The sequence below is a fragment of the Streptomyces rhizoryzae genome (assembly GCF_023155275.1).
GTDB classification, from domain to species: Bacteria; Actinomycetota; Actinomycetes; order Streptomycetales; family Streptomycetaceae; genus Streptomyces; species Streptomyces rhizoryzae.
This window is the reverse complement of sequence record NZ_JALMUV010000009.1, coordinates 111,691-169,361: the sequence shown is the minus strand read 5'-3', so window position 1 is coordinate 169,361 and position 57,671 is coordinate 111,691. Positions and strand designations below refer to the sequence as shown.

48 protein-coding genes and 1 pseudogene (2 of these 49 only partly in view) are annotated in these 57,671 nt (G+C 73.8%); 32 read left to right on the top strand and 17 right to left on the bottom strand.

Annotation, left to right across the window (positions count from 1 at the left end; translation table 11 throughout):
* Positions 1-781: the 5' portion of a hypothetical protein gene (locus MUU72_RS10765; protein WP_248012955.1), read on the bottom strand. 683 nt of this gene lie to the left of the window's left edge; 781 of the gene's 1,464 nt are visible here — the first part of the coding sequence; its start codon is at positions 779-781; its stop codon lies beyond the left edge, outside the window.
* A gap of 237 nt (positions 782-1,018) precedes the next feature.
* On the opposite strand from MUU72_RS10765, the gene MUU72_RS10760 reads away from it, so the two are divergent.
* Positions 1,019-1,930 carry a 4Fe-4S domain-containing protein gene (locus MUU72_RS10760; protein ID WP_248012954.1) on the top strand — a complete coding sequence of 304 codons (912 nt, stop codon included), beginning with the start codon at positions 1,019-1,021 and terminating at the stop codon, positions 1,928-1,930.
* Positions 1,931-1,971: 41 nt separating this feature from the next.
* Here MUU72_RS10760 and MUU72_RS10755 read toward each other — a convergent pair whose 3' ends face one another.
* The 6 genes from MUU72_RS10755 to MUU72_RS10730 form a co-directional block, all read right to left on the bottom strand.
* Positions 1,972-3,168 (bottom strand): carboxylate-amine ligase, encoded by a 1,197-nt coding sequence (locus MUU72_RS10755; protein WP_248012953.1) that lies wholly within the window; start codon positions 3,166-3,168, stop codon positions 1,972-1,974.
* A gap of 250 nt (positions 3,169-3,418) precedes the next feature.
* The gene (locus MUU72_RS10750) at positions 3,419-6,592 is read right to left on the bottom strand and encodes an efflux RND transporter permease subunit (RefSeq protein ID WP_248012952.1); all 3,174 of its coding nucleotides are present in this window, start codon (positions 6,590-6,592) and stop codon (positions 3,419-3,421) included.
* 236 nt (positions 6,593-6,828) lie between these two features.
* Positions 6,829-7,515 carry a response regulator gene (locus MUU72_RS10745; RefSeq protein WP_248012951.1) on the bottom strand — a complete coding sequence of 229 codons (687 nt, stop codon included), beginning with the start codon at positions 7,513-7,515 and terminating at the stop codon, positions 6,829-6,831.
* A 16-nt stretch (positions 7,516-7,531) separates the two neighbouring features.
* Positions 7,532-8,791 (bottom strand): sensor histidine kinase, encoded by a 1,260-nt coding sequence (locus MUU72_RS10740; RefSeq protein WP_248012950.1) that lies wholly within the window; start codon positions 8,789-8,791, stop codon positions 7,532-7,534.
* Between the two features lie 81 nt (positions 8,792-8,872).
* Positions 8,873-9,151, bottom strand: coding sequence for a PspA-associated protein PspAA (gene pspAA, locus MUU72_RS10735; protein WP_248012949.1), 279 nt, complete (start codon positions 9,149-9,151; stop codon positions 8,873-8,875).
* Positions 9,152-9,230: 79 nt separating this feature from the next.
* Positions 9,231-10,016 (bottom strand): PspA/IM30 family protein, encoded by a 786-nt coding sequence (locus MUU72_RS10730; RefSeq protein ID WP_282503934.1) that lies wholly within the window; start codon positions 10,014-10,016, stop codon positions 9,231-9,233.
* 311 nt (positions 10,017-10,327) lie between these two features.
* Here MUU72_RS10730 and MUU72_RS10725 point away from each other — a divergent pair, with 311 nt between their 5' ends.
* The gene (locus MUU72_RS10725; protein ID WP_248012947.1) at positions 10,328-10,924 is read left to right on the top strand and encodes a DUF3043 domain-containing protein; all 597 of its coding nucleotides are present in this window, start codon (positions 10,328-10,330) and stop codon (positions 10,922-10,924) included.
* 96 nt (positions 10,925-11,020) lie between these two features.
* Here MUU72_RS10725 and MUU72_RS10720 read toward each other — a convergent pair whose 3' ends face one another.
* Entirely contained in the window at positions 11,021-11,233 is a 213-nt protein-coding gene (locus MUU72_RS10720) for a hypothetical protein (RefSeq protein ID WP_248012946.1), read from the bottom strand.
* 179 nt (positions 11,234-11,412) lie between these two features.
* Here MUU72_RS10720 and MUU72_RS10715 point away from each other — a divergent pair, with 179 nt between their 5' ends.
* From MUU72_RS10715 to MUU72_RS10665, 11 genes are all read left to right on the top strand, one after another.
* On the top strand, positions 11,413-12,642 hold the full coding sequence (locus tag MUU72_RS10715; RefSeq protein ID WP_248012945.1) for a bifunctional adenosylcobinamide kinase/adenosylcobinamide-phosphate guanylyltransferase: 1,230 nt from the start codon (positions 11,413-11,415) through the stop codon (positions 12,640-12,642).
* A gap of 62 nt (positions 12,643-12,704) precedes the next feature.
* Entirely contained in the window at positions 12,705-13,319 is a 615-nt protein-coding gene (locus MUU72_RS10710; RefSeq protein ID WP_248012944.1) for a hypothetical protein, read from the top strand.
* 68 nt (positions 13,320-13,387) lie between these two features.
* Positions 13,388-14,434 carry a nicotinate-nucleotide--dimethylbenzimidazole phosphoribosyltransferase gene (gene cobT, locus MUU72_RS10705; RefSeq protein WP_248012943.1) on the top strand — a complete coding sequence of 349 codons (1,047 nt, stop codon included), beginning with the start codon at positions 13,388-13,390 and terminating at the stop codon, positions 14,432-14,434.
* Between the two features lie 295 nt (positions 14,435-14,729).
* Positions 14,730-15,455 carry a hypothetical protein gene (locus tag MUU72_RS10700; protein ID WP_248012942.1) on the top strand — a complete coding sequence of 242 codons (726 nt, stop codon included), beginning with the start codon at positions 14,730-14,732 and terminating at the stop codon, positions 15,453-15,455.
* Between the two features lie 59 nt (positions 15,456-15,514).
* Positions 15,515-16,315 carry an adenosylcobinamide-GDP ribazoletransferase gene (locus MUU72_RS10695; protein ID WP_248012941.1) on the top strand — a complete coding sequence of 267 codons (801 nt, stop codon included), beginning with the start codon at positions 15,515-15,517 and terminating at the stop codon, positions 16,313-16,315.
* Positions 16,316-16,504: 189 nt separating this feature from the next.
* A complete protein-coding gene (locus tag MUU72_RS10690) occupies positions 16,505-18,046 on the top strand; it encodes a leucyl aminopeptidase (RefSeq protein ID WP_248012940.1) in 1,542 nt (513 codons plus the stop codon).
* Between the two features lie 309 nt (positions 18,047-18,355).
* A complete protein-coding gene (gene lpdA / locus MUU72_RS10685; RefSeq protein WP_248012939.1) occupies positions 18,356-19,744 on the top strand; it encodes a dihydrolipoyl dehydrogenase in 1,389 nt (462 codons plus the stop codon).
* Positions 19,745-19,798: 54 nt separating this feature from the next.
* Positions 19,799-21,520: a 2-oxoglutarate dehydrogenase, E2 component, dihydrolipoamide succinyltransferase gene (gene sucB / locus MUU72_RS10680; protein WP_248012938.1), complete on the top strand. Its 1,722-nt coding sequence runs from the start codon at positions 19,799-19,801 to the stop codon at positions 21,518-21,520.
* Positions 21,521-21,672: 152 nt separating this feature from the next.
* Positions 21,673-22,296, top strand: a complete 624-nt coding sequence (locus MUU72_RS10675) for a GntR family transcriptional regulator (RefSeq protein ID WP_248012937.1) — start codon at positions 21,673-21,675, stop codon at positions 22,294-22,296.
* A 340-nt stretch (positions 22,297-22,636) separates the two neighbouring features.
* Positions 22,637-25,312: a pyruvate dehydrogenase (acetyl-transferring), homodimeric type gene (aceE, locus tag MUU72_RS10670; RefSeq protein ID WP_248012936.1), complete on the top strand. Its 2,676-nt coding sequence runs from the start codon at positions 22,637-22,639 to the stop codon at positions 25,310-25,312.
* A 186-nt stretch (positions 25,313-25,498) separates the two neighbouring features.
* Positions 25,499-26,617: a helix-turn-helix transcriptional regulator gene (locus MUU72_RS10665; protein ID WP_248012935.1), complete on the top strand. Its 1,119-nt coding sequence runs from the start codon at positions 25,499-25,501 to the stop codon at positions 26,615-26,617.
* Positions 26,618-26,801: 184 nt separating this feature from the next.
* On the opposite strand, the gene MUU72_RS10660 is transcribed toward MUU72_RS10665, so the two are convergent.
* Positions 26,802-28,697 (bottom strand): hypothetical protein, encoded by a 1,896-nt coding sequence (locus MUU72_RS10660; protein ID WP_248012970.1) that lies wholly within the window; start codon positions 28,695-28,697, stop codon positions 26,802-26,804.
* A 220-nt stretch (positions 28,698-28,917) separates the two neighbouring features.
* On the opposite strand from MUU72_RS10660, the gene MUU72_RS10655 reads away from it, so the two are divergent.
* The 3 genes from MUU72_RS10655 to MUU72_RS10645 all read left to right on the top strand — a co-directional run bounded on the left by MUU72_RS10655 (position 28,918) and on the right by MUU72_RS10645 (position 31,827).
* Positions 28,918-29,436, top strand: coding sequence for a DUF4240 domain-containing protein (locus MUU72_RS10655; RefSeq protein WP_248012934.1), 519 nt, complete (start codon positions 28,918-28,920; stop codon positions 29,434-29,436).
* 66 nt (positions 29,437-29,502) lie between these two features.
* Entirely contained in the window at positions 29,503-30,396 is an 894-nt protein-coding gene (locus MUU72_RS10650) for a TIGR01777 family oxidoreductase (protein WP_248012933.1), read from the top strand.
* 168 nt (positions 30,397-30,564) lie between these two features.
* Positions 30,565-31,827: an FAD-dependent oxidoreductase gene (locus MUU72_RS10645; RefSeq protein WP_248012932.1), complete on the top strand. Its 1,263-nt coding sequence runs from the start codon at positions 30,565-30,567 to the stop codon at positions 31,825-31,827.
* Positions 31,828-31,839: 12 nt separating this feature from the next.
* On the opposite strand, the gene MUU72_RS10640 is transcribed toward MUU72_RS10645, so the two are convergent.
* A complete protein-coding gene (locus tag MUU72_RS10640; RefSeq protein WP_248012931.1) occupies positions 31,840-33,297 on the bottom strand; it encodes an NsdA family TPR-like regulatory protein in 1,458 nt (485 codons plus the stop codon).
* A 336-nt stretch (positions 33,298-33,633) separates the two neighbouring features.
* Between MUU72_RS10640 and lipB the strand changes: the two genes are divergently transcribed.
* The 4 genes from lipB (at position 33,634) to MUU72_RS10620 (ending at position 36,719) form a co-directional block, all read left to right on the top strand.
* On the top strand, positions 33,634-34,449 hold the full coding sequence (gene lipB / locus MUU72_RS10635) for a lipoyl(octanoyl) transferase LipB (RefSeq protein ID WP_248012930.1): 816 nt from the start codon (positions 33,634-33,636) through the stop codon (positions 34,447-34,449).
* A 160-nt stretch (positions 34,450-34,609) separates the two neighbouring features.
* Complete coding sequence (lipA, locus tag MUU72_RS10630) at positions 34,610-35,560, top strand: lipoyl synthase (RefSeq protein WP_248012929.1); 951 nt, start codon at positions 34,610-34,612, stop codon at positions 35,558-35,560.
* A 228-nt stretch (positions 35,561-35,788) separates the two neighbouring features.
* The gene (locus MUU72_RS10625; protein ID WP_248012928.1) at positions 35,789-36,004 is read left to right on the top strand and encodes an SCO2195 family GlnR-regulated protein; all 216 of its coding nucleotides are present in this window, start codon (positions 35,789-35,791) and stop codon (positions 36,002-36,004) included.
* A gap of 10 nt (positions 36,005-36,014) precedes the next feature.
* On the top strand, positions 36,015-36,719 hold the full coding sequence (locus MUU72_RS10620; RefSeq protein WP_248012927.1) for a DUF4191 domain-containing protein: 705 nt from the start codon (positions 36,015-36,017) through the stop codon (positions 36,717-36,719).
* 216 nt (positions 36,720-36,935) lie between these two features.
* On the opposite strand, the gene MUU72_RS10615 is transcribed toward MUU72_RS10620, so the two are convergent.
* Complete coding sequence (locus MUU72_RS10615; RefSeq protein ID WP_248012926.1) at positions 36,936-37,115, bottom strand: hypothetical protein; 180 nt, start codon at positions 37,113-37,115, stop codon at positions 36,936-36,938.
* Positions 37,116-37,186: 71 nt separating this feature from the next.
* Entirely contained in the window at positions 37,187-37,654 is a 468-nt protein-coding gene (locus tag MUU72_RS10610) for an RDD family protein (protein ID WP_248012925.1), read from the bottom strand.
* A gap of 641 nt (positions 37,655-38,295) precedes the next feature.
* Between MUU72_RS10610 and glnA the strand changes: the two genes are divergently transcribed.
* The 5 genes and pseudogenes from glnA to MUU72_RS10585 all read left to right on the top strand — a co-directional run bounded on the left by glnA (position 38,296) and on the right by MUU72_RS10585 (position 44,854).
* On the top strand, positions 38,296-39,705 hold the full coding sequence (glnA, locus tag MUU72_RS10605; RefSeq protein WP_248012924.1) for a type I glutamate--ammonia ligase: 1,410 nt from the start codon (positions 38,296-38,298) through the stop codon (positions 39,703-39,705).
* Positions 39,706-40,322: 617 nt separating this feature from the next.
* On the top strand, positions 40,323-40,856 hold the full coding sequence (locus tag MUU72_RS10600) for a hypothetical protein (RefSeq protein WP_248012923.1): 534 nt from the start codon (positions 40,323-40,325) through the stop codon (positions 40,854-40,856).
* Between the two features lie 218 nt (positions 40,857-41,074).
* Positions 41,075-43,216, top strand: coding sequence for a hypothetical protein (locus MUU72_RS10595; RefSeq protein ID WP_248012922.1), 2,142 nt, complete (start codon positions 41,075-41,077; stop codon positions 43,214-43,216).
* A gap of 37 nt (positions 43,217-43,253) precedes the next feature.
* On the top strand, positions 43,254-44,000 hold the full coding sequence (locus tag MUU72_RS10590) for a hypothetical protein (RefSeq protein ID WP_248012921.1): 747 nt from the start codon (positions 43,254-43,256) through the stop codon (positions 43,998-44,000).
* A 67-nt stretch (positions 44,001-44,067) separates the two neighbouring features.
* Positions 44,068-44,854: pseudogene (locus MUU72_RS10585) on the top strand (IS5 family transposase).
* Positions 44,855-44,946: 92 nt separating this feature from the next.
* On the opposite strand, the gene MUU72_RS10580 reads toward MUU72_RS10585, so the two are convergent.
* A complete protein-coding gene (locus MUU72_RS10580) occupies positions 44,947-45,219 on the bottom strand; it encodes a hypothetical protein (RefSeq protein ID WP_248012920.1) in 273 nt (90 codons plus the stop codon).
* Positions 45,220-45,540: 321 nt separating this feature from the next.
* On the opposite strand from MUU72_RS10580, the gene MUU72_RS10575 reads away from it, so the two are divergent.
* Positions 45,541-46,404: a hypothetical protein gene (locus MUU72_RS10575; RefSeq protein ID WP_248012919.1), complete on the top strand. Its 864-nt coding sequence runs from the start codon at positions 45,541-45,543 to the stop codon at positions 46,402-46,404.
* A 652-nt stretch (positions 46,405-47,056) separates the two neighbouring features.
* Entirely contained in the window at positions 47,057-48,121 is a 1,065-nt protein-coding gene (locus tag MUU72_RS10570; RefSeq protein ID WP_248012918.1) for a PASTA domain-containing protein, read from the top strand.
* Positions 48,122-48,365: 244 nt separating this feature from the next.
* On the opposite strand, the gene MUU72_RS10565 is transcribed toward MUU72_RS10570, so the two are convergent.
* Both MUU72_RS10565 and MUU72_RS10560 read right to left on the bottom strand, forming a co-directional pair.
* Positions 48,366-48,638 (bottom strand): hypothetical protein, encoded by a 273-nt coding sequence (locus MUU72_RS10565; protein ID WP_248012917.1) that lies wholly within the window; start codon positions 48,636-48,638, stop codon positions 48,366-48,368.
* A gap of 124 nt (positions 48,639-48,762) precedes the next feature.
* Complete coding sequence (locus tag MUU72_RS10560; protein WP_248012916.1) at positions 48,763-50,334, bottom strand: AMP-binding protein; 1,572 nt, start codon at positions 50,332-50,334, stop codon at positions 48,763-48,765.
* A gap of 348 nt (positions 50,335-50,682) precedes the next feature.
* Here MUU72_RS10560 and glnII point away from each other — a divergent pair, with 348 nt between their 5' ends.
* The 3 genes from glnII (at position 50,683) to MUU72_RS10545 (ending at position 53,773) form a co-directional block, all read left to right on the top strand.
* Entirely contained in the window at positions 50,683-51,705 is a 1,023-nt protein-coding gene (gene glnII, locus MUU72_RS10555) for a glutamine synthetase (protein ID WP_248012915.1), read from the top strand.
* Between the two features lie 142 nt (positions 51,706-51,847).
* The gene (locus MUU72_RS10550; protein WP_248012914.1) at positions 51,848-52,822 is read left to right on the top strand and encodes a rhomboid-like protein; all 975 of its coding nucleotides are present in this window, start codon (positions 51,848-51,850) and stop codon (positions 52,820-52,822) included.
* A 333-nt stretch (positions 52,823-53,155) separates the two neighbouring features.
* A complete protein-coding gene (locus MUU72_RS10545) occupies positions 53,156-53,773 on the top strand; it encodes a winged helix-turn-helix domain-containing protein (protein WP_248012913.1) in 618 nt (205 codons plus the stop codon).
* Here MUU72_RS10545 and MUU72_RS10540 read toward each other — a convergent pair.
* Complete coding sequence (locus tag MUU72_RS10540; RefSeq protein ID WP_248012912.1) at positions 53,749-54,723, bottom strand: lysophospholipid acyltransferase family protein; 975 nt, start codon at positions 54,721-54,723, stop codon at positions 53,749-53,751. The genes MUU72_RS10545 and MUU72_RS10540 overlap by 25 nt on opposite strands.
* A gap of 86 nt (positions 54,724-54,809) precedes the next feature.
* Entirely contained in the window at positions 54,810-55,580 is a 771-nt protein-coding gene (locus MUU72_RS10535) for a GNAT family N-acetyltransferase (protein WP_248012911.1), read from the bottom strand.
* Between the two features lie 365 nt (positions 55,581-55,945).
* Between MUU72_RS10535 and MUU72_RS10530 the strand changes: the two genes are divergently transcribed.
* On the top strand, positions 55,946-56,191 hold the full coding sequence (locus tag MUU72_RS10530; protein WP_248012910.1) for a DUF397 domain-containing protein: 246 nt from the start codon (positions 55,946-55,948) through the stop codon (positions 56,189-56,191).
* A 92-nt stretch (positions 56,192-56,283) separates the two neighbouring features.
* Positions 56,284-57,671: the 5' portion of a hypothetical protein gene (locus tag MUU72_RS10525; protein ID WP_248012909.1), read on the top strand. It continues 622 nt past the right edge of the window; the window shows 1,388 of its 2,010 coding nt (coding positions 1-1,388); the start codon lies at positions 56,284-56,286; the stop codon falls past the right edge of the window.

The window sequence follows — 57,671 nt, the reverse complement described above, 5'->3', positions numbered from 1 at the left end:
GGCAGTTGCGGTACTCCGGGCGCAGCGTGGCGTCGGTCGCCACGATCTTGACGAGGACGTCGTCGTCGACGTCGGTGTCCCCCTGGTTGCCGAAGGCCGGGGTCAGCCGCACCTCGGAGCCCTGCGGCACGCCGGTCAGCGGTTTGTCCTGGCGCGCGGTGAGCCGGGGGGCGCCGATGACGACGGCGGCGGTGCGCCGGACGGTGGGGGCGTTCGCGCTGGTCACGGTGATCTCCATGGGGCCGGCGGGCCCCTTCGGCGCGTCCGGCAGCGCGTCCACCTGGAACGGCGTGAAGCCCGCGCCCAGCTCGACGTCGCCGATGGAGCAGGTGAGCCGGTCGCCGGACCGGGCGCATCCCCACGGCTTGTTCACCCAGCCGACCTTCGCCTTGCCGCGGAAGGCCGAGAGGTCGAAGGCGACCTTGACGTCCTTGACGACGGCCGGGTCCTTGCCGGGCGCCGCCCCCGTCGCCTGGAGGAAGAACTGGTACTCGGTGGGGTGGTCCGCCGGGCCGGAGCCGGTGGGCCGCGGGAGGTAGTAGGTGCGCAGGGCGTGGGTGATCTCCAGGCCCGGCCCCGAGGACCGGGCCGCCGAGGGCTGGGTGGCCGCGGGGCGGGGTGCCGTCCCGGAGACCTGCCGCACCGGCACGGGGGCCGGCTTCGCCTCGGCCGTGGCGGGCGGCGCGCCGCAGGCGACGGCCCCCAGCACCAGAACGCCCCACAGGGCGGCGGCCTTCGGTCCCGGCCGGGGCCGCCGCACACTCGCTCGTAATCCGTTCATGGAAGTCCAGACCGCGCGGCGGCCCGAACGGTTGTACGAGGCGAGGCAATCGCCCCTTGCCGGATACCCGGCACCCCTCCCCCACTGCCCCGTGAGAGAGCCAGTGACCAGGAGAAACAAGACCCGGCGCCTCTTCCTCTTTCGCGGGCCGGCGCGGGAACCTCGTGAGCGGGGGATGCAGGGAAGCGGAAACGGACGGACCCGGCGCTACGCCGGGGTCGAGGAGGCTCAGGGACCGTGAACAGCGCAGCGCAGGACCGGTCGGCGCCCGCGGCGGCGGACGGCGGCTGGTACGTGGACGACAGGTGCACCAACTGCGATGTCGCGCGGCAGCTCGCGCCGGGGCTGATCGCGGAGGTCGGCGGCCGGTCGGAGGTGGTCCGGCAGCCGCGCGGGGCGGCGGAGGAAGCGGCGGTGCGGGCGGCGGCGTTCGCCTGCCCGACGCGTTCGGTGCGGCCGGCCGGCGGCAAGCTGGACGCGCAGGGGGACCCGTTCCCGCTGGCGCTGGACGGCACGGTCGCCCTGTGCGGGCACAACTCCCGGCAGAACGCGGGGGCCAACGCGTATCTGCTGCGGCGCCCGGACGGGACCCGGATGATGATCGACACCCCGCGGTACGGCGAGGAGCTGGCCACCCGCTTCGAGGCGGCCGGGCCGGTGACCGACGTGCTGCTGACCCACCGGGACCACGCCGCGCACGGCCGCCGGTACGCCGACCGGTTCGGGGCCCGGCTGTGGATCCACGAGGGCGACCTGGACGCGGCGCCGGACGCCGACCGGGTGCTGCGCGGCACCGCGCCCGAGGAGATCGCGGCCGGGGTGGTCGCCCATCCGCTGCCCGGCCACACCCGGGGCAGCGTGCTCTACGTCGCCGACGACACCTACTGCTTCAGCGGCGACAGCTTCTACTGGTCGCGGGCGGACGGCGATCTGGCGGTGGCGGACAGCGTCACGTGGTACTCCATCACCGAGCTGGCGGCGTCGCTGGCCCGGACCGCGGACCGGCTGCGGTTCGCGTGGGTGCTGCCCGGGCACGGCGACCGGATGCACCGGCCGGTGCCCGAAATGGCGCGCCGGATGCGGGAGTTGGCGGCCCGTACGGCGGCCCTGCGGCCGCGGCCGGTGGACTTCACCGCGGTGCGGTGGTGAGGACCGGCGGCGGGCCCGGGTGAGGCCGTCACCGGCCCCCGTCACAGCAGGGCCGCGGCGGTGCCCGCCTCCAGCTCGGCGGCCAGCAGGTCGACCACGTCGCGGAGCCGGCCGCGCCGCCGGTACGCGGCGCGCTGCCGCTCCGCTCCGCCGCCGTCGCGCCGCAGCCGGTCCCAGACCCGCTGCACGAAGGGCAGTTCGCCGGTCTCCGCGAGGGCCGGGGCGGCCCGGTCCAGGAGCCGTACGGCCAGTTCCTGGGCGGGCCGCAGCCGGCCGGTGACCGGGTCCAGTCCGGAGCCCCGCAGCCCGTCGCGGGCGGCCCGCCAGTGGGCGGCGCGCAGCACCGGATCGCCGATCTCCGGGGCCGGCGCGCCCTTGCGGATGTCGGTCAGCAGGACCCCGGCCAGGGCGCGGGTCAGGCTGGCCAGGAACAGCACGGTGTCCAGGTCGGCGTTGACGTCGGGGACCCGGATCTCCAGGGTGGGCCAGCGCTCCGAGGGGCGGGCGTACCAGTAGACGAGCTTCCGGTCCATCAGCATGCCGGAGGCGACGAGGGTGTCGACCAGGCCGGCGTAGGCCGCCGCGTCCCGGAACGGCGGGGTCGGGCCCACGTGCGGCCATCGTCCGAAATGGAGCGCCCGCCAGCCGGCGAAGCCGCTGTCCCGGCCGTCCTGGAAGGGCGAGTTGGCGGCGAGCGCCTGGAGGACCGGCAGCCAGGGGCGCAGGTGGTTGCAGAGCTGGACGGCCTCCTCGCGGTCCGGCACGAAGACATGGACATGACATGCACAGACGCCGGTGTTCCGGTCGCCGGTGACCAGCGGGGCGTACCGGTCGGCCATCGCGTGGTAGCGCGGCACGTCGGCGATCTCCGGCGCCCCGGCGAACGGGATGACCGGCGTGCCGGAGGCCACCACCCGGCAGTCGGCCTCGGCGGCGGCCGCGACCAGCCCGGCGCGCAGCTCCCCGAGGTGGCGGCGCAGCTCCTCCAGCGTGCTGACGGGCGGGGTGCGGGTCTCGACCGTCGTGGTGAAGAGTTCGGCGCCGACCTGCTCGCCGAGGTGCGCCCGGGCGCGTTTGAGGACCTCCGGCGCGCGGGCCACCGTGGCGCGCGTCCCGCGGTCGGCGAGGAAGAACTCCTCCTCGACACCGAACGTCGGCGGGTCCCCGGACAGCGGGCGGCCGCGCTCTGCTTCCGTGCGGGGGCCGGTAAGTCTTCGGCCTTCCGGTTCCAACGTCACGATGCGGCAACCCTTCCGGCCTGGTCGGACAACTCAGCGGTCTGGGCGGACAACTCATCGATACGGGGAGCCCGATGATAAGGGGGCCGGTGCGGCCGTGGGGGTACGCGGCGCCCACCGGGGGCCGGGGGCGGCGGCTTCCGGCCACCTCGCCGCGGTGCCCGCGACCGGCGCCCGCGCGCGAGCCCCCGCGGCCGCCGGTCGCGGCCACGGGGGCTCGTCGGTACCGTCCGTGCGCCGGACGCCGGGGTCAGACCCCGGCCGGCTCCGGGGTGCGGCCGGCGTCCGCGGGGGCCGCCGGGCCGCCGCCCTTCCCGGCCCGCTTCGCCGCCTTCTTCGCCGCCCGGCGCTCCTTGCGGAGCTCGATGATCGCGTAGAGCGTCGGGACGAGGAGGAGGGTGAGCAGGGTGGAGGTGATCAGACCGCCGATCACGACCACGGCCAGCGGCTGGGAGATGAAGCCGCCGTCGCCGCTGAGCGACAGGGCCATCGGCAGCAGCGCCATGATCGTGGCCAGCGCGGTCATCAGGATCGGGCGGAGCCGGTGCCGGCCGCCCTCGACGACCGCCTCGACGACGCCGTAGCCCTGGGCCCGGTACTGGTTGATCAGGTCGATCAGGACGATGGCGTTGGTGACCACGATGCCGATCAGCATCAGCATGCCGATCATGGCCGGGACGCCCATCGGGGTGCCGGTGGCGACCAGCAGGCCGATCGCGCCGGTCGCCGCGAACGGGATGGAGATCAGCAGGATCAGCGGCTGGACGATCGACCGGAAGGTGCCCACCAGGAGCAGGAAGACGATCGCGATGGCCGCCAGCATCGCCAGGCCGAGCGAGGAGAACGCGTCGGTCTGGTCCTGCGAGACACCGCCGATGGTGGCGGTGGCGCCGGCCGGCAGCTTCAGCGACGTGATCGTGCGCTGGAGGTCGGCGGAGACGGCGCCGGTGTTGTCGCCGGTGGGCTTGGCGGTGACGGTCGCCGAGCGGGCGCCGTCGATCCGGGTCATCCGCACCGGGCCGGGCACCGTCTTGACGGTGGCCAGGTCGCCGAGCCGGGCCGTCCCGGACGGGGTCGGCAGCGGCAGATCCGTCAACTGCGCCGCGGTGGTGGCCGGGTGGGCCGACTTGATCACCACGTCGCGCTCGGTGTCGTCCAGGACGGCCTTGCCGCTGGGGGTGCCGCTGACCGCCTGGGCGACGGCCGCGCCGAGCGTGGCCTGGGTGTAACCGGCCGCGGCGGCCTTCTCGTTGGGCGTCACGGAGATCCGCGGCACGCTCTGCGCCAGGTCGCTCTGCACGTCGGTGACGTGGTCCAGGCCCGCGACGGCCTTGCGCACCTGCTCGGCGGCGCGCTGGAGGACGCCCGCGTCGCCGGCCTTGACGACCACGCTGAGGTTCTGGTTGCCGAAGCCGCCGCCGCCCGCGGCGACGGTGGTCTCGCCGGCGGCCGGACCGAGCCCGGCCAGCCGGGACCGCAGGCGCTCGGTGGCCTGCGCGGAGTCCGCGGAGCCCGTCAGCTTGACCTGGTAGCTGGCCTGGTTGGCGCCGGAGCCGCCGCCGAAGGCCGCCATGATGCCGGCGGAGCCGACGGTGACCTGGTAGTCCGCGACGTCCTTGTCGGCCGCGAGCACCCGCTCGACCCGCTTGGCCTGCGCGTCCGCCGCGCCGAGGCTGGTGCCCGGCTTCAGCTCCTGCTTGATGCTGAGGGTGTCCTGCTTGCCCTGGTCGAAGAAGTTGGTCTTCAGCAGCGGGCCCATGCCGAAGGTGCCCGCCAGGATCACCACCGCGATCAGCAGGCTGACCGCGCGGCGGCGGGTGGCGAACCGCAGCACCGGCACGTAGAGCCGCTGGAGCGCGCTGCGGGTCTCCTTCTCCTCGGCCGCCCGGCGCAGCTCCTCGGGGTCGGTGCCCTCGGGGAGCTCGGGGGCGCGCAGGAACCAGTACGACAGGACCGGCACCACGGTCAGCGAGACCAGCAGCGAGGAGAGCAGGGCGACGGTGACGGTGATGGAGAAGGAGCCGAAGAGGGCGCCGACCATCCCGCCGACCACACCGATCGGGAGGAAGACCGCGACGGTGGTCAGGGTGGAGGAGGTGATCGCGCCGGAGACCTCCTTGACGGCCGTGAGGATGGCCGTGCGGCGCTCCTCGCCGTAGCCCAGGTGCCGCTTGATGTTCTCCAGGACGACGATCGAGTCGTCGACGACCCGGCCGATCGCGATGGTCAGACCGCCCAGGGTGAGCATGTTCAGGGAGAGGTCGCCGGTCCACAGGACGATCAGCGTGATGACCACCGACAGCGGGATGGACACCGCGGTGACCAGCGTCGAGCGCAGGCTCAGCAGGAACACCAGGATCACCACGACCGCCATGACCAGGCCCAGCAGGCCCTCGGTGGTCAGCGACTCGATGGACTTGGAGACCTGCGGGCCCTGGTCGGAGGCGATGGTGACGCGCGCGCCCGGGCCGAGGTCCTTGCGGATGGCGTCCAGCTTGCCCTTGACCGCGTCGGAGATGGCGACCGCGCTGCCGTCCTGGTTCATCGTCACGGTGACCGAGAGGCTGGGCCGGCCGTCGGTGCGGGTGATCGAGGTCGGGGTGGCGGTGGCCTCCTTGACCGTGGCGACGTCACCGAGCCGGACCGGCCGGCCGCCCTGGCCGCCGCCCATCGCACCGGCCGCCGGGGTGACCCTCAGGTCCGCGATCTGCTGCACCGAGGTGAAGCCGGCGCCGACCTGCACGGTCCGGCTCTGCCCGCCCTCGGAGAACGCACCGGCCGGCACCGAGGTGCCGCCGGCCTGGAGCGCCTGGCCGAGCGCGGCGGAGTTCAGGCCCGCGGCGGCCAGCTTCTTCTCGTCCGGGGTGACCGCGACGATCCGGTCCTGGACGCCGCTGACGCTGACCTGGCCGACGCCGTCGATGTTCTTCAGGTCCGGGACGACGCTGCGGTTGAGCTGATCGGCGAGGGTCTGCTGGTCCTTGGAGGTGGAGGAGACGGCCAGCACCACGGTCGGCAGGTCGTCCGTCCCGCCGGAGACCACCTGGGGGTCCACGTCCTTGGGCAGCTTCGCCCGGGCCCGGTTGACGGCCTGCTGGACGTCGGTGACCAGGCGCTTTACGTCGTTGCCGTAGTCGAACTGCGCCATCACGACACCGGAGCCCTCGCTGGAGGTCGAGGTGACGCTCTTGATGCCGTTGACCGCCTGGATGCCGTTCTCCAGCGGCTCGACGACCTGCTTCTCGACGACGTCCGGCGAGGCGCCCTGGTACGGGGCGATCACCGACACCATCGGCAGGTCGATGGAGGGCAGCAGCTGCTGCTTGAGCTGGGGTATCGCGATGGCGCCGAAAGCGATCGCGACGATCGACATCAGCGCTATCAGGCCCCGTTGTACGAGGCTGATTCGGGACAGCCAGGACATGGGTAGGGGTCTCTCTCTTCTGTTCAGAACAGCGGGTTCCGCGGGCGGGCACGGCGGCGGGAGCCGTCCGCGAGCCCGGCGGCGGGGCCGATACCGGCCCACCTACCACCTTCCGCCACCGCCCGGCCGGTTTTCCTCGCTCGCAGGTCGGTTTCCGGCCGCCGCCCGTACCGCGTCCGCAGTACGGCGGGCTCCACCCGCACTGCACCCCTGGGCGTACGGGCCGCCGCCCCGCGTCAGTGCGCCCGGGGGCGGACCAGTCCCGACTCGTAGGCGACGACGACGAGTTGGGCCCGGTCGCGGGCGCCGAGCTTGGCCATCGCGCGGTTGACGTGGGTCTTGACGGTGAGCGGGCTGACGTCCAGCTGCCCGGCGATCTCGTCGTTGGAGAGCCCGCCGGCCACCAGGACCAGCACCTCGCGCTCCCGGCCGGTGAGCGCGGCCAGCCGCGCCGCGCCCGGGCCGTCCGGACCGTCCCCCTCCGGCCCCTCGCCCTGGGCGAGGAAGCGGGCGATCAGGCCCTTGGTGGCGGCGGGCGACAGCAGCGCCTCGCCGCCGGCCGCGATCCGGATCGCGTGCAGCAGCTCGTCCGGTTCGGCGCCCTTGCCCAGGAAGCCGCTGGCGCCCGCCCGCAGCGACCTGACCACGTAGTCGTCGACCTCGAAGGTGGTCAGGATGACCACCCGCACCCCGGCCAGTTCCGGGTCCTGGCAGATCATGCGGGTGGCGGCCAGGCCGTCGGTGCCGGGCATCCGGATGTCCATCAGGACCACGTCGGGGCGCTCGGCCCGGGCCAGTTCGTACGCCTGCGCCCCGTCGGACGCCTCCCCCACCACCCGCATGTCCGGCTCGGAGTCGACCAGGATGCGGAACGCGCTGCGCAGCAGCGTCTGGTCGTCGGCCAGCAGCACCTTGATGGTCATCCCGTCGCCCCCACGCTCATCCCGTCTCACCGGTGCGCGCGCCGCCCAGCGGCAGGGTGACCCGCACCTCGAAGCCGCCCGCCGCGCGGGGGCCGGTCTCGACCGTGCCGCGCAGTGCCTGCACCCGCTCGCGCATCCCGATCAGACCATGCCCGCCGCCGCGCTCCGGCACGGCCCCCTCCGCCGCGGCGCCGCGGCCGTCGTCGAGGACGGCGACGGTCAGCGCGGTGCCGGTGTGCGCGATGCGCACGGTGGCGCGGGCGCCGTCGCCGGCGTGCTTGCGGACGTTGGTCAGCGCCTCCTGGACGACCCGGTAGGCGGTCAGGTCCACCGAGGCGGGCAGCGCCGGCGGCGGCCCGGGCGGCAGCTCCACCCCGACCGGCAGACCGGCCCGGACGAACCCCTCGATCAGCTGGTCCAGCACGCCGAGGCCCGGCGCGGGTTCGGTGGGCGCCGTCGGGTCGTCGGACTGGCGCAGCAGCCCGACCGTGGCGCGCAGCTCCTCCAGCGCCGAGCGGGACGCCTCCCGGACGTGCGCCAGCGCCTGCTTGGCCTGGTCGGGGCGGTTGTCCATGACGTGCGAGGCGACGCCGGCCTGGACGTTGACCAGCGCGATGTGGTGGGCCACCACGTCGTGCAGCTCGCGGGCGATGCGCAGCCGCTCCTCGGCGACCCGGCGGCGGGCCTCCTCCTCGCGGGTGCGCTCGGCCCGTTCGGCGCGCTCCCGGATCGCGTCGACGTAGGCGCGGCGGCTGCGGACCGCGTCGCCGGCCGCCGCGGCCATCCCCGTCCAGGCGAGGATCGCGAGGTTCTCCTGGGCGTACCAGGGGCGGTGGCCGAAGAACATCGCGGCGGCGGTCAGCCCCACGCAGGTGAGCGCGCCGATCCGCCAGGTGGTGGGCCGGTCGGTGCGGGAGGCGACGGTGAACAGCGCGATCACCGCGGCACCGGCGACCGGGGCGCGCGGGTCGCCGGACCGGGCGACCAGTTCGACGATGGTCAGCGAGCCGGTGGCGGCCAGCACCGTCCGCGGCAGCCGGCTGCGCAGCACCAGCACACCGGAGGCGAGGGCGGCCAGCACCACGGTGGTGGCCGTCAGCTGGCGGACGCCGAGCCGGGGCAGCTGCCCGCCGTGGCCGTGCGGCCCGGCCACCGCACCGCACACGATCGCCACGAACGCCACGGCGGCCAGGGCCGCGTCGAACGCGAGCTGGTGCGTCCGGTGCCACTGGCGGAGGCGGGCGACGCGGGAGGCGTCCTGGGCTGAGGCGGTCACGGGGGAACGGTAGCGCCCCGGTCCGCCGGGGCGGGCCGGGGCGCTGGCCGTAGTGCGCTGGGTGTGCGGGGTCCGGCCGGGTCAGCCGGGGATCAGGCCGTCGTCGCCGAGCATGTCGCGGACCTCGCCGAGCGCGGCATCGGGGGCCGGGAGGATCAGCTCGGAGGGTTCCAGGGCGTCGTCCGGCAGCGGGGTGCCCAGGCGGCGGACGGCGTCCAGCAGGGCCCCCAGGGTGCGCCGGAACCCGGCCTCGTCACCGCTCTCCAGCTCGGCGAGCAGTTCGTCGTCCAGCTTGTTGAGCTCGGTGAAGTGGGCGTCGTCCAGCTTCACCTGCCCCTCCCCCATGATCCGTACGATCACGACGGTCTCCCTTGTTTCCGGTCGGGCGGGGTCGCGGCGGGGCGGCGGGCCGCCCGTACGGGGCGGACCGCGCCGTCCGTCACTGCTTGTCGAGCCGCGGGTGCTGCTGCTGCGGGGCCTGCTGGGCGGCGTCGCCCTGGCCGCCCTCGAGGGCCTGCCGCTGGGCGGACGGGCCGCCGGCCAGCTCGGCCTTCATCCGCTGGAGCTCCAGCTCGACGTCGCTGCCGCCGGAGAGCCGGTCCAGCTCGGCGGTGATGTCGTCCTTGGCCATGCCGGACGGGTCGTCCAGCGCGCCGGAGGCCATCAGCTCGTCGATGGCGCCGGCCCGGGCCTGGAGCTGCGCGGTGCGGTCCTCGGCCCGCTGGATGGCCAGGCCGACGTCGCCCATCTCCTCGGAGATGCCGGAGAACGCCTCGCCGATCCGGGTCTGCGCCTGGGCGGCGGTGTACGTGGCCTTGATCGTCTCCTTCTTCGTCCGGAAGGCGTCGACCTTGGCCTGGAGCCGCTGCGCGGCGAGGGTGAGCTTCTCCTCCTCGCCCTGCAACGTCTGGTGCTGCGTCTCCAGGTCGGTGACCTGCTGCTGCAACGCGCTGCGCCGGGTCAGCGCCTCGCGGGCCAGGTCCTCGCGGCCGAGCGCCAGCGCCTTGCGGCCCTGGTCCTCCAGCTTGGCGGACTGGCCCTGGAGCTGGTTGAGCTGAAGCTCCAGGCGCTTGCGGGAGGTCGCCACGTCGGCGACGCCGCGGCGGACCTTCTGGAGCAGTTCGAGCTGCTTCTGGTACGAGTAGTCGAGGGTCTCGCGCGGGTCTTCGGCCCGGTCAAGGGCCTTGTTGGCCTTCGCGCGGAAGATCATCCCCATCCGCTTCATGACACCATCGCTCATGGGCCTCGCGCGCCCCCTTCTGACCGACTTGCATCGGGCTTAGGCTCCAGCACATCTACAGACCCCACAGTACGGGCCCTGGTTCCATTACCGCACCGTTCGAGCCCGGATGCGCTCCTCCTCCAGGACGATCAGGGCCGCCGGCTTCTCCCGCCCAGGGAGTAGGGCGGTCCCGGGGAGCCGGCGCGCCGCCCGTTCCGTCCCCGTGCGTCCGCAGCGGGACGGCGGGCGCCGTTGCCGGATCGTTCCCCGTCGGCCCATGGCTCATTCGCGGCGAGCACGTACTCTTGGGTGTTGTGTTCCGAAGCCGTTCGAAGGAAGAGCAGGCCGCGGCCGCCAAGGTGACCGCGTCCCAGCCCCAGCAGCCCCGCGACCCGCAGGCCCCCAAGGGCCGCCCGACGCCCAAGCGCAGCGAGGCGCAGTCGCAGCGCCGCACCCGCGCGCACACGCCCGCCAACCGCAAGGACGCCGTGAAGGCGCAGCGGGAGGCCCGCCGTGCCGATATGGCGCGCCAGCGCGAGGCGCTGGCCAACGGCGACGAGCGCTATCTGCCGGTGCGCGACAAGGGCCCGGTGCGGCGCTTCGCCCGGGACTACGTCGACTCCCGCTGGTGCGTGGCGGAGTTCTTCCTCCCGGTGGCCGTGGTGATCCTGGTGCTCACCATGGTCCGGGTGCCGCAGATCCAGACCATCGCCCTGCTGCTGTGGCTGATCATCATCGTGCTGATCGTGCTGGACTCGGTGGTGATCTGGATCCGGCTCGGCAAGCGGCTCCAGGAGCGCTTCCCCAGGGAGAACGTCAAGGGCGCCCGCGCCTACGCGGTGATGCGCACGCTCCAGATGCGCCGGCTGCGGCTGCCCAAGCCTCAGGTCAAGCGCGGCCAGCGGCCCTGACCTGCGGGGCGCCGACCCGAAAAGCTCCCGGCGCGAACGGCCATGCGGCGGGGACCGGTCGGACCGGTCCCCGCCGCGCCGTGCGCCGGGCGCGGGTCAGCCCTCGTCGGCGTGCAGGCTCATCGGCGCCGCGTAGATCTCGGTGCCGTCCTCGAACAGCCGGACCTGGTCCACGCCGCCGTCGAGGAGGTTGCGCCACTGCTCCCCGATCCAGGACTCGGCGTCCCCCTGGGTCGTGAACTCCTCCGGTTCGACGGTGGGCACCGCCTCCGAACCGTCCGTCTTCTCGAACCGCCACGTCCACGCCATGTGCGCCTCCTGGAGTCCCACCGGATCCGCCGGGTCGGCCGGCCCGCCCCGCCGCGCCGGACACCCCGCCGCGACCGGGCCCTGCGGACCGCGCTTCCCCGCTTGATCGGAAGCCTAACGGCCCTGTCGAGGGGTGCCCCCGCGCGCTCGCGCCAGGCGGGCCCGGGAGAATGGCGCGGGTGGATCTGACTCTCCTCGGCACCGGGGCCCCGCAGGGGCTGCCGCGCCCCGGCTGCCCGTGTGCCGCCTGCGCGACCGCCGTCGGCGACGAGGCGCGGGCCGCCACCGCCCTGCTCGTGGACGGCGCGCTGCTGCTCGACCTGACACCGGGCCCGGCGTTCGCGGCCGCCCGGGCCGGCCGGTCGCTGGCCGGGGTGCGCCAGGTGCTGCTCTCGCACCCGCACGACGGGCCGGCGCTGGAGGTGCCGGCGGGGCTGCCGCAGCCGGGCCGGGTCGCCGACGGGCGGGAGCTGGCGCTGCTGGACGGGCACCGGGTGCGGGCGGTGGCGGTGGACGTCCCCGGCACCGGTTACGAGGTCACCGGCGGTGACGGCGAACGGCTGCTGTACCTGCCGCCCGGCGCCGCCCCGGCCGGGCTCGACGAGCCGGGCAACGGCGCCGCGGGAGCACTGCCGGGCCCGTACGACCTGGTGTTGCTGGACGTGCTGGCGCGGCCCGAGGCGCTGGCCCGGCTGCGGGCGGGCGGCGCGGTGGACGCGGCGACCGACGTGGTCGCGGTGCACCTGGACCACACCGTGCCGCCCGGCCCCGAACTCCACCGCCGGCTGGCCGCGCTGGGCGCCCGTACGGTGCCGGACGGCACCTCGCTGGTGGTCGGCGAGTACCACGCGGTGCCGGACCTGCCGCGCCGGACGCTGGTGCTGGGCGGGGCGCGCAGCGGGAAGTCGGTGGAGGCCGAGCGGCGGCTGCTGGCCTTCCCCGAGGTGGTGTACGTGGCCACCGGCGGCGTGCGGGAGGGCGACGAGGACTGGGCGCGCCGGGTGGCGCTGCACCGCGAGCGGCGCCCGGCGGGCTGGCGGACCGCCGAGACCTGCGATCTGGTGCCGCTGCTGGCGGAGCCGGGGAGCGCGCCGCCGCTGCTGATCGACTGTCTGGCGCTGTGGCTGACGCACGCCATGGACGAGGCCGGGGCGTGGGACGACGCGGTCTGGGAGGCGGGCGGCCGGCGGGCGCTGGCCGAGCGCTGCGAGGCGCTGGTGGCGGCGGTGCGCCGGACCCGGCGGCGGGTGGTGGCGGTGAGCAACGAGGTCGGGTCGGGCGTCGTCCCGGCGACCCCGGCGGGGCGCCGCTTCCGGGACGAACTGGGGCGGCTGAACGCGGCGTTCGGGGCGGAGTGCGAGCAGCTGCTGCTGGTGGTCGCGGGCCAGGCGCTTGCGCTGCGCGGCTGACGGCGGCCCGGCGCGGACCGTGTCCGCTTGCCACCGGGCGCGGCGGGGGGTCCGCTGGGTAGGTGACCACACCTTCCCGGCATTCCGGGCATCTGTCGCGTTTCCTGCACGGCGTACGACTGCCCCGCGGCGTTTCGGAGCGTTCCGTTCCGCGGGGTCCCGGTGAGCTGAGTGACGCCGCCGAGGCGGCCGTCCGCGGCTATCTGGCGTGCCGCCCCGAGGCCACCGTGGTGGTGCTCGGCGAGGGCCTGGGGACCGGCTTTCGGCGGCTGGACAACGGGCGGCTGACCTGGCTGTCGGTACTGCCCCCGGCGGACGCCGCGGCCCGCCGGATGCTGCTGCCGGACACCCCCCGCCGGCACACCGCGGCCCGCCCCGGCACCGGCGCCGGCTGGCCGGACGCGGTGCGGGCGGCGGGCGCGGCGGAGCGCGGGGTGGTGGTCGCGGTGCCCGGGACGCCCGCCGGGCTGCCGGCCCGCGCGATAGGGGAGCTGGTGGCGGTCTGCGCGGCGCGCTTCCCCGGCGGGGCGCTGGTGCTGGACGCGCTGCCCCGGTGGACCGCGACGGCCCTCCGGGCGGCGCGGCTGCACCCGGCCGTCGCCGCGGTCCGGATCCGCCGCCCGGCGGCGCGGACGGCGGTCGGCGAGGTGCGGTTCGCGGCCCGCGGCGGCGCCTGACGGAGCACCGGCGCGGCATCCCGGCGGCCCGCCCCCGCCCGCCCGCGGTTGCCGGTAATCTGCGCCCAATGAGCGCCCTGAACCTCGATGACTTCGCCCAGCTGATCGAGCGCCCCGACAGCGATCTGCGCCGTGCCGCCGAGGAGCGGCGGGCCCGTACGGAGGTCCCGCCCGGGGCCCTGGGGCGGCTGGACGAGCTGGGCGGCTGGCTGGCCGCCGTCCAGCAGCGGGTGCCGGTGCGGCCCGTCGAGCGGCCCAAGGCCCTGCTGTTCGCCGGCGACCACGGCGTGGCGGGGCTGGGTGTCTCGGCCCGGCCGGCCGGCGGCACGAAGGATTTGGTCCGGGCCGTCCTGGACGGGTCCAGCCCGGCCGCGGTGCTGGCCCGGCAGGCCGGGGTGCCGGTGCGCGTGGTGGACATGGCGGTGGACTGCGACCCGGCCGAGCTGCCGGCCGAGGTCACCCGGCACCGGGTCCGCCGCGGCTCGGGCCGGATCGACACCGAGGACGCGCTGACCGCCGCGGAGGCCGAGGCGGCGTTCCGGACCGGCATGGCGCTCGCCGACGAGGAGGCGGACGCCGGCACCGACCTGGTCGTCCTGGGCGACCTCAGCGTGGGCGGCACCACCGCCGCCGGCACCCTGATCGCCGCCCTGTGCGGGACGGACGCCTCGGTGGTCACCGGCCGGGGCGGGCGGCCGATCGACGACTTGGCGTGGATGCGCAAGTGCGCGGCGATCCGGGACGCGCTGCGCCGGGCCCGGCCGGTCCTGGGCGACCAGCTGGAGCTGCTGGCCGCCGTCGGCGGCGCCGACCTGACCGCGGCCACCGGCTTCCTGCTCCAGAGCGCAGTGCGCCGCACCCCGGTCATCCTGGACGGCGTGGTCTCCGCGGCCTGCGCGCTGGTGGCCCAGCGGGTCGCGTTCCGGGCGCCGGACTGGTGGGTGGCCGGACAGGCCAGCGGCGAGCCGGCGCAGGCCAAGGCGCTGGACCGGATCGCGCTCACCCCGCTGCTCGACCACGGCGTCACGGCCGGCGAGGGCACCGGGGCGCTGCTGGCCCTGCCGCTGGTCCGGGCCGCCGCGGCGCTGGCGGCCGAACTGCCGGCCCGCGACTGACCCGGCCCCCGCGCACCGCCCCGCACCCGGCCGCCCGCGCGGCCCCCAAGCGCTCCCCGTAAGATCGCGGTTTGGACGTTTTTATCGGGAGACACCGGGTGAGTGCGGAGGAAGACCGCCACCGTGCTCCATGGACGGGCGAGGCGGAGATCACTCCGCGCCCGCTCAACTCCGCGAGGTCCCGGTCCGTCTTCGCACAAGGGTCGCGGCCGGGCGCACAACCGGTGCCGCCGCCGTGCCGCTCCCGGCAGGGTCCGCCGGAGCGGCCGGACCGCGAGCAGGGGGAGAACGTGAGATGAGCGACGCCCGGGCCGGGCGGGCGGTGGCCGTCGTGCGGCGCGCCGCGCGTGCCGAGTGGGGCCCGATCGCCCGGACCGTGCGGTCGGCACTGGCGGCCCGGCGGCTGCGGGCCGTCCCGCTGACCCTGACCGCGGTGACGCTGACGCTGTTCTTCCACTTCGTCCAGAGCCAGTCCTGGGGCCTTCGCCTGGTGGGCTGCATCGGCTGGGTGCAGGCGGCCGAGCGCCTGTGGGTGACGCTGCTGCGCACCCCGCTGTCGCTCTTCGTCCCCGCGCTGGACCTGCCGGTATGGGGCGCGCTGGCGCAGGTCCTGGTGGTCTTCGGGGTCGCCGAGATCTGCCTGGGGCGGCGGCAGACCCTGCTCGTCGCCTACGCGGCCACGCTCGCCGGGACGCTCTACGCCCGCTTCTGCCTGTGGCTGGGCTCCGGCCCGCCGTTCGGCCTGCCGGACGCCGACCGGTACGTGATCGACTCCGGTCCGTCGGCGGCGGTGGTCGGCCTGGCGGTGGCGGTGTGCTGGCGCTACCGGGCCCGCTTCACCTGCGTCGGGGTGGTCGTCGCGATGGTGGTGGAGGTGGCGTTCATCAAGAACAACCTGGCGGGCAAGGAGCACGTCGCGGCGGTCGCACTGGTCCTGGCCCTCTGCCTGGCCGGCGACCGCTGGTGGCCGCGGAAACCGCGCGACCCGCAGCGGGTGCGCGGCCGGGACCGCCCGGAGTGAGCCGGTCCGCGGGCGCCCGGCCGGGTCCGGCGCGCCCGGGCCCCGGGTAACCTGCCGCGGTGACCGACACCGCGCCCCCACGCCTCTCCCCCGCCGACGCCCTCCGCTTCGCCTTCGGGACGCTGACCGTGCTGCCGGTGCGGGTGGCGCGCTGGGACCGGCCGGCGGCCCGGGGCGGCATGGTGTGCGCGCCGCTGGCCGGGCTGGTGGTCGGCGGCTGCGCGGCGGCGCTGGGCGGCGCCCTGCTGCTGCTCGGCGGCGGACCGCTGCTGGCCGCGGTCGGCAGCGCCGTGGTGCCCGCGGTGCTCACCCGGGGCCTGCACCTGGACGGGCTGGCGGACACCGCGGACGGACTGGGCAGCGGCAAACCGGCCGCCGAGGCGCTGCGCATCATGAAGCGCTCCGACATCGGCCCGTTCGGTGTGGTCACGCTGCTGTTCGCGCTGCTCGCGCAGGTGGCCGCGCTGGCCGGGTTGTACGCGGCGGGCTGGGCGGCCGGGGCGGCCGGCGCGCTGGTGGCGGCGGTCACCGCGCGCGCGGCGCTGACCCTGGCCTCCCGGGCGGGGGTGCCGGCGGCCCGCCCGGAGGGGCTCGGCGCGGTGGTCGCCGGGACGGTACCGGGGCCGGCCGCGGCCGGGTGCGCGGGGCTGGCGGCGCTCGGCTGCGCGCTGGTGGGCGCCGGGGCCGGCGGCCCGTACGGCGCGCTGCGCGCGGCGCTGGCCGCGGTGCTGGGCCTGGCGGCCGGGGAGGTGCTGCTGCGGCACTGCCGGCGGCGGTTCGGCGGGGTCACCGGCGATGTCTTCGGCGCGCTCGCGGAGACCGCCGGGCTCACCGCGCTGATCCTGCTCACGCTCGGCTGAATTCCCCGCGGAACGTCAACTCCCTTGTGTATCGGGGATGTTGAGGGGCCCGGCCGGTATCGCGGGAGGTCCCGTCAGGTCGCGGTGCCGTAACCACCCGGCCCCGGCGGCGCCGCCGAGCGTAGGCTCGGCCGCAGCAGCGCATGAGCGCGAAACGGATTCCCCGGACGGAACAGGACCTTCATCACCGTGACTGCACTGACCCTCAGTACTTCTTCCGCCGCAACGGTGCGTGCGGATGCCGTCGTCGTCGGCGTCGCCAAGGGCCCCAAGGGCGTCGTGGTGGCGCCCGGCGCCGAGGCCGTGGAGGAGGCGTTCGGCGGCAAGCTCGCCGCCGTGCTGGAGAACCTCGGCGCGAGTGGTGCCGAGGGCGAGGTGACCAAGCTGCCCGCGGCCGACGGCGTCAAGGCGCCGGTCGTGCTGGCGGCCGGCCTGGGCGACGCCCCCGAGGACGGCGCCTACGGCCACGAGGCGCTGCGCCGCGCGGCGGGCAGCGCGGCCCGGGCGCTGACCGGCACCAAGAAGGCCGCCTTCGCCCTGCCCGTCGAGGATGCCGCGGCGGCCGCCGCGGTGGGCGAGGGCGCACTGCTCGGCGCGTACACCTTCACCGCGTTCCGCAGCAACGGCGCGGCCGGCAAGGACGCCAAGGCCCGCAAGAACGACGCCAAGTCGGCGCCGCTGGCCGAGGCCACCGTCCTCGGCGGCAAGCCGCGGGACAAGGAGTTCAAGGCGGCCGCGGAGCGCGCCCAGGTGCTCGCCGCGGAGATCAACCGCGCCCGCGACCTGATCAACACCCCCTCCAACGCCCTGGACCCCAAGCAGTTCGCGGCCGAAGCCCAGGCCGCCGCCAAGGAGTTCGGCCTCACCGTCGAGGTGCTGGACGAGAAGGCGCTCAAGAAGGGCGGCTACGGCGGCCTGCTGGGCGTCGGCCAGGGCTCGGACGCCCCGCCGCGGCTGGTGCGGATCGCGCACACCCACCCCGAGGCGGTCAAGACCCTCGCCCTGGTCGGCAAGGGCATCACCTACGACTCGGGCGGCATCTCGCTCAAGCCGGCCGGCCACAACGAGACCATGAAGTGCGACATGAGCGGCGCCGCGGCGGTCTTCGCCGCGGTGGTGGCCGCCGCCCGGCTGGACGTCCCGGTGAACGTCACCGGCTGGCTGGCGCTCGCCGAGAACATGCCGTCCGGCTCCGCCACCCGCCCCGGCGACGTGCTGACCATGTACAGCGGCAAGACCGTCGAGGTGCTCAACACCGACGCCGAGGGCCGGCTGGTCCTGGCCGACGCGCTGGCCCGGGCCTGCGAGGAGGCCCCGGACGCGATCGTCGACGTGGCGACCCTGACCGGCGCGATGGTGCTGGCGCTGGGCAACCGCACCTTCGGGATCATGGCCAACGACGACGCGTTCCGCACCGGGATCCACGAGATCGCCGAGGAGGTCGGCGAGCAGTCCTGGCCGATGCCGCTCCCGGCCGAGCTGCGCAAGGGCATGGACTCCCCGGTCGCCGACCTCGCCAACATGGGTGACCGGATGGGCGGCGGCCTGGTCGCCGGGCTCTTCCTGAAGGAGTTCGTCGGCGAGGGCATCCCCTGGGCGCACCTGGACATCGCCGGCCCGGCCTTCCACGAGGGCGCACCCTGGGGCTACACCCCCAAGGGCGGCACCGGCTCCGCGGTCCGCACCCTGCTGCGGCTGGCCGAGCGCACCGCCGACGGCGACCTGGGCTGACCCGGTCCCGCAGGGACCGTGCCGAACGGCCCCGGGCCCGCCGCGCCCGGGGCCGTCGGTACGCCGACCACGGCGTGTTCGCCCTCAACGAAATCCGCACGTGAGTACGCACCAGTAACCCCGCTCGGGCGGCTGATCGGCCGCCCGGAGCCCGGCCCCGCGTCCCGCCTTCACCGAACAAGTGCGAAGATGGGTTCTCGGCAGGACAGGGCCCCCCTTACCCAGGGCCGAAGTTAAAGCGGCCGAACAACAGCCGCGGTCCGGTCACCGACGACCGGCTCCGGCGCACCCATGCATGGAGGACGTGACGTGGCGAACGACGCCAGCACCGTTTTCGACCTAGTGATCCTCGGAGGCGGTAGCGGCGGTTACGCCGCTGCCCTGCGCGGGGCGCAGCTGGGTCTGGACGTCGCCCTGATCGAGAAGGGCAAGGTCGGCGGCACCTGCCTGCACAACGGCTGCATCCCCACGAAGGCTCTGCTGCACGCCGGCGAGATCGCCGACCAGGCCCGCGAGAGCGAGCAGTTCGGCGTGAAGGCCACCTTCGAGGGCATCGACATCGAGGCGGTCCACAAGTACAAGGACGAGGTCATCTCGGGCCTGTACAAGGGCCTCCAGGGCCTGATCGCCTCCCGCAAGGTCACCTACATCGAGGGTGAGGGCCGGCTGTCCTCCCCGACCTCGGTCGCCGTGAACGGCCAGCAGGTCCAGGGCCGCCACATCCTGCTCGCGACCGGCTCGGTGCCGAAGTCGCTGCCGGGTCTGGAGATCGACGGCAACCGCATCATCTCCTCCGACCACGCCCTGAAGCTGGACCGCGTCCCGAAGTCCGCGATCATCCTGGGCGGCGGCGTGATCGGCGTCGAGTTCGCCTCGGCGTGGAAGTCCTTCGGCACCGACGTCACGATCATCGAGGGCCTCAAGCACCTCGTCCCGGTCGAGGACGAGAACAGCTCCAAGCTGCTGGAGCGGGCCTTCCGCAAGCGGGGCATCAAGTTCAACCTCGGCACCTTCTTCGAGGCGGCCGAGTACACCGCCGACGGCGTCAAGGTCACCCTCGCCGACGGCAAGACCTTCGAGGCGGAGGTGCTGCTGGTCGCCATCGGCCGCGGCCCGGTCTCCGCCGGTCTGGGCTACGAGGAGCAGGGCGTCGCGATGGACCGCGGCTACGTCCTGGTCGACGAGTACATGCAGACCAACGTGCCGACCATCTCGGCCGTCGGCGACCTCGTCCCCACGCTCCAGCTCGCGCACGTCGGCTTCGCCGAGGGCATGCTGGTGGCGGAGCGGCTGGCCGGCCAGAAGGTCGTCCCGATCGACTACGACGGCGTCCCGCGCGTCACGTACTGCCACCCCGAGGTCGCGTCGGTGGGTATCACCGAGGCCAAGGCCAAGGAGCTGTACGGCGCGGACAAGGTCGTGGCACTGAAGTACAACCTTGCGGGCAACGGCAAGAGCAAGATCCTGAAGACCTCGGGCGAGATCAAGCTCGTCCAGGTCAAGGACGGTGCCGTGGTCGGCGTCCACATGGTCGGTGACCGTATGGGCGAGCAGGTCGGCGAGGCCCAGCTGGTCTACAACTGGGAAGCCCTGCCGGCCGAGGTTGCGCAGCTCATCCACGCGCACCCGACGCAGAACGAGGCGCTCGGCGAGGCCCACCTGGCCCTGGCCGGCAAGCCCCTCCACTCCCACGACTGACCCCCAGTCCCGGGCGCGACCACATCCGTACTTGCGATAGGAGCAACTGAAACCATGGCGGTTTCCGTAACCCTGCCGGCGCTCGGCGAGAGCGTCACCGAGGGCACCGTCACCCGTTGGCTGAAGGCCGAGGGCGAGCGCGTCGAGGCCGACGAGCCGCTGCTGGAGGTCTCCACCGACAAGGTCGACACCGAGATCCCCGCGCCGGCCTCCGGCGTGCTGGCCTCCATCAAGGTGGCCGAGGACGAGACGGTGGAGGTCGGCGCCGAGCTGGCCCTCATCGACGACGGCAGCGGCGCCCCCGCCGCCGCCCCGGCGCCGGCCGCCGCCGAGGCCCCGGCCCCGGCCGCGCAGCCCGAGCCGGCCCCGGCCCCCGCGGCCGAGCCCGCCCCCGCCGCCGCCCCCGCGGGCGGTGCCGAGGGCACCGACGTGGTCCTCCCGGCGCTCGGCGAGTCCGTCACCGAGGGCACCGTCACCCGCTGGCTGAAGGAGGTCGGCGAGGAGGTCTCGGCCGACGAGCCGCTGCTGGAGGTCTCCACCGACAAGGTCGACACCGAGATCCCGGCCCCGGCCTCCGGTGTGCTGCTGGAGATCGTCGTGGGCGAGGACGAGACCGCCGAGGTCGGCGCCAAGCTCGCGGTGATCGGCGCCAAGGGCGCGGCCCCGGCCGCCGCCCCGGCCCCGGCTGCTCCGGCGCCCGCCGCCGAGCCCGCGCCCGCTCCGGCCGCCAAGCCCGAGCCGGCCCCGGCCGCCGCCGCCCCGGCTCCGGCCCCCGCGCCGGCTCCGGCTCCGGCTCCGGCCGCGCAGCCCGCGCCGGTCACCCCCGCCCCGGCGGCGGGTGAGGCGGACGGCGCCTACGTCACGCCGCTGGTGCGCAAGCTGGCCGCGGAGAACGGCGTCAACCTCGCCACGGTCAAGGGCACCGGTGTCGGTGGCCGGATCCGCAAGCAGGACGTCATCGCCGCCGCCGAGGCGCTCAAGGCCGCCGCGCCGGCTCCGGCCGCACCGGCCGCCGCCGCGCCGTCCAAGGCCCCGGCGCTGGAGGTCTCCCCGCTGCGCGGGCAGACCGTCAAGATGCCGCGGATGCGCAAGGTCATCGGCGACAACATGATGAAGGCGCTGCACGGCCAGGCGCAGCTGACCTCCGTCGTCGAGGTGGACATCACCGCGATCATGCGGATGCGCGCCCGTGCCAAGGACGCGTTCGCGCAGCGTGAGGGCGTCAAGCTCTCCCCGATGCCGTTCTTCGTCAAGGCCGCCGTCCAGGCGCTGAAGGCCCACCCGGTCGTCAACGCCCGGATCAACGAGGACGAGGGCACCATCACCTACTTCGACACCGAGAACGTCGGTATCGCGGTGGACGCGGAGAAGGGCCTGATGACCCCGGTCATCAAGGGCGCGGGTGACCTCAACATCGCCGGCATCTCCCGGAAGACCGCGGAGCTGGCGGGCAAGGTCCGGGCCAGCAAGATCACCCCGGACGAGCTGTCCGGTGCGACCTTCACCATCTCCAACACCGGGTCGCGCGGTGCGCTGTTCGACACGGTCATCGTGCCGCCGAACCAGGTCGCCATCCTGGGCATCGGCGCCACCGTCAAGCGTCCGGTGGTCATCAACCACCCGGACCTCGGCGAGACCATCGCGGTGCGCGACATGACCTACCTGTCGCTCTCCTACGACCACCGCCTGGTGGACGGTGCCGACGCGGCCCGCTACCTGACCACGGTCAAGCAGATCCTGGAGGCCGCGGAGTTCGAGACCGAACTCGGTCTCTGACCCCGGCTCCCGCCAGGGAAGCGGTAATGGTGCACAGGGGCCGGCCCCGGTTCGTTCCGACGAGCCGGGGCCGGCCCTCGTGCGTACCCGTCTCCCGGATAATGGCCCCCGCACCGCCTCTCGCGGCCCCACCCGCTCTGAAGGAGCACGTCATGACCCCGCCCGTCGTCCACTCGCTGCGCGAACAGATCCGCGAGCACATCCTCGAGGGGATCGTCAGCGGCCGCTGGCAGCCGGGCGAACGGATCGTCGAGCGGCGGATCGCGGTGGAGCTGGAGGTCAGCCAGACGCCGGTGCGGGAGGCGCTGCGGGAGCTGGAGTCGCTCCGGCTGATCGAGTCGGCGCCCAACAAGGGCGTCCGGGTGCGCAACCTCACCGCGGACGACCTCAAGGAGAGCTACCCGGTCCGGGCCGGTCTGGAGCAGGTCGCCGCGGAGCTGGCGGCCGGGCGGCTGGCGGAGGACACCGCGGCCCTGGAGCGCGAGGTGGCGGCGCTGCGGGAGGCGGACGCGATCGGGGACGGCGAGGCGCAGGTGCGGCACACGGTGGCCTTCCACCGGGAGATCGTGCGGGCGGCCGGGAACGGCGTGCTGCTGCACACCTGGGAGTCGCTGGGCGTGGAGGTGTGGACGACGCTGTCGATCCGCTGGTTCAGCCCGGAGCAGCGCTCGCACGCCCAGGACCACCAGGAGCTGGTGGACGCCTTCCGCCGCCGCGACCCGCGGATCGGCGCGCTGCTGAAGGCCCATGTGCTGAGCTGCGCGCCGCGGGTGTGAGGCACCGGCCGGGACGCCGCCGAAAGGCCCCGCGGAACGTTTCCGCGGGGCCGCTGCCTTGCGTGGCGTCCTGCGTGGTCCGGGGCGGCCGCTGCGGGCCGGCGCGGGCGGCGGTTCCGGGGTGTGCCGGAGGCGCTCCGGTACGTAGCGGAGGCAGGCTCCGGAGCTGGCACGGGGTGCCCCGGATTGCGGCACCCCGTGCCGACCTGCGGTTTTTCCTCCACAGAGCGTTGATCGATCATCGATCAGAGCGTTATCGTCGATGACTGGGGCGCGACACCCCTGCCTGCCGAATGCCTGCCGAACTCGCATTCACCACCCGTCCGGAAAGGGGCCACCCATGCCCGATCCCGTGCGCCTGCCGTACAGCCAGCTCGACCAGCTCCCGGACCGCGACCCCGAGGAGACGGCCGAGTGGCGCGAGTCGCTGGACGCCGTCACCAAGGCAGCGGGTCCGCATCGCGCCGCGTACCTCATGCGCCGCGCCCTGGAGCACACCGCGCGCACCGAAGGCACCGCCCTGCCGTCCCTCCTTGAGACGGACTACGTCAACACCATCCCGACCTCCGCGGAGCCCGCGTTCCCCGGTGACGAGGCCCTGGAGGCCCGGATCACCGCCTGGAACCGCTGGAACGCGGCGGCGATGGTCACCCGCGGCTCCAAGCTCGGCCTCGGCGGCCACATCGCCACCTTCGCCTCGGCGGCCTGGCTCTACGAGACCGGCTTCCAGCACTTCTTCCGCGGCAAGGAGGCCGACGGCTCCGGCGACCAGCTCTACATCCAGGGCCACGCCTCCCCCGGCATCTACGCCCGCGCCTTCCTGGAGGGCCGGCTCACCGAGGAGCAGCTCGACCACTTCCGCCAGGAGGCGGGCGGCGAGGGCCTGCCCTCGTACCCGCACCCGCGGCGGCTGCCCTGGCTGTGGGAGTTCCCCACGGTCTCGATGGGCCTGGGCCCGCTCTCGGCGATCTACCAGGCGCGGTTCAACCGCTATCTGGAGCACCGCGGCATCAAGGACACCGCCAACTCCCACGTCTGGGCGTTCCTGGGCGACGGCGAGATGGACGAGCCGGAGTCGACCGCCGCACTGGCGCTGGCCGGCCGCGAGGGCCTGGACAACCTGACCTTCGTCATCAACTGCAACCTCCAGCGCCTGGACGGCCCGGTCCGCCCGAACTTCAAGATCGTGCAGGAGCTGGAGGCCCAGTTCCGCGCCGCCGGCTGGAACGTCGTCAAGGCCCTGTGGGGCCAGGCGTGGGACGAGGTCTTCGCCCGCGACACCGAGGGCGTGGTGCTCCAGCGCCTGCGCGAGACCCCGGACGCGCAGTTCCAGACCTACGCCACCCGCGACGCCGCCTACCTGCGCGAGCACTTCTTCGGCGCGAGCGACGCGCTGAAGGCGATCGGCGCGACGCTCTCCGACGCCAAGCTGCTGGAGCTGTTCCAGACCTCCCGCGCCGGCCACGAGCCGCGCAAGGTCTACGCCGCGTACAAGGCCGCCGTCGAGCACAAGGGCGCGCCCACCGTCATCCTGGCGCAGACCGTCAAGGGCTACACCCTCGGCGCGGGCTTCGAGTCCCGCAACGCCAACCACCAGATGAAGAAGCTGACGATGGCGGAGTTCCGCACCATGCGGGACCTGCTCGAACTCCCCATCCCCGACAGCGCGCTGGAGGGCGACCTGGTGCCGTACTGGCGCCCGGCCGAGGACTCCCCGGAGATGCAGTACCTGCGCACCCGGCGCGCCGCGCTCGGTGGTCCGGCGCCGGCCCGCAAGGTCGTCGCCAAGCCGCTGCCGCTCCCCGCGGACAAGGCGTTCGACGCGCTGAAGAAGGGCTCCGGCAGCCAGGAGATCGCCACCACCATGGCGTTCGTCCGGCTGGTGAAGGACCTGATGCGGGACAAGGAGACCGGCAAGCGCTGGGTCCCGATCGTCCCGGACGAGGCCCGCACCTTCGGCATGGAGTCGCTCTTCCCGACCGCCGGCCTCTATTCCCCCAAGGGCGCGACCTACGACCCGGTCGACCGGGACCAGCTGCTCTGGTACAAGGAGGCCAAGGACGGCCAGATCCTCAACGAGGGCATCACGGAGGCCGGTTCGCTGGCCGACTTCACCGCCGCCGCGACGTCGTACGCGACGCACGGCGAGCCGATGATCCCGTTCTACATCTTCTACTCGATGTTCGGCTGGCAGCGGACCGCCGACCAGTTCTGGGCGCTCGCCGACCAGCTGGGCCGCGGTTTCGTCATCGGCGCCACCGCGGGCCGCACCACGATGACCGGTGAGGGCCTCCAGCACGCCGACGGCCACTCCCACCTGATCGCCTCGACCAACCCGGCGGCGCTCTCCTACGACCCGGCGTTCGCCTACGAGGTCGCGGTGATCGTCAAGGAGGGCCTGCGCCGGATGTACGGTCCGGACGCCGAGGACGTCTTCTACTACCTCACGGTCTACAACGAGACCAAGGTGCAGCCGGCCATGCCGGAGGGCGTCGAGGAGGGCATCCTCAAGGGCCTGTACCGCTTCAAGGAGGCCACCGCGATCGAGGGCGCCGAGGTACCGCGGCTCCAGCTGCTGGCCTCCGGCACCGCGATCCACTGGGCCCTGGAGGCGCAAGCGCTGCTGGCCGCCGACTGGGGCGTGGCGGCGGACGTGTGGTCCGCGCCGTCCTGGACGGAGCTGCGCCGGGACGCCCTGGAGTGCGACGCGGCCCGCCTGGAGGGCGAGGACCGGGTGCCGTACGTGACCCGTGCGCTGGCCGGTGCGCCCGGCCCGGTCGTCGCGGTGAGCGACTGGATGCGGGCGGTCCCGGACCAGATCGCCCCGTGGGTCGAGCAGGACTGGGTCTCCATCGGGACGGACGGCTTCGGCCTGTCCGACACCCGCGACGCGGCCCGCCGCTACTTCGGCGTCGACCCGCAGTCAGTGGTCGTCCAGGCGCTGGCGGCGCTCGCCCGGCGCGGGGACGTCAAGCCGGAGGCGGTCAAGGAGGCCCGGGAGCGCTACGGGCTGTGAGACCGGGCCCCTTCGGGGCCATCGGGACGCGGGCGGCCCCGGCCGACACCGGGCGCCGCCCGCCCATGAACTCCCGTGCGAGGGCCATCCCCGCGCCCGGGGTCCTCGCACGGGATCCCCTTCGTCCCGCGGCCGCCGCACCGGCGGCCGCGGGACGTTGTCGGTGGTGCCCCGCATGATGGAGTCATGCGTGCCGCACGGCTGATCAAATTGGTACTCCTGCTCCAGTCCCGACCGTCGATGACGGCCGGTGAGCTGGCGCGGGAGCTGGAGGTCTCGGAGCGCACCGTCGCCCGGGACGTGCTGTCCCTCTCGGAGGCGGGGGTGCCCGTGTACGCGGACCGCGGCCGGGCCGGGGGCTACCGCCTGATAGGCGGGTACCGCACCCGGCTGACGGGTCTCGGCCGCAGCGAGGCGGAGGCGCTCTTCCTGTCCGGAGTGCCGTCCGCGCTGCGGGAGATGGGGCTGGCCGACGCCGCGTCCGCCGCCCGGCTGAAGGTGTCCGCCGCGCTGCTGCCGGAGCTGCGGGACGCCGCGTCGGGCGCCGCCCAGCGGTTCCACCTGGACGCCCCGCGGTGGTACCACGATCCGCAGACGCCCGAGCTGCTGCCGGTGATCGCCGACGCGGTCCGGGACGACCGCCGCCTGACGGTGCGCTATCTGCGCCGGGACCGCGAGGTGGTCCGCGCACTGGAGCCGTACGGGCTCGTGCTGAAGGCCGGGGTCTGGTATCTCGCGGCCCGCTCGACGGACGGGCCCCGGCCGGCGGGGGCCGCCTCCGCCGAGGCGCCCGCCGCCCGCCCCGGCTTCCGGGTCTACCGCGTCGACCGCTTCACCGCTGCCGAGCCGGCCGCGCCGGCGGACGGGGCGGACGGCGGGGCGGACGGCGGGGCGGCGGGCCCGGACGCGGCGGCCGGCCGCTTCGTCCGCGATCCGGAGTTCGACCTGCCCGCGTTCTGGGCCGAGCGGGCCGCGCAGTTCCGGCGGTCGCTGCTGCGCGAGGAGGTGGTGGTCCGGCTCTCCCCGGCCGGCGTCCGCCAGCTGCCGCACGTCACGGAACCGGCCGCGGCCCGGGAGGCCGTCGACCGGGCGGTGGCCGCGGGCGGGCCGGACGCACGGGGCTGGCTGACGGTCACCCTCCCCGTGGAGTCCCAGGAGGTCGCCTACACCCAGCTGCTGGGCCTGGGCCCGGAGAGCGAGGTCCTGGCCCCCGCCGACCTGCGCGACCGCTTCGCCACGGCCGCCCACCGGACCGCCGCCCTCTACGCACCGCCCACGGGCGGGGAAGACGCCGCGGCGGGCTGACGGCGGTCCCGGGGCGAGGCGCCAGGGGCGGGCCGGAGCGCGCCGGGCCAGGGGCCGGGGCGGCGCCAGGAACAGCTTCCGTACAGCGCAGCCCAGTTGCCCCGCCCCGCCCCGGCAGCCCCCGCAGCACCACCCCTCGCCCGCTTCCCTCTCCCCCTCCCCCCTCCCGCTCCCCCTCCCCCGCTCAGGGCTGGAGCGCCCGCAGGCTGCCGCCTTCCGGCAGGCGGCCGGTGATCTGGGCCGGGGCGTCCGGTGCGGCCGGCACCGCCAGGGTCGGGGCGTCGGCCGCGGCCCGTACGCCGCCGGTGACGTCGATCCCGCCCACCTGGCCGCCGCCCGCCGCGAGCAGGTACCACGTCCCGGACTTCGCCCGCCAGTGGACGCCGCCGAGCACACTGCGGCCGAACGGGCCGCACACCGCGGTGCCGGTGGCCCGTCCGGCGATCCGCCCCGGGTCGGCCGGTCCGGTCGCGGGCGGCTCGAACTGGACCATGGCCCGGCCGGGCCCCCGCCAGGTCTCCGCGCGGTTGCAGACCCAGTCCGCGGTGCCGCCGTCCTCGGGGAGCTGCTGGTGGGCATAGACCCAGTTGCTGACGGACCGTACGCCGGTGCCGCGCAGCGACCGCAGGGTGCACGCGGTGCGGGCCCAGCTGTGCCGCGCGGGCGCGCCGGTCGCCTCGCCGGGGGCGGCCGGCCCGGCCGGCGGCGCCAGGTGCGTCAGGTGCACCGGCGCGAGGTCGCCGAGGTCGGTCACCACGAAGGAGCGGCGGTCGTCCAGCCGCGCCGAGGAGCGGAACTCGGCCGCCGGCCAGTGCCCGCACGGGGCGCCGTCGGCGGGCGGCAGCGGGATCCGGTCGGTGACGCCGTCCGGGGCCAGGTGCAGGCCGTGCGGCGGGGCGTCGGGGGTGAGCAGGTCCCGGACGGCGACGTCGGCGACCCAGGGGGCGATCAGATAGCGCTGCCAGCCGTTGCCGCGGCCGATCACCAGCGCGCCGGCGGTGGTGAGGTCGGCGTTGTCGACCCGGGCGAAGTGCAGGGTGGGGGTGGCCCCTTCGGGCTCGGCGTAGCGCACCAGCCGCTGCCCGTCGTGGAAGACCACCACCATCACGTTGTCGATCAGGCCGGCGTAGAGCAGCCGGGGCGGTTCCGCGGGGGGCCGGGTCGCGGTGCCGGCCGCCGCGACGATCCGGGTGCCGGGCGGCGGCGCGGCCCAGACCCGCAGCGCCCGCGCCAGCAGCCGCCGGTCCCCGGCCTGGCGGCCGCGCGGCGGCCAGGCGGTGAAGTCCACCCGGGAGGTCCGCACCCACTCCTCGTTGGGCGTGCGCAGCAGCCGGCCGGGGTCCAGGGCCTGCTGGGCGGCGGTGGGGGCGGGCCGGCCGGCGGGCCGGCCGGCGGGCAGCGCCGCCACCGCCGCACCGGCCGCCAGCACCACCGCGAGCACCGCCGCGGCCCGCACCCGCTGGCGGCGGCGCAGCAGATCGGTCGACCGGACGTGCACCGTGCACGGGTCGAACTCGCCGGCGGTCAGCAGCGCCGCGGCCCCGGCGCCGGTGCGCCGGTCCAGCTGTCCGGCCGCCCGCAGCGCCGCGTCCGGGTCCGCGGCCCCGGCGCGCGCCAGGACGGCCCGCACCGCCTCGTCCTCCAGCCCCTCCAGGTGCCGCAGCCCCAGGGCGGCCCGGACCGCGGCCGGAACCGCCGACAGCGCCTGGTCCAGGGCCAGTTCGTCGGCACCGCCGGCCCGCGGGAAGAGCCGCAGCCCCCAGACGAACGGCACGGTCGGCAGCAGCACCGCGGGCCGCCGCCGGTCCTCGTAGGCCAGCGCCAGCTCCAGGGTCCGCTGCCGGACCAGGTCGTAGCCGGCGGCGGTGTCCGGGCCGCGCTGGGCGGGCAGCGCCCCGGCCGCCCGGCGCGCGGCGCGCCAGGGCAGGGCGCGCTGCACCAGGCCGTGCGCGGTGAGCACCTTGCGGTGGCGGCCCATCGACGGGGGCAGGACGAGGTGGGCCAGGCGGACCAGCCGCGGATAGTGCTCGACGAGGGCCGCCTCGGCGCGTTCGACATCGGCCCGGGTCCGTTCGTCCATGGGCATGGCGGGTGCGCCCTTCACGAGGTGGAGTGCTGTGGGGGTCCTGACGGTCTGCGGGTCTGCCGTCGTTGCATGCCGCACAACGAGGGAACGGCGGCCCGGTCACCCGCCCGACCCCCGCCGCCCGCGCCCCCGTTCACCGCCGCACGCGCGCGGCCGCCGCGTCCGGGGCACTCCGCGTGCGGGCCGCGGCGGCAGGGCGGATGCTGGAGCGGTGATGGACGAGAAGGAGTTCTGGGAGCTGGTCGACGGCTCCCGCGAGGCCGCCGGGGACGACCCCGTGGAGCAGGCCGACGCCCTGGTGGAGCGGCTGCTCGGGCTCGACCCGGACGGCATCGTGGACTTCGCCCGCCACTTCGAGTCCCGCTACAACCGCGCCTACACCTGGGACCTGTGGGCCGCCGCGGCGCTGCTGCTGGGCGGCGCGAGCGACGACGCCTTCGACTACTTCCGCTGCTGGCTGATCGGCCGGGGCCGGCACGTCTTCGAGGGCGCGCTGCACGACCCGGACCAGCTCGCCCGCCTGCTCGGCGACTTTGACGAGGAGAACGACGGCGACGCCGAGGAGCTGGGCTACGCCGCCGACGAGGCGTACGAGCAGCTGACCGGCACCGTCATGCCCGACCTGGGCCTGCCGCCGCCCCCGCCGGAACCGCTCGGCGGCTACCTCGACCCGGACGACGACGCCACCCTCGCCGACCGCTTCCCGGCCCTGTGGGCCCGCTTCCGCGAGTAGGCCCCTGCTGACCGGCGGCCGCGCCGGTTCCCCCGCACCGCCCCGGTTTGCGGGCAGGATGGGACCATGCGGATCGCGATCACCGGCTCGTCCGGTCTCATCGGCACGGCGCTCGTCCGGAACCTGCGCGCGGACGGCCACGACGTCGTCCGGCTCGTCCGCCGGCGCCCGGCGGCGGCCGGCGAGGTGGCCTGGGACCCCCAGGGCCGCCGGCTCGACCCGGCCGCGCTGGCCGGCTGCGCGGCGGTGGTGCACCTCGCGGGGGCGGGCGTCGCCGACCACCGCTGGACCGCCGCGTACAAGCAGGAGATCCGCGACAGCCGGGTGCTGGGCACCCGGACCCTGGCCACCGCGCTGGCCGCGCTGGACGAGCCGCCGCGGGTCTTCGTCTCCGGCAGCGCGATCGGCTACTACGGCGACACCGGGGACCGCCGCACCGACGAGAGCGCCCCGGCCGGCAGCGGCTTCCTGCCGGAGGTCTGCGTGGACTGGGAGGACGCCGCCGCCCCGGCCCTGAACGCCGGCATCCGGACCGTGTTCGCCCGGACCGGTCTGGTCGTGGCCCGCTCCGGCGGCGCCTGGGGGCGGCTGTTCCCGGTCTTCCGGCTGGGGCTGGGCGGCCGGCTCGGCGACGGCGGCCAGTACTGGAGCTTCATCTCGCTGGCGGACCACATCGCGGCGCTGCGCCACCTGCTGGCCACCGAGGAGCTGTCCGGGCCGGTCAACCTCACCGCGCCGGAGCCGGTCACCAACCGCGAGGCGACCGCGGTGATGGGCCGCCTGCTGGGCCGCCCCACGCTGTGCACCGTCCCGGCGCCGGTACTCCGGCTGGCGCTCGGGGAGTTCGCGGACGACGTGCTCGGCAGCCAGCGGGTCGTCCCGCGCCGGCTGCTGGAGACCGGCTTCACCTTCGCGCATCCCCGGATCGCCGACGCGGTGCGCGCCGCGCTGGCCGGGTAGGGCCGTCGCGGCCCCGTGGCACCGGGCGCACCGACGCGCCCCCGGGGCGCCCCTGTCCGCCGGGCCCCGCGGTCCCTACGGTCCTCTGACACATCACCGGCATCCCGGCGGACCGAACCGGGCATGACAACTCTGCGCCGCCGCTGGGACCGACCTCGGGAGGGGCTTGTGCTGCGCACCGTATCGGCCGTCGACGTCGTCATCGTGGGGGCCGGGCCGGCCGGCCTCGCCGCGGCCCGCCATCTGACCGGGGCCGGGCTCACGGTCACCGTCCTGGAGGCCGCGCCGCGGGTCGGCGGCCGGTCCGTCACCGACCAGCTGGACGGCTTCCGCCTGGACCGCTGCGCCCGCCCGCTGGCCGTCTCGCCCACCGCGCTGCGCCGCACCCCGGGCCTGGCGGAGCTGACGCTGCGTCCGTTCGCGGCCGGGCTGAGCCTGCACACCGGGCAGCGGAACCACCGCGTCAGCCCGCTGCGGTGCACAAGGGGCGCACTCGCCGCGGCGCGCGCCCTCACACGCGCCGACCGCCGCGCGAACGGGACCGTCGCCGCCGACCGGCCGGTCAGCGACGCGCTGGCCGGGCGCCCCGCCTTCCCGCCGCGCACCCACGACACGTTCCTGCGCCCGCTGCTGGGCGCGCTGCTGTGCGACCCCCGGCTGCGCGGGTCCAGCCGGGGCGCGGCGCAGGTGCTGCGGGCCTTCGCCGAGGGGCGGCTGGCCCTCCCGGCGGGCGGCGCCTCGGCCGTCCCGGAACTCCTGGCGGCCGGGCTGCCGCCGGGCACGGTCCGCACGTCGGTGGAGGTGACGGCGGTGGCCATCAACGGCGTCACGACCCGCGCGCACGGCCGGATCCCGTGCCGGGCGGTGCTGGTGGCGACCGGCGCCCGGTCCGCGGCCGGCCTGCTGCCGGGCCTGCGGCTGCCCGCGTTCCACCCGGTGACCGTGCTGCACCACACCACGCCCGCCCCGGCCGGGGTACGCGGCGGGCCGGCCCGGGACACCGCCCTGATGCTGCCCACCGACGGCCCGATCGGCTTCAGCTACCTCGCCGGCGCCATCGACCCCTCGCGCACCCCGCCGGGCCGCACGCTGGTCACCACCGCCGTCCTGGGCACCGCCGCGGGGCTCCCGCTGGACGTCCTGGACAAGACCGTCCGGCCGCGGCTGGAGCGGATCTACGGGGCGCGGGCCGACGACTGGCAGCTGCTGACCGGCCATCACGACCCGTACGCGGTGCCCGCGATGGCCACCCCGCACGATCCGCAGCGCGCCGTACGGGTACTGGCCGGGCTCTACGTGTGCGGCGACCACCGGGACACCAGCACCCTCCAGGGGGCGCTGCGCTCCGGGCACCGGGCCGCCCGGGCGCTGCTCCAGGACTTCGGGCTGCCGGCCCGCCCGGAACCGGCAGCCGTCCCGGCCGCGGCCTGACCGGGCCGCCGGTCAGCCCAGCGCCGCCACCCGCTCCCGGTATCCGCGCACCGGCGCCGCGTCGCGGTACGGCTCCAGCCGCCGCTCGAAGTCCCGGACGTACTCGTGGGCGCGCACCGAGCGCATCTCGGACGCCTGGAGGGCCGCCTCGGCGCCCAGCGTGCACGCCTGCTCCAGCTCGCCCAGGCCCAGCCGCGCGGTCGCCAGCACCACCCGGCAGAACAGCCGGCTGCGGGCGAACCCGGCGGCGCGCAGCTGGAGGGACCGCTCGGCGTGCTGGGAGGCCGCGCGGTACTGCTGGAGGTCCCGGTGGCAGTGGGCCAGCTCGTCGGCCAGCTGCGCCTCGTCGAAGAACCGCGCCCAGTACGGGGTCTCGTCCCCGGGGCGGGCACTCTCCAGGGCGCGTTCGGCCCGGGCCAGCGCGGCGGTGCAGGCCCGGACCTCGCTCAGCACGCCGTGCCCGCGCGCCTCGGCGGCGTGCAGCAGCGCCTGCACCGTGGGCGGCACCCCGCCGCCCACGCCCTGCTGGGCGACCCGGGCCAGCTGGACGGCCTCCCGCCCGTGCCCCAGGTAGACCGCCTGCCGGCTCATCGTCACCAGGACGTAGGCCCCGTACGCCCGGTCGCCGGCGGCCTGGGACAGCCGCAGCGCCTGGACGAAGTACCGCTGCGCCAGCCCGTGCGCGGCGATGTCGTACGAGGTCCAGCCGGCCAGCCGGGTCAGGTCGGCGGCGGCCGCGAAGAGCCGGCGGCCGACCGCCTCGCCGTAGGTGCCGCGGAGCATCGGCTCGGCCTCGTGCTCCAGATAGCGGACCAGGGCCTGCCGGGCGTGGCCGCCGCCGTAGGCGTGGTCCAGGGCGCGGAACAGCTCGCCGACCGAGCGCAGCGCCGCGATGTCGCCGGAGCTGACCCGGCTGCCGCGGGTGCGGTCGACCCGTTCGGTCTGCCGCTGCCGGGGCACCGCCGCGCGGCCGCCCTGGGCCGGGACCCGTTCCGCCGGCTCGGGGAGCTGGTCGCCGTGCGCCACCCGCTCGTCGGGCCGGCCGATCAGCCAGTCCCGGCTGGGCACCACCAGCCCGGCCGGGGTGAAGGCGATCTTGCGGAGCTCGGCGTGGCTGCCGGAGTCCTTGCGCCACAGCCCGCTGACGATGTCCACCGCCTCGGCGGGGGTGGAGGCGAACTCCAGCCCGGCGTACACCGGCGCGCAGGCGTCCAGGCCGAGGTCCTGGGCGGACAGCCGGCGCCCCAGCCGGCGGGTGAAGACCTCCGCGATCAGCGCGGGGGTGGTGCCTCTGGGCTGCTGGCCGCGCAGCCAGCGGGTCACCGAGGTCTTGTCGTAACGCAGGTCGAGGCCGTGCTCGATGCCGAGTTGATCAACCCGTCTGGCCAGCCCTGCGTTGGAGAAGCCCGCCTCGGCGATGAGCGCGGCGAGCTGTCGGTTGGGCGTGTGGTGCGGGGGTCGTTCCGTCATCAGCTTTACCGGTCTCCTGCCTTCCGGGCCGGGCCGCCGGGTTCGACTGACCCCGTCCGGCATGCTCTTCCGCCCTTGTGGAACGGCGTGAATGTAACGGCCTTCGACGCCTTTCTCGCCGCCTGAGCCTTGCGTTCATCCGATCGTGTGAGCACGTCACAGGCACGGAGACGGCCGCGCGGCGCCCGGCGGCGCACCGGCCGCGTGCCGGCGGCGCGCCCGGCGGCCGTACAGTGGCATGGGCGCGAAATGCCGCTGACGGTGCACCGACGGTCACCCGAGGCGGCATGGAAGACGTCGCAGTGAACTGCGACCAGGGTTCGAAGAGGAGCTGCCGTGACTGCGATCTCTCGGGGGGAGACCCCCGCACCCGAGGGTTTGCGCTTTGTGCATCTGGGCTTCGGGGCGGACGCCGTCGCGTACGAGTCGGCCTGGCAGGAGCAGCGCCGGATCCACGCCGCCCGGTTCGCCGACGAGGTCCCCGACACCTGCCTGCTGCTGGAGCACCAGGCCGTCTACACCGCGGGCCGGCGGACCTCCGACGACGAGCGCCCGCTGGACGGCACCCCGGTCGTCGACGTGGACCGCGGCGGGAAGATCACCTGGCACGGCCCCGGCCAGCTGGTGGGCTACCCGATCCAGAAGCTGCCGCGCCCGGTCGACGTGGTCGCGCACGTCCGCCGGCTGGAGGAGGCGCTGATCCGGGTCTGCGCGGAGTTCGGCGTCGAGGGCACCCGGGTCGAGGGCCGCAGCGGGGTCTGGGTGCTGGGCGACCCCGTCGACCAGCGGCCGGCCCTGGGCGGCCTCCAGCTGGACTTCGACCCACGGACCGCGGACGAGCTGTTCGACCCGCGGCTCAACGGCCCCGAGTACGCGCCGTCCAACGCCGGCCAGCGCGGCGAGGACCGCAAGCTCGCCGCGATCGGCATCCGCGTCGCCAAGGGCGTCACCATGCACGGCTTCGCGCTCAACGTGAACCCCGACACCACCTCGTTCGACAAGATCGTGCCGTGCGGCATCCGGGACGCCGGCGTCGCCTCGCTCGCCGGCGAGCTGGGCCGCGAGGTCACCATCGCCGAGGTCCTGCCGGTCGTCGAGAAGCACCTGCGGGACGTGCTGGAGAACACCGTCCTCCTCCCCCGCGCGGTCTGAGTCCGCACCCCGCGGCGGCGGGCCGGCACCGGCCCGCCGCCGTGGGAATGCCGCCCTCCCGTCCGAGGTTGGCCCAGCACCACCCGCGCGCGGAAATGCGTGCGAATTGACGGGCGTACCCTGGTGTACGCCGAAGAATCGAAGTTGTTAGGGAGCCGACGTGTCCGCAGTCGCACCCGACGGACGCAAAATGCTGCGCCTGGAGGTCCGCAACAGCCAGACCCCCATCGAGCGCAAGCCCGAGTGGATCAAGACCCGGGCGAAAATGGGCCCCGAGTACAACCACCTCCAGGGCCTGGTCAAGAGCGAGGGCCTGCACACGGTCTGCCAGGAGGCGGGCTGTCCCAACATCTACGAATGCTGGGAGGACCGCGAGGCGACCTTCCTCATCGGCGGTGACCAGTGCACCCGCCGCTGCGACTTCTGCCAGATCGACACCGGCAAGCCGCAGGCGCTGGACCGCGACGAGCCCCGCCGGGTCGCCGAGTCGGTCCGGACCATGGGCCTGAAGTACGCCACGATCACCGGCGTCGCCCGCGACGACCTGGAGGACGGCGGCGCCTGGCTCTACGCCGAGACCGTCCGCCAGATCCACGCCGCCATGCCCGGCACCGGCGTCGAGCTCCTCATCCCCGACTTCAACGCCGACCCCGACCAGCTCGCCGAGGTCTTCTCCGCCCGCCCCGAGGTCCTGGCGCACAACGTCGAGACGGTCCCGCGCATCTTCAAGCGGATCCGCCCCGGCTTCCGCTACGAGCGCTCCCTCAAGGTCATCACCGAGGCCCGCGCGGCCGGCCTGGTCACCAAGTCCAACCTCATCCTGGGCATGGGCGAGACCCGCGAGGAGATCAGCGAGGCCCTCCAGGACCTCCACGACGCGGGCTGCGAGCTGATCACGATCACCCAGTACCTCCGCCCCTCGGTGCGGCACCACCCCATCGAGCGCTGGGTCAAGCCCCAGGAGTTCGTGGAGCTGAAGGAGGAGGCCGAGGAGATCGGCTACGCCGGTGTGATGTCCGGCCCGCTGGTCCGCTCCTCGTACCGCGCCGGGCGCCTGTACCAGCAGGCGATCGAGCGGCGCGAGGTCGAGGCGGCCAGTCAGGCGGTTTGACGCGCCCCGCGCGCCGTTTTGTGAATCCTGGCACATGCTGAGAGACGCGGCCCCGCACTCCCCCGGGCTGGGGGGCGTGGGGGCCGCGTCAACGTTTCATGGTGTTTGACCGGCAGGTCATCCGTTGGTAACACCCTTCGGTAACGATGGATGCACGCACCGCTTGGACACCTCCCCCCGTAGCCCCGCTCGTTCCGTCCGTCCGTCCGTCCGAGGGAGACCATCACCATGGAGGCCGCGCCGCTCCGCGCCACCGCCCGCCCCATCCCCTCCGTCACCGGAGCCTTGCGTGCCGTCGAGGCCGTCCTGCTGCGCGGCGGCCAGCGCACCGCCCGCCGCAACGCCTGGACGTCGGTCCTGGAGGACCGCCGCCGCGCCAAGGACCGGTACGACGCCGGGTACGTCCTGGAGGCCGCGGCCACTCGTCGCCCGCACGCCACGTAAACTTCGCTGTATGGCGAGGAAGGCAAACGCAACCGGCGCTGGCGGCGCTGAGAACCCCGGGCGGCTGAAGCAGATCGCCCTGACCTACAAGATGACCCGTCGGGTCGATTCGAAGGTCGGTCTTGTCGTCGCTGGCACAGGAATCGTCGTCTTCGGCGTCCTCCTCGCCATCGGCTTCCGGATCGGCCACCCCGTCTACACGGGCATCCTGGGCTTCGTCCTGGCCTTCCTGGCGATGGCGATCATCTTCGGCCGGCGTGCCGAACGGGCCGCCTTCGGGCAGATGGAGGGCCAGCCCGGCGCGGCGGCCGCCGTCCTGGAGAACGTGGGCCGCGGCTGGACGGTGACCCCCGCGGTCGCCATGAACCGCAACCAGGACGTGGTGCACCGCGCGGTCGGCAAGGCCGGCATCGTGCTGGTCGGCGAGGGCAACCCCAACCGGCTGCGCGCCCTGCTGGCGGCCGAGAAGAAGCGCATGGCGCGCACCGTCGCGGACGCCCCGGTGCACGACGTCGTCGTCGGCGACGGCGAGGGCCAGGTGCCGCTCAAGAAGCTCCGCACCCACCTGCTGAAGCTGCCGCGCGTCCTGCCCGGTCCCCAGGTGACGGCGGTCAACGACCGGCTGCGCGCCCTCGGCGACCTGATGAGCAACATGCCGGTCCCGAAGGGGCCGATCCCCGGACGTGGCATGCGGGGACGGATGCCGCGAGGCTGACCTCCGGCTTCCCCTCTCCCGTCGTACGCAAGGGCGGAAGAGGGCGGTCGGGCGCGGCGGGAACCCCCTCCGCGCCCGCCAGGGCCTCCCTGCCCCGCTCCCACCGCCCGGAGGCCACCCAGCGCCTCCTCTGACCGATGAAGAGCCTGATGGAGCCGTGTTCGGCGCTCGGCGCCGAGCACGGCTCCAGCCCTGCCCGCGACGCGGCGCCCCGCCTCAGGAGGACTGATCGCCCCGGGGGCTCACGTAGTGGGCCATGAGGCGGGTGCGTCCCTCGCCGTTGCTCTGCACCGCCCAGGCGACTGCCTGGCCCAGGGCGCGGGCCTGGAGCACGACGACCTCACCGCCGTCGAACTTGTGCAGGAACGTCTGGCCGATGGTGTCCTCCAGGCGCACGCTCGTGGCGGCACCGATACCGGCAACCGCCTGGCTGCCTTCGAGGGGGCCGGCCCCCGCCGGTGCCGGCCTCAGATCCGTACCTGAACCGAGCGGCTGAGCCGGTCGTGCAGGCCGCGGCCGTCGCGGTCCCAGATCACCGCGGGGATGACCAGCACCAGCAGCACCGTGCGCAGCACCACCCGCGGCAGGCTGATCCGGCCGCCGCCCTCGGCGACCACCCGCAGCCCCAGCAGCCGCTTGCCCGGGGTGCACCCGATGGTGCCGACGGTCAGCACACTCAGCACCGCGAAGACCAGCAGCGCCCAGTTGCTCGTCGCCTGCGCCTTACCACCGCTGAGGAGCCCGTACGCGACGATCAGGCACAGCGCCCAGTCGATGAAGAGCGCGCCGAAACGGCGGCCGACCCGGGCGATCGAACCCGGCCCCTCCTCGGGCAGCCCGAGCCGCTGCCCGCGGTACCCGAAGTCGACACCCATGTCCTCGGCTGCCGCGCGGGGCCCGGAGATCCACGATCCGATTGCTTGCCTGTTGTCCACCCGTCCACGGTACTGCGACCGCATACGTTCCCCCGGCCCCGGGTTCCCCGGCCGCGTCCCCACCGGCGGGCGGCCCCGCCCCCCGGAGCCCCGCCGATGCCCGCTCGACGGGCGCACACTGGTGGTGAGCGCACAACGCGGCGCCACCCCACGGCGCCACCGTCCCCAGGACACCGCATACCGACCCCGTACAGGCACCGGCGCCCGTACAGGCGCCGGCATGGGCCCTTGCCGCCATGGGCAGGGGCCCGGTAGAGGCCGCGTGGCTCCCGTACGCACGGACACCCGGGCGTACCCGCGGCGCACAGTTCACAGACAGGCAGACATAAAGGCACAGAGGCACGCGCCACCGACGTGGCAGGCGAGGGCAGAGGTGGACCGGCAGGTCCAGGCCGGCGACCGGTCGGCGGCCCGGCCGCAACAGGCCCGCGGGCGGGTTGCGGGCGGGTCGCGGGCGGGTGGTCGGGAGGCCCCGGCAGGGGTGAGGACGACCGCGCGCCGGTTAACCTCGGCGAAACAAATGGGTCATGCTTGGGAAATCCCGCCTGCCTATGGTCGGGCGAGCGCGCCAACCGCACGAGGTCGCGCTCCGAGTCGCAACCCCGCGTCCGCCGAGCGGTGACCGGGCTAGGAGGAGTTGGATGTTCCAGAACGCCGACGACGCGAAGAAGTTCATCGCGGATGAGGACGTGAAGTTCGTCGACGTCCGTTTCTGCGACCTGCCGGGCGTGATGCAGCACTTCACGATCCCCGCTGCGGCGTTCGACCCGGACGAGGACCTGGCGTTCGACGGTTCGTCGATCCGCGGCTTCCAGGCGATCCACGAGTCCGACATGGCGCTGCGCCCGGACCTCTCGACGGCCCGCGTGGACCCGTTCCGCCAGGAGAAGCACCTCAACATCAACTTCTTCATCCACGACCCGATCACCGGCGAGCAGTACAGCCGCGACCCGCGCAACATCGCCAAGAAGGCCGAGGCGTACCTCGCGTCCACGGGCATCGCGGACACCGCGTACTTCGGTCCGGAGGCGGAGTTCTACGTCTTCGACTCGGTCCGCTTCGAGACCTCCGCGAACCAGGGCTTCTACCACATCGACTCCGAGGCCGGCGCCTGGAACACCGGTGCCCTGGAGGACAACCGCGGCTACAAGGTCCGCTACAAGGGCGGCTACTTCCCGGCCCCGCCGGTCGACCACTTCGCGGACCTGCGCGCCGAGATCTCGCTGGAGCTGGAGAAGTCCGGCCTCCAGGTCGAGCGCCAGCACCACGAGGTGGGCACCGCGGGCCAGGCCGAGATCAACTACAAGTTCAACACCCTGCTCGCCGCCGCCGACGACCTGATGCTGTTCAAGTACATCGTCAAGAACGTCGCCTGGCGCAACGGCAAGACCGCGACCTTCATGCCCAAGCCGATCTTCGGTGACAACGGCTCCGGCATGCACGTCCACCAGTCCCTGTGGCAGGGCGGCCAGCCGCTCTTCTACGACGAGCAGGGCTACGCGGGCCTGTCGGACACCGCCCGCTACTACATCGGCGGCATCCTCAAGCACGCCCCGTCGCTGCTGGCGTTCACCAACCCCACGGTGAACTCCTACCACCGCCTGGTCCCGGGCTTCGAGGCCCCGGTCAACCTCGTCTACTCGCAGCGCAACCGCTCGGCCGCCATGCGCATCCCGATCACCGGGTCCAACCCGAAGGCCAAGCGCGTCGAGTTCCGCGCCCCGGACCCGTCCTCCAACCCGTACCTGGCCTTCTCGGCCCTCCTCCTCGCGGGCCTGGACGGCGTCAAGAACAAGATCGAGCCCGCCGAGCCGATCGACAAGGACCTCTACGAGCTCGCCCCGGAGGAGCACGCCGGCGTCCCGCAGGTCCCGACCGACCTCTCCTCGGTCCTCAACGCCCTGGAGGAGGACAACGAGTACCTCCAGCAGGGCGGCGTCTTCACCTCCGACCTCATCGAGACCTGGATCGACTACAAGCGCACCAACGAAATCGCCCCGATCCAGCTCCGCCCCCACCCCCACGAGTTCGAGCTGTACTTCGACATCTAAAGAGCGGGGTCGGGTGGCCTGGGCCTGAGGCTCGGAAACCTGCTACGACCTGGGAAAACACTGCTCGACGGTGCTCGCTGTTCCCAGCTGTTTTCCAGGGCCTTGTGCACCGGGTGTGCACCGGCCGTCTCGGCGCCTGACCCACAATCAGATACGCGAGTGAGGGCCGCCATCTCCGGGAGGAGGTGGCGGCCCTCACTCGCGCGATGAAACGGATTGCGGTCGCCACACGGGCAGGGGTGGCGGACCCGTCAGAGCCTGCCTTCAGCTGCCAGATAGGGCGCCTCGAAGCTGTCGGCGCTGAGATTCTGGATTACACCCCGGAACTGGTCGAGGCTGATTGAACGTCACCTCGGCAACATGCCATGCGCGGACAACAGCACCATCTAGGCCCGCCGCAAGATCACCTCCGGCCCCAAACCCAGGCCACATCGTCCGCAGCTAACCCGGTGGCCCATATGTCTGCTGCATCCTTGAATAGGGGTATTTCAGGCTTCGACCCAATAGCTGGCGAGGTGCAATTTTAAGCCAGTTCCCGCAAGTGAGTAGAGAGCGGTGCGGGATGGCGGTGAGAATCCGTTTGAATGACCTGGCCGCCTCGGCATCCTGGGAGTACCGTGACGGATTTTTCCGCCTTGTCTGCTGTGATCGGCGCCGGACTGACCCCCACTATGACGTTCCTCTATCAGCGTCTCGAACGGCTTTTGGATCGCGACGCTGCTCCGGAGCCCGATCCGGAGATTCCTGCCGAACTGACCGGCACCCTCACCCTCCCGCTACAGGTCGATGTCGGCCAGCTCGCCGCACGTCGGCAGGAGTTGGAACAGCTGCGCAGCGAGTTGAGCGTGTACCACCGGGGGAGCGCGCGCATCGACCTGACTGATGCTCCGCTACTGCATGCGTTGGGACGGCTTCGCGGCAATTTGGAGGAAATCTACGGCCAGCGCCTGACTTTCGTTGGCGAAGAACGTCAGGAATCGGGGCCCTTCGTGCGCCAGCACACCGACCGCGTCGCGGGCCAGCAGACCGGAATGCACGCCGATGAGATCACTGGAGAAGCCAGGGTGATTCAGGAAATCGGCACCGTGGAACAGGGCGGCGTCAACATCGGCATGCGCGCACGCCGAATCGGCGGCCCACGGCCGCCATAAACGCCCCGTACGTCGGAATGTCAGTGCCCGTCAGCCGTCTGCGAGATGTAGGAATGACCACCGAGAGCGACACCGCAATCCCGCCTCAGCCTGACACGCCGCCGAGCCCTTCCGCTCCGCCCAACGCCCGGGAAGACTTGAGCGACACTCCACCTTCTGGCTTCGAACGCCCTTCTCCGGCGAGCACTCCAAGGCCCTCCGCTGGGGGCGGGCAGCCTTTGACGGACGACTCCGAGCCGCCGACGTCTACCCAGGGTGCCCCCTCTCCCGACGGCCAGGCGGCTCCCGAAGGTCCGCACGAGCCGTCGAGGGCTGAGCGGGAGGAGGAAACCCCGGACGCGGAGGGTGGCTCGGCTGCCGACTACGACCCTCATGTTTCGGTCGAGCAGCGATTCGGACGTAACTACGGCGTTGCTATCGGCGTCCAGATCGCTCAGGAGATCCACCGGTTGCGTGGTGACCTGCTGAACCCGGACTGGATCGCCCAGCGTCTGGCAACCTACGAACGGCCCCCTGAGGAGCGGGCTGCGCTGACCGACATTCTCTCTCGGGGGAATGTGCTCGTGCTGCACGGCCCGGAGGGTGCTGGCCGCTACACCGCTGCCCTGGACGCCCTTCACCAGAAGGTGGGCACATGTATTCGGCAGGTGCGACGCGAACCTGGGGAGCCCTTCAACGGCGCCGAGGGGCTGCAGGGTAAGAACACGGGCTGGATCCTGGACCTGCGTGACGAGGGGGATAAACGCCACTCGGGGATCGGCCCCGCCCTGGCTGAGGACGCCCCACATCTTCAGGACTCCGACTCCTACCTGGCCGTCCTCATCAGCACCGAAGCCTGGGAACGAGCCGCCAAGGGAACCACCGACCTCGACCATGAACTCGCGTATCCCGACTCTGAGCAGGTCCTGCGAGCCCACCTGGAGAGGGTCGCGCCGCCGGTGGAAGCGGATCGTTGGCTCAACGCCGAAAAGATCACCGAGGGCATCAAGGACCTAGTACCGGCTGGAGTGGTCGAGTGGGCCCACATCATCCGGGAGGCCGAACGCCTTGAAGAGCAGACGGAACAGTCCTTCGAGGAGTTGGTCGACCATGTCGTCGCGGCAGCGGAAGACTGGCGGACCCGGCTGTTGGAGTGGCACAACAAACACGGCGATAGCGCCCACCGCAACTACCTCCTCGCTGCATCTGTCTTGGAGGGTGCCCCGACGGAGATGGTGTACGAAGCTGCCGATGCCCTCGCCCGCGCTCTGGGCGAGACTCCTGCACCTCACACCGGCCAGCAGGGCCTAGGCGTCATCGCCCTGACCGATGCCATCGAAGCCGACCTGACGGAAGAGGACACCATCGCCTTCCGCCGGCCCCGCTTCGCCGAGGCCATCGTCGACTACTTCTGGGCTGACCGTCCCCATCTCATCAAGAACTTCACTCGCTGGACCGCGGCGCAGACCAACGACAAGGATCTGCCAAATAAGATCACTGACCAGCTAGCTGACCGGGTGATTGGCTGGGCGCTGGACTACATGCACCGCAAGCGCACCACAAAGCTACTGCGTGAGATCGCCGAGCAGTGGGCTGAGTCCCTTCCCGAGCAGGCTTGTGACCTCCTCACCGCAGCAGCTCTGGACCCCGAGACCAGTCGCCGCGCCTGCACGGTCTACCTAACCTGGGCCCGCCGCGGCGACGAGGAAGTTCCGCCTCGCCTCAAGGTGACGCTGGCCAAGGCGTGCGAGCGTCTCGCCGCTGCCTACCCGACCATGATGCTTTTGAGGTTGACCGAACTGGCAGCCCACACCGAGAAGGAGGAGGTTCTCGGCACGGTCGGACAAGCGCTGACTGTGCTGTGGGACCAGCCCAAACAGCGGCAGGCCATCCAGGAAAGGCTCAAGGAGTGGGCTGCCAGCACACAGGAAGGTCGCCGTACCGCCGCCCACCACGCGTTCGTTCACCTAGCCGCACGCACCACTGAAGATGGCCGCCCCGTCCTGCTGACCGCAGCACGCGAGGACGCCCACGGGGGCTGGCATGCTGCCCGCTGGCGAGGCTTGCTGGACAACAGCGTGACTCTCCAAAAGCCCCTTGGGAAGGCACTCAACGTTTGGATGGACGCGGCAGTCGCGCACTCTGATTTGCGTGAGCCGATCCTGGCCATCCTCCAGTACGCCGTCTATCAACCGCAGACCGATCCCGTCTATGTGGCCGACCGCTTTCTCTCTCTCCACCGCCTGCTCTACGCCTGGGCGCCCGTACAGTCTTCGCATTCGTCTACCGTGCAGGAGCGCCTGCGGGACCAGTTGGTCGTTGTCCTGAACCGCGCTGACCCAGCTGCCCCCATGTCCGAGCCGCATGCCCCAGTGGCCTAGCAAGTCGTGGCGTCGGCGGCGTCACGGCAGACTGGTTTTGAGCTGCACCCTGCCCAGCCGAACCCCCGGATATCACTTCGAGGCGCACTTCACCGGTGCCTGGCAGGACCTGCCTGGACGTCATCGGCACCAGAATCCGCATGACGCGGCCGCCACCCATGTGCTGAACGTGGCCCAGGGAATCGCTGGAAAACGGCAGCTCAGCCAGGAGGCGGCTGCCCAAGCAGCCATCAATAGCCGCCTGGGCCAGGCTGCCGACATGCCGGATGCCCCCGTCCGACTGCTATGGGCCCGCGTCCAGCTGACTGCCGACCCTCACCAAGCCGCCGACATCAACCTTCTCCTACGCGACCAGCACCAGGCCGAACGACGTGCCCGCGACGACCAACATCGCCTTCAACGAGCTCAAGATCTGCGTGATGCCCTACTCAGCGACCCATCTCTGGCTTTCGCCTACTGGTTCCTCGACCACCCTGAAGCCATCGACACGGAAACTGTGACACGGGTTGAAAGGCTTGTTGCCTCTGCGGCTTCTTATGCTCCACACAACGCATGGGTACAAGTGGCTGTGCTGCTACAGGACTTCGTGCGGGACCTGCCCGGAGACGCTCACCAGCACCTGGTCACCAGCCTGGCTCATATATTTGACCGCTACGGTCAGCCGGAACGTGCTCAGAGCCTGCGAGCCCTGAGAGATGAGATTGTGACGCCACAGCACCTTTCATCGGATCCGCTATCGGCGGATTCGCGCGAAGGGGGGACGCCTGGCGCGGCGCTGAATTAGGCAGTTTCGTTTGGATCAGTCGGTCGTTGGTCTGGGTGTGGCATTAACTGATGTGCAGTGAGCGCGAATCGAGCCGTTGCTTCCGGACCGGACGCCGAAGCGTGGTGGACGCTGGCGTGATCACCGGGAGGTGATCGATGCGATCGCCTTCAAGTTCCAGACCGGGACGCAGTGGGTGCATCTGCCGGAGAAGTACGGCAACTGGCGAGGTGTCTATAACCGGCTGCGGATGTGGGCTCAGGACGGGACGTGGGAGCGGGTCTTCACCGCGTTGACGGCTCAGGCTGACGCCGACGAAGACCTGACCTGGGTGGTGTCGGTGGATTCCACGATCGTGCGGGCTCACCAGCATGCGGCTGGGGCCCGCAAAAAGGGGCCCCAGCCAAAGAGCCGGCCGATCACGCCATCGGCCGGTCCCGCGGCGGACTGAGCACAAAGATCCACCTTGCCGCGGACGCAGGCTGCCGCCCCCTGGCCTTCGTACTCACCGCCGGGCAAGCCGGTGACGCCCCCGCCTTCACAGAGATGATGGCCTGCCTGCGCGTTCCCCGCCGCCACGGAAGACCGCGGACTCGACCGGATGCGGTCCTGGCCGACAAGGCCTACTCCTCCCGGGCGATCCATGACCACCTGCGCAAGCGCGGCATCCGGGCGGTGATCCCGGTCGTCGCGGCAGCCAAGGCGGCAGGCCACCGGCCTTCGACCGCGAGACCTACAAGCAACACAACACCGTCGAGCGGTGCATCAACCGTCTCAAGCAGTGGCGCGGCATCGCCACCCGCTACGAAAAGACCGCGACCATCTACCTCGCCGGCCTCCACATCGCAGGCATCTTCCTCTGGTCCGCCCGATGATCCAAACGAAACTGCCTAGCCGCTGAGGCGCCCCCGGAGCAGAGGCCGACGAGGCTCCAGCACCTCGTCGGCCTCCGGCGCATGCTGATGCCTCAGCCCTCGAAGAGTCCAGGACGCCATGCCCGGATTCCCTCGTCGAAGTGCCCCTCACGGACATCCCGGAGTGCCGCGGCGTAGCCGATTTCGATGGCCCGGTCGAAGACATCCAACACCTCCTTGTCCGCGTGCAGGAAGCCACTCGCGGAGTGGAGGTTCGCCGCGGCCGCAGCCGCAGCTCCGGCGTCTTCATCCCGGACAGTGGACTCATACAGATCGGTGACAGCCTGTGTCACAGCCTCAAGGTCTTCCTTCGGCGATTCAGTCATGAACGGCAGCATGCGCACCTGACCAGGGCCTCAAACCCCCATCTGTACTTGCTCTCCACCTCATGCGGACTTGGGCGGAGGCGAACGCCTCTCGCGCTGAGCATTGCCTACAACAACTTGCCGCGAAGCCGGACAGACGTCAGGTACAGTGCGATCAGATACCGGTCGACGGAGGTCCGGACGCCAGCAGAAGTATGTGAGCCCGGTACTCACAGAAGCTGCGCAAGGGTGTGGAGCACCCACTCCGCGAGGTAGCCATTAAGTGTGGTCTCACTAGGTATGTGACCCTGATGCGCTGGCCGGGCAGCGGTGAGGTGAAGCATGCCCGCAAGTCGACGCAAGGCAGCGGCCTACACTCGTGCGCTCTACACAGGCGAGAAGCTGACTGCGGCTCAGGCCGGAATTGCGCGCGACCACTCCATGGGGCTGGACGCCTGCCGTCCCGAACAGCACGAGTTCCGAGCACTGCTGGCCTTCGGCTATCTCAATCACGGGGTTGACTACGACGGTCCGGCGGGGTGGCACCTTTCCGTCCTCTCTTCGTACACCCTCACGGTCTCCCCACGCTTCGAGCGCGTGGTGCTCATCACCGATGTGCCTCACAACGTGGCCAGTCGTCTGCTCCGTGGCCCGAACGGAGGGAACGGGCTGCCTGGCCTTCGTGTTGAGGAACACCGCGGTTACGGAAGCTACGTCATGCGGCATTTGCCCACTGGCGCGCAGCTTGTGATTACGAACAATCCGTCCGGGACACCTGCTGGTGCGCGAAACGAGCCTTACATCGACTACCTCACCGCCGACACTCCGCTCACTTCTGCCGAACGGGATCAACTGGCCCGCGTGCCCAGCATGACCGCAGAGGCCCGTCGCCTCTTGGCCAGCGTCTTCTGCCGCATCACTGCTAATGACCCTCACGGCGGGTGGGCAATCGGCAACTGGTTCTATGACCCCTTGCAGCGCCCAGGTTGGCTCGACAACCCCCACCGCCCCGGGAACCGAAGGCTCCACGGGGCCGGCGACAGCTGGGAGCTGCAATGGGAGGCAGATCCCCATCCGGATGATCTGGCTGCAGCAATGACTGATCCGATCATCGGCATTCCCGGGGCCAAGATCGTATCGGCAGCCGGCCAGCTCACCATCACTCTCGGAGACGCTACGCTCCGCCTTCGCTCGCGACGTGCCTAGTCAGCCGCACGCCACTCGCCCCTCTGCGCTGCCGACAGAAAGCACTCACGTCGTGATCGAGATCCTTCGGGCCGTGGGCACTAGCATGCCTAGGTGGGCATCTTGCCTGGTCGTCGCGTTCACCAGCCTGGGCTACTTCTGCCTCCGGGCCCTCCGACTACTGATTCCAGACGAGTCCAGCGATCGATTGGCATGGTGGGTTGCGATCCTGGAGCACCGCCGCCGCGACGGCAGAGTGACCGTACGCCGACAACGAGTCACTAGCAAGCGCCGCAAAGCGCGCCGCCAAAGCCGGAGAGGACGTAGCCATTCCGTCTGACGCTTCCCTTGTGCACCAGTTGTGCACCGAGCCACCCGGCGGCGAGGCATCTGCGCAGGTCAGGACGTTCGTCCACCTCTACTTCGGCCTCTAATGGGCGGGATCGGGTGCGTACCGCAGGTGCGCCGACGGGCCGTTCCGACGAGGTGCTGACAGGTTGACCCGTGAGGGCCGCCCCCGGATCCGGGGGCGGCCCTCACGGGTGTGCCGGGGTGGAGTCGGCGGTGGGGTGCTCGGATTCGTTGTCGCCTCATGTGAGGGATTGCGCGTACGAAGTGTGAAGCTCCTGTGTATGTTGAGCGCCGCTCAGCTCGTCGCCCACGGGAGTTCATGATGTCGACGCCGCCGCCCGGCTACGGCTACGGCTACCCCCAGCAGCCGCTGCCGTTAGGCCCTCCGCCGTACCCGCCACCCCCTCCTCCGGCACCGGTCCGGCAATGGTGGCAGCACCCGGCGCTCATCATCACGGCACTGGTCCTGTTCCCACCCGGCGGGATCGCGCTCGCGTGGCTCAGCCGGTGGAGCCGGACGACGAAGATCGTCGCCACCGTCCTCGCCGGACTGTGGTTCCTCACGCCGTTCCTCGCCGACCCGCCCAAGGCCCCGAAGGCCGACGCCGCACCGAAGCCCGCGGTGACAGCGCCGGCAACGGCCGGCCCTTCGGCGAGCCCCTCGCCCGGCGAGCCGCCCAGCCTCGTGGGCCAGAGCCTCAAGGAGGCCAAGGCAGCCGCGTACGACGCCGGGTACCGCACCATCTCCCACGACGCCTCGGACGACGACGCCGGCCAGTGGGACGACGGCAACTGGAAGGTGTGCTTCCAGACGCTGGCGGCCAAAAGGAGCGGCGCCATGCCCACGCTCGACCTCGGCGTGGTCCGCAACGAGTGGCCGTGTCCCGCGAAGGACGGCGAGCCGATCCCGTATCCGAAGATGCCGAAGGTCGTCGGCCAGACCTTCGCGAAGGCGTCCGAGGCGCTCACACCGCTCGCCTTCGAGATGATCGAGCGGGACAGCGCCTACACCGACGTCACCCTCCCCGCCGCGGTGGACGACTGGACCGTCTGCTTCCAGGGGCCGGCGGAGGGCAAGGAGATCACGTCCCCGAAGACCACCACGGCCCGGCTCACGGTGGTCGCGCCCGGCACCGCGTGCCCGACGTCCCCCTCCACCGAACTGCGCCCTGACCCCACGCCGCCGCCCGGCACGGGCGGTGACGACGCGGAAGGCTCCGACTCCGACTTCTCGTCGTCCGGAGGCTCCACCGGCTCCGGTGGCAGCAGCAGTTCAGGCACCGTCACCCCTGGCGCCTTCTGCGCCCCTGCCGGCTCGACGGGGGTCAGCAGGAAGGGGGTCCTGTACACCTGCAAGGGACCTGACCAGCCGCGTTGGCGTCGTTGAGGGCACCTTCCGCGACGCGGAGCCGAGCCGCACGCTGTGCATGAAGTGCACGAAGGCCCCCACCCTGGCCAGTGGGAGCCTTCGCCGTCTCCGGGGCAACCTCCGGGGGCGGCGGCGCTGTTGAGGAGCGGGCCGGCCGCTCCGGCCTTTCCCTCTGCGGCGGCGGCCCCGGGGAGGCGCGGCGCGCCGGCCGGCCCGGGCGTTGATGTCCGAACCGGCCGGCAGGCGAACTTCGCGGCGGCGTTCAGCAGTTGTCGTAGATCAGGGCGCGGACCAGGCGGCAGGTGGTGTCGGACGGGGGGTGGACGCCTATGGCGTGGGCGGTGGTGCGGATCTTGGTGTTGGTGGCGTGCTCGGGGCGGTAGGTGCCGGTGTCGAGGAGGGCGATGGCCAGGCGCATGGCCTTGAGGCGGCGGTGGTGGGATTCGTACCGCTCGCGGGGCCAGCCGGCGGGGAGCGGTTTCTTGGGGAGCGGGTGGGCCGGGAGGGGTGTGGTCAAGGGTGTGGCAACGGCCATCCGGCGGACCTCCTGGAGCTTGGTGAACCCTCACTTGGTGCTTCCCATTTTACCGGTGGGGACTGACAAAAGCCCCTGGTGGGACGGGATTTGAGGGGGGTGAGGGCCGCCGTGGGCGGGCTGTTCAGGGGGTGGGGGCGGCGAGGGTGCGGAGGTGGTTTTTGTCGGGTTTGCCGACGGGGGTGAGGGGGATGGCGTCGAGGAGGTGGACGGCGGCGGGGGCGTAGAGGGCGCCCTTGTGGCGGGTGATGTGGGAGCGGAGGGCGGGGAGGGTGAGGTCGTCGGCCGCGTGGCCGGGGGCGGGGACGAGGGCGAGGTGGACCTCTTCGGTCTCGTCCGGGGTGCGCACGCCGTAGACGGCGGCGTGGGCGATGGACGGGTGGGCGTGGAGGAGGTCCTCCAGTTCGGCCGGGTGGACGTGGCCGCCGACGACGATGATGACGTCCTTGAGGCGGTCGACGAGGTAGAGGCGGCCGTCGCCGTCCAGGTAGCCGACGTCGCCGGTGCGCACCCAGCCGTCGCGGAGGACCTCGGCGGTCAGGTCCGGGCGCTTCCAGTAGCCGCGCATGGCACCGGCGGAGCGGACATGGACCTCGCCGGGCTCCCCCGGGGGCAGGTCGCGGCCTTCGGGGTCGCGGATGGCCAGGGTGACCCCGGGCAGCGGGCGGCCCACGGTCATCGGGCCGTCGGTGGGGATGTCGGCGTGGTCGGCGGGGCCGGCCTCCGTGATGGACATCGCCTCCGACTGGCCGTACCAGCCGTAGAGGACCGGTCCGAACGCCTCGGCGGCCTGCCGCATCCGGGGCGCGGAGGCGGTGCAGCCGCCGTAGGTGATGCGGGTGAGGGAGGTGAGGTCGGTGGTGGGGAGGGCCGGGTCGTCCAGGAGGCGGTAGAGGAGGGGCGGCAGCAGCCAGAGGTGGGTGATGCGTTCGCGGGCCACGGTGGCCAGGACGGCGGTGGGGTCGAAGCCCCGGTGGAGGACGACGCTGCCGCCGGCCACGAGGGTGAGGTCGGCCATGATGCCCGCCAGGTGGGCCAGCGAGGTGCAGGCCAGGAAGCGGGGCGGGTCCCCGGCGGCCTCCAGGGTGGCGTGCGCGAGCAGCGCGGCGAAGGAGCCGTGGGTCATCCGGACTCCCTTGGGGACACCGGTCGTTCCGCCGGTGTGGCGGATGCACCAGTCGTCCTCCGGGCGGGCGGCGCCGGCGACGGTGGGCGTATCGGGGAGGGCGGCGGAGGCGGCCGCGAGGTCGGCGCCCAGGGGTGCGGCGCCCGCCGGGAGCGGGCCCAGGGTCATGACCTCGGGGCGGGGGCCGGTGAAGCCGTCCAGGAGGGCGCGGGCGGTGGTGTGGAGGTCGGGGTCGGCCACCAGGAGGGCGGTGTCGGCGCTCTCGGCCACCGTGGCCAGCGTCTCGGCGGCCATCCCGTCGTAGAGCAGGACGACCCGCGCGCCCAGGAGGTTGGCGGCGTAGCGGGCGGCGAGGACCTCGGGGCGGTTGCGGCTGAGGAGGGAGACGGTCCGGCCGCGGCCGATGCCGCGGGTGCCGAGGACGGCGGCCATGCGGTGGACGGTGTCGTGCAGGGCGCCGGCGGTCACGTCCTCGCCGTCGGCGGTGGTGACGGCGGTGCGGCCGGGGTCGCGGGCGAGGGCGGCGAGGAGGGTCTCGACGTAGCTGGCGAACGGGGGGTGGGCGGGCATGGGTGCTCCTGGAGGGAGAGGGCGAAGGGGCGCGGGGTGGGGGGTGGGGCCGGTCGGCAGGGGTGACGTTAGGCGGCGGTGGGGTGGGGCATCCACGACCAAATGCGCCATGTGGTCATGGCGGTGGAGGCATGAGGGGAGGGGTGGCGGCGTCGGATCCGAAAGCCTGGAGGTCCCCGGGTGGCCAAGGATTGCTGGGGGGTTTGCGGGGAAAAGTCGAGGAATCAGAGGATGTCCGACTGGGTAACCTGCGGTTCACATAAGGGCAACGGACGGGAAACGGCCCCTTGCGAGAGTGCTCCGGTACGCCCGCACGCGTACCCGCACCGACCCGTATAAGAGGACCCCGTGACCATCAAGGCCGAGTACATCTGGATCGACGGCACCCAGCCGACCGCCAAGCTCCGCTCCAAGACCAAGATCTTGGCCGACGCGAGCTCGCTGCCGCGCTGGGGGTTCGACGGGTCCAGCACCAACCAGGCCGAGGGCCACGCCTCGGACCTCGTACTCGACCCGGTGTTCAGCTGCCCGGACCCGATCCGGGGCGGTGACCACCTGCTGGTGCTGTGCGAGGTGCTGCACACCGACCTCACGCCGCACTCCTCCAACACCCGTGCCCTGCTGCGCCCGGTGGCGGAACGGTTCGCCGCGCAGGAGCCGATCTTCGGCATCGAGCAGGAGTACACCTTCCTCAAGGGCGACCGCCCCCTGGGCTTCCCCGAGGGCGGCGGCTTCCCGGCCCCGCAGGGCGGCTACTACTGCGGGGTCGGCGCCGGCGAGATCTTCGGCCGGCAGATCGTCGAGAAGCACCTCGACCGCTGCCTGGCGGCCGGTCTGGGGCTCTCCGGCATCAACGCCGAGGTGATGCCGGGCCAGTGGGAGTTCCAGGTGGGCGCGCTGGCGCCGCTGGTGGTCTCCGACCACATGTGGGTGGCGCGCTGGCTGCTGCACCGTACGGCCGAGGAGTACGGCGTCACCGCCTCCCTGGACGCCAAGCCGGCCCGCGGCGACTGGAACGGCGCGGGCGCGCACACCAACTTCTCCACCCGCGCGATGCGCGAGGGCTATGACGCGATCATCACCGCCTGCGAGGCGCTGGGCGAGGGCGACAAGCCGCTGGAGCACGTCCGCCAGTACGGCAGCGGCATCGAGGAGCGGCTGACCGGCGCGCACGAGACCGCGCCGTGGAACCACTACTCGTACGGGGCGTCCGACCGCGGCGCCTCGGTGCGCATCCCCTGGCAGGTCGAGGTGGACAAGAAGGGCTACATCGAGGACCGGCGGCCGAACGCCAACGTCGACCCGTACGTGGTCACCCGGCTGATCGTGGACACCTGCTGCACGGAGCTGGAGCGGCGCGCGCAGGTGTGACGCGCGGGGCTTCGTCAGCCCGTACGGAAGGGGCCGGACCGGCGGGTCCGGCCCCTTTCCGTGTCCGCCGGCGGAGCCCGGGATGCGGCCAGGGGCGGGGCGGACGGGGGTGGTTGTCAGTGGCGGGTGGCACGCTGGAGCCATGGTTGCGATCAGGGTGCGGAACGGCGGCGGGCGGCGCGGGGCGCTGCCGTGGGCGGCGCCGCTGTACGTGGCGGCGCTACAGGCCGGCGCGTACGCCACCGCCCGGCTGCCGGCGCCGCGGCGTACGGAGCTGCTGCGGACGCACTCCACCAATGCGGCCAATCTCGGCGCCGGCCGGTGGGGCACGCTGGCCACCAGCGCGGCCTTCGTGGAGGAGCCGCTGCCGGCCGCGTATGCCGCCGCGCTGCTGGCGGCCCTGGCGACGGCCGAGGTGCGGTGGGGGACGGCACGCACCGCGGCGGTGTTCGCGGCCGGGCACGTGGGCGCCAGCCTGCTGGTGTACGCGGGCCTCCGGGCGCGGGCGCGGTGGCGCGGGGACGGGGCGCGGCGGTCGCGGCGCGAGGAGGCGCCGCGCCGGGAGGAGCGGCTGCTGCGGGCCCGGCGGGCCTGGCGGGCTCTGGAGGCTTGGCCGTTGGGGGTGGGGGCGGGGCGCGCCGGGGCCGTGGGGGCGGCGTCCGGGGCGGTGGGTGTGGTGTCCGGGGCGCGGCCGGTGGGCGGGATACGTCCGGAAGGCGAGGGGCGAGCGGTCGACGGGAGGCGTGCGGGGGCGGGGGGACGTCCGGCGCCCGCCGGGCCCACCGCGCACCGCATATCCGTGGGCGGTGCCGGTGCTCCTGACGGGACGGCGCACGCGCTGGATGTCGGGGCGAGTTACGGGTTCTGCGCGGTGCTCGGGGCGCTCGGGATGGCGGTGCGGCGTCCGGGGGTGCGGGTGGCGGTCGTCGGCGGGCTGGTGGGGCTGGGCGTGGCGCCGGTGGTCCGGCGCGGGCGGACGTTCACCGACGCCGGGCATCTGGCGGCGCTGGTCCTCGGAGTGGCCGCGGGGGCGGCTCGGAACGGCATACGGGGGCGATTTCCGGCCACGGGACGGAACGGCGCGCCACCGGTCCGGACGGCAACTCCGGTGCGGTGACGGGCAGTCGAACGGCGGCCGTGGGCGGTGCGCCGGTGAGTGGGGGCGGGGCGCGGCGGGATCGCGTCACAGCGGGGGCGGTGTGAAAGACAGATCTATGGCTGTCTGGTTCAATAGGGCCATGGCCAGCCTTACCGACACCGCGACGGGTCGCAGCGACCTCGAGCCGTTCTGGCCGTCCCGGCAGGCGCACGCTTTCGACCGTCTGTGTTGCCCCGCGCACTGAGCGCGGGCCCGCATCCCCCTCCCCGACGCCGCTGACCGGTGTCACCAGCCCTGCCCGCGCGCATCTCGTCCCCCCGACGGCCCCCTGCGCGAAAGAGCTGACGTTCGATGACCAATCTCCGTACCGTTCCTGCCGGTTCCCCCACGGCCGCCGTTCCGCACCAGCCCCACCACCGCCACCGGCTCCGCGCCGTGGCGCCCGACGAGGCCCGCCCCTCGCCTGCCGCGGCCCTGGGGGCGGGGGCCGCGCGCCACGGCCTCCAGGACGTCTCCGAGCTGCTGAACGCGGGCGCGACCTGGCTCCCGGCGCCGCAGCACAGCCTGCCGGCGCTGCCCGGTCAGCCGCCGATGGTCGGCTACCTCGTCCTCGTACCGGCCGAGCAGACGCCCGCGCCGCCGCAGCAGCCCGCCGGGCCCGCCCCGGCGGCCCGGACCGGAGACGAGACCGTGCGGATCGACCCCGAACAGCGGACCGTGTACGTCCAGGGGCGCCAACTCGACCTGACGTACCTGGAGTTCGAGCTGCTGGCCCATCTCGTGGCGCACCCGCACCGGGTGCACACCCGGGACCAGCTGGTGACCACGGTGTGGGGCTACGGGCACGTCGGCGACGGCCGCACGGTCGATGTCCACGTCGCCCGGCTGCGGCGGAAGCTGGGCGCCGAGCACCGCGCGTCGATCGTGACCGTCCGCCGGGTCGGCTACAAGTACGTGCCGAACGCCTGACCGGCCCGTCCGGCGGCCCGGCCGCCCCGCACCGCCCGTTCCGCGGCGGCGGCCAGGGTCCGGCGGTCCGGACCGCGGCCGGCCGTGGGCAGCGCCGGGTGGACGGTGACCCGTACGGTCAGTCCGCGGGCGGTGGCCACCCGGCGCAGCGAGGCGGCGAAGGTGTCGGCGCCGCAGAACGCGGCCACCGTCGTGGGGCGACCCAGCTGGGTGTAGTCGACGGTGACCGGGCGCACGGGGGCACCCGCGTCCAGGGCGGCCTGGAAGGTGGCCCGCCGGAAGGCGCCCCGGGCCGCCGTGCACCAGGTGGTGGCCTGGGGGAAGACCGCCACGGAGCGGCCGGCGGCCAGGAGGCCGGCCAGCTCGCGGACGGTGTGCGGGAGTTGGCGGGGGCTGGTGCGGTCGATGAAGTGCGTGCCGGCGCGCCGGGCGAGGCCCCCGACGACCGGCCAGCCGCCCACCTCGCGCTTGGCGAGCAGGGTGGTGGGTTCGACGGCGAGCAGGGCGACGATGTCGAGCCAGGAGATGTGGTTGGCGACGATCAGGGTCCCGGGGGCGGGGCGGCGTCCGCGGTGGGGGCCGGCGCCGGGGGCGCCGTGCGCCGGCCCCCGGACCGTCAGCGGTCCCGGGCCCGGCCCCCGGACCGTCAGCGGTCCCGGGCCCGGCCCCCGGCCCGGTTGCGGTTCCGTGTCCGGGGTGCGGAGGTCCAGGTCGATCGCCAGCGCGGCCAGCAGGGCCCGGGCGTGTGCGCGGAGCCGGGCGGGGTCCGCGAGCCGCGGGCCGTCCGCCAGGGCGCGGACCACCGCTTCGGCGAACGCGGCGGTGCGCCGGGCGGTGCCGGGGAACGGGACGCGCGGCGCGGTGTGCGCGGCGCAGCGCGGGGTGCAGAGCGGCCGGACGTCCCAGGGGCCGGCCGGCGCGCCCCGGTGCGCCGCGGCCCCGCCCACCACGGGCCCGGCGCCCGCGGCCCCGTCACCCCCCGCCCCGTACGCCACTCCCCCGCGGGCGGCCGGTCCGCCGCCCGCCGGCCGCCCGTTCACCGTTCCCCCAGGAAGAACCGGCGGTAGCGGGGGGTGAGGCGGGTGATGTCCAGGAGGGTGAAGAAGTCGGCGACGCCGAAGGCCGGGTCGTGGGCGGGGGCGCCGCAGATCCAGGCGCCGATGCGGAGGTAGCCGCGCAGCAGCGGGGGCAGGGCGGTGAGCGCCGGGCGGTCCGGCAGCGGGGCGGTGGGCTGCCAGGGGCGGCGCGGGGTGACCAGGAGGCCCGGCGGCGGGGCGTGGCGGGTGCGGGCCAGGGCCCAGGCGTGGGCGGCCGCGGTGCCGCCGTCGGCGAGCGGGACGGAGGCGCAGCCGGCGAGGTAGCGGTGGCCGGAGAGCAGGGTGTAGCGGGCCAGGGCGCCCCACATCCGGTTGATGACGGCGCCGCCGCGGTGGTCGGGGTGGACGCAGGAGCGGCCGGCCTCGATGAGCGAGGGGCGCAGCGGGTCGAGCGCGGTGAGGTCGAACTCACCGTCGGAATAGAGGAGTTGGGCGCGGCCCGGGGGCAGCAGCCGGTAGGTGCCGACGACCGTGCCGGTGGGGGTGTGGGTGGCGAGGAGGTGGTCGGCGAGGTCGTCGAGGGGGTCGATGTCGTGGCCGGCGAGCGGGGTGTCGAGGGTGGCGCCCAGTTCACCGCCGAAGACCTGGTGGCGCAGGCGCTGGGCGGCGCGCACCTGGTCGGGGGTGGTGGCCAGGGTGACGGTGTACTCGGGGACGGCGGCGGAGGGGGGACCGGGGCGGCCGGCGGACGTGGTGGGTGCCGTGCTCATCAGGGCCTCCGTAGGGGGTGCGGGGCGCGCGCCTGCGGGGTGCGCAACCCGATGACCTGGCGTTCTCCTGCCCGGCTGACTGTTCCCGGGCCCGCGGGCCGGGCACGTGAAGCCCAGGGAGCGTACGGGTGAGGGGCCGCGGAACTCTGGTCGCCGGGCGGCGGGGGCGAGGGGTCGGGCGGAGGGCCGGGGCACGGCGGGCGGGAGGCCGAGGGGCCGGTGGGGGCGAGGCCGGGGCCGGGCGGGCCGCGGTCCGTCGTTTTCCGGCCAATCAGCCGAGTCCGCGGGCGACTTCCGCGGTGGAAGCGCGTCCGGCCGCCGCGTACGCTGACCGGCACAGCTCAGGCGAGTAAGGGGAGCAGGACATGGGCACCGCAGCCGACAAGGAATGGCTCTACGGCCTCGACATCTCGGACGCCGTCTGGCAGCGCCCGCCCGGCGACCCGGACGCGGAGGCGGTGGAGATCGCCTTCCTGGAGGGCGGGGCGGTGGCCATGCGCAACTCCACCGAGCCCGAGGTGGTGCTGCGCTACACCGAGGCGGAGTGGCGGGCGTTCGTCCTGGGCGCGCGCGACGGGGAGTTCGACCTGGACCGGCACCAGCAGGGCTGACGTCCGGCACCGGGCCCGGGCGGGGGCGGTCACCCGTCCGGGGCGCCCGGGCCTTTCGGTGACCCGTACCGGATTCACTCGTTCCACGGAATGTGGAGCAGCAGCAGGCGGCAACCCCGCGCCCCGACCGCACCTCCCCCGCCGGGCCCGCCGACGGGGTCGAGACCCTCGACGTCGAGCAGGCCGAGGCCGCCCTCGTCGAGCACTACCCCCGGCTGGCCCGGCTGGCCTATCTGGTGCTGCCGCCGGGCGCCGGGCGCGGGCGGCGGGTGCTGGCCGCGCACGCCGTGGTGCAGCGGGCGCTGCCCCGCCGCGGCGGCCCCGGTGCGGCGCTGCCCGCCCAGCGCGGCGGGGACCCGGCCGTCGATCCCGGTTACGCGCTGATGCGGCTGCGGGTGCTGCGGGCGGCGCTGGCCGCCGGGCGCCGGCGGTGGCCCCTTCCGGCGCCGCTGCCCCGGGTGTGGGGCCTGCGGCTGTTCCCGCGCACCGGCGGCGCCGACGAACTCGCCCTGGACCAGGCGCTGTCGGCGCTCTCCGGCCCGGCCCGGGCGGCGTTCGTGCTGCGCGATCTGGAGCGGCTGACGGCCCAGGAGACCCGGCGGCTGCTGGAGGCCGCGGGGGTCGCCGACGCGCGGGCGGCGCTGGCCGCGGCGGAGCGGGCCGCGGTGCCGGCCGGGAGCCGGGACCGGGCGCTGCTGGAGTCGGTGGAGTTCGACCCGTGCGCGCTCCAGGCCCGGCCGACGGACCTGGTCCGGCGCCGCCAGCACGGCCGGGCGGCGGTGGCGGCCGGGGCGGCGCTGCTGGTGTGCGGGGCGCTGCTCGGGCTGCCGGGCGAGGGCTGGGGCCCGGACGGCGCCGCTGCCCCGCCCTACACCCGCAACGCCGCGGCCGAGGCGGCCCTGGATCCGGGCCGGCTGCTGGTGTCCTCGGCGGACGCCTGGCGGACCGCGGCCCGGCCGGACTTCGCGGCCTGGCCGGCCCGGGGCGGCCGGACCGGCGACAAGGCGCTGCTGCGCCGGGCGCTGGCGGTGTGGGCCCGGCCCGGTGCCGCCGTCCAGGTCACCGCGACGCCCGGCACGCCCACCGGGCCGGCCGCCGGGCCACCCCAGTTGCTCTTCGCCGGCGAGGTGGGCCACACCGCGGTGGTGCTCTTCCACGACGGGCTGCGGGTGGTGCGGTACGCGGAGCGGACCGGCGGCCAGGGGCAGGACGGCGGTGCGGTGGTGGGGCTGGACTTCGCGCGGACCGACGGGGCGGTGGCGGGGGCGGCGAGCGCCCTGGTGGCGGGCCGCACGGCGGACGGCGTCCGCTATCTGACGGCGCCGTGGGTGGCGTCGGTGCGGCTGGTGGACCTGGTGCGGCCGGACGCGGCGGGGCGGCGGGTGGCGGTGGGCGCGGACGGGCTGACCGCGCCGGTCCCGGTGCCGCGCCCCGCGGGGAGGTGCGCCGGCTGGCCCGCCCTCCGGGTCGGCGGGCGGCT

Bases quoted from the DNA above. Each gene is read 5' to 3' on its own strand.
- MUU72_RS10550 (WP_248012914.1), top strand. From the start codon at position 51,848: ATGGTTGCGATCAGGGTGCGGAACGGCGGCGGGCGGCGCGGGGCGCTG.
- MUU72_RS10720 (WP_248012946.1), bottom strand. From the start codon at position 11,233: ATGGCGTGGACGTGGCGGTTCGAGAAGACGGACGGTTCGGAGGCGGTG.
- MUU72_RS10575 (WP_248012919.1), top strand. From the start codon at position 45,541: ATGCCCGCAAGTCGACGCAAGGCAGCGGCCTACACTCGTGCGCTCTAC.
- MUU72_RS10625 (WP_248012928.1), top strand. From the start codon at position 35,789: ATGGAGGCCGCGCCGCTCCGCGCCACCGCCCGCCCCATCCCCTCCGTC.
- MUU72_RS10580 (WP_248012920.1), bottom strand. From the start codon at position 45,219: ATGACTGAATCGCCGAAGGAAGACCTTGAGGCTGTGACACAGGCTGTC.
- glnA (WP_248012924.1), top strand. From the start codon at position 38,296: ATGTTCCAGAACGCCGACGACGCGAAGAAGTTCATCGCGGATGAGGAC.
- MUU72_RS10675 (WP_248012937.1), top strand. From the start codon at position 21,673: ATGACCCCGCCCGTCGTCCACTCGCTGCGCGAACAGATCCGCGAGCAC.
- MUU72_RS10565 (WP_248012917.1), bottom strand. From the start codon at position 48,638: ATGGCCGTTGCCACACCCTTGACCACACCCCTCCCGGCCCACCCGCTC.
- MUU72_RS10745 (WP_248012951.1), bottom strand. From the start codon at position 7,515: ATGACCATCAAGGTGCTGCTGGCCGACGACCAGACGCTGCTGCGCAGC.
- MUU72_RS10730 (WP_282503934.1), bottom strand. From the start codon at position 10,016: ATGAAGCGGATGGGGATGATCTTCCGCGCGAAGGCCAACAAGGCCCTT.
- MUU72_RS10660 (WP_248012970.1), bottom strand. From the start codon at position 28,697: ATGGACGAACGGACCCGGGCCGATGTCGAACGCGCCGAGGCGGCCCTC.
- MUU72_RS10545 (WP_248012913.1), top strand. From the start codon at position 53,156: ATGACCAATCTCCGTACCGTTCCTGCCGGTTCCCCCACGGCCGCCGTT.
- MUU72_RS10650 (WP_248012933.1), top strand. From the start codon at position 29,503: ATGCGGATCGCGATCACCGGCTCGTCCGGTCTCATCGGCACGGCGCTC.
- MUU72_RS10665 (WP_248012935.1), top strand. From the start codon at position 25,499: ATGCGTGCCGCACGGCTGATCAAATTGGTACTCCTGCTCCAGTCCCGA.
- MUU72_RS10535 (WP_248012911.1), bottom strand. From the start codon at position 55,580: ATGAGCACGGCACCCACCACGTCCGCCGGCCGCCCCGGTCCCCCCTCC.
- MUU72_RS10640 (WP_248012931.1), bottom strand. From the start codon at position 33,297: ATGACGGAACGACCCCCGCACCACACGCCCAACCGACAGCTCGCCGCG.
- MUU72_RS10530 (WP_248012910.1), top strand. From the start codon at position 55,946: ATGGGCACCGCAGCCGACAAGGAATGGCTCTACGGCCTCGACATCTCG.
- MUU72_RS10700 (WP_248012942.1), top strand. From the start codon at position 14,730: ATGAGCGACGCCCGGGCCGGGCGGGCGGTGGCCGTCGTGCGGCGCGCC.
- MUU72_RS10655 (WP_248012934.1), top strand. From the start codon at position 28,918: ATGGACGAGAAGGAGTTCTGGGAGCTGGTCGACGGCTCCCGCGAGGCC.
- MUU72_RS10620 (WP_248012927.1), top strand. From the start codon at position 36,015: ATGGCGAGGAAGGCAAACGCAACCGGCGCTGGCGGCGCTGAGAACCCC.
- sucB (WP_248012938.1), top strand. From the start codon at position 19,799: ATGGCGGTTTCCGTAACCCTGCCGGCGCTCGGCGAGAGCGTCACCGAG.
- aceE (WP_248012936.1), top strand. From the start codon at position 22,637: ATGCCCGATCCCGTGCGCCTGCCGTACAGCCAGCTCGACCAGCTCCCG.
- MUU72_RS10560 (WP_248012916.1), bottom strand. From the start codon at position 50,334: ATGCCCGCCCACCCCCCGTTCGCCAGCTACGTCGAGACCCTCCTCGCC.
- MUU72_RS10570 (WP_248012918.1), top strand. From the start codon at position 47,057: ATGTCGACGCCGCCGCCCGGCTACGGCTACGGCTACCCCCAGCAGCCG.
- MUU72_RS10750 (WP_248012952.1), bottom strand. From the start codon at position 6,592: ATGTCCTGGCTGTCCCGAATCAGCCTCGTACAACGGGGCCTGATAGCG.
- cobT (WP_248012943.1), top strand. From the start codon at position 13,388: ATGAGCGCCCTGAACCTCGATGACTTCGCCCAGCTGATCGAGCGCCCC.